Annotated in this window: 58 protein-coding genes and 1 pseudogene (2 of these 59 running past the window's edge); 42 read left to right on the top strand and 17 right to left on the bottom strand. The window is 68.9% G+C overall.

The window, feature by feature from the left end; translation table 11 throughout:
* Positions 1 to 191 carry the 3' end of a LysR family transcriptional regulator gene (locus tag AB0B96_RS06025; protein ID WP_362896834.1) on the top strand. 787 nt of this gene lie to the left of the window's left edge, so only the last 191 of its 978 coding nucleotides appear in the window; the start codon falls outside the window, past its left edge; the stop codon is at positions 189 to 191.
* 84 nt (positions 192 to 275) lie between these two features.
* Here the strand turns inward: AB0B96_RS06025 and AB0B96_RS06020 are convergent, their stop codons facing one another.
* Positions 276 to 1,142: a DMT family transporter gene (locus tag AB0B96_RS06020; protein WP_362896833.1), complete on the bottom strand. Its 867-nt coding sequence runs from the start codon at positions 1,140 to 1,142 to the stop codon at positions 276 to 278.
* 86 nt (positions 1,143 to 1,228) lie between these two features.
* Here AB0B96_RS06020 and AB0B96_RS06015 point away from each other — a divergent pair, with 86 nt between their 5' ends.
* From AB0B96_RS06015 to ccsB, 5 genes are read left to right on the top strand one after another with little or no spacing between them, the layout of a single operon-like run.
* On the top strand, positions 1,229 to 1,855 hold the full coding sequence (locus AB0B96_RS06015) for a histidine phosphatase family protein (RefSeq protein ID WP_362515332.1): 627 nt from the start codon (positions 1,229 to 1,231) through the stop codon (positions 1,853 to 1,855).
* 56 nt (positions 1,856 to 1,911) lie between these two features.
* A complete protein-coding gene (locus tag AB0B96_RS06010; RefSeq protein ID WP_350942612.1) occupies positions 1,912 to 2,481 on the top strand; it encodes a TlpA disulfide reductase family protein in 570 nt (189 codons plus the stop codon).
* 15 nt (positions 2,482 to 2,496) lie between these two features.
* Positions 2,497 to 3,231, top strand: coding sequence for a cytochrome c biogenesis protein CcdA (locus AB0B96_RS06005; RefSeq protein WP_362896832.1), 735 nt, complete (start codon positions 2,497 to 2,499; stop codon positions 3,229 to 3,231).
* A gap of 35 nt (positions 3,232 to 3,266) precedes the next feature.
* Entirely contained in the window at positions 3,267 to 4,802 is a 1,536-nt protein-coding gene (locus tag AB0B96_RS06000) for a cytochrome c biogenesis protein ResB (RefSeq protein WP_362896831.1), read from the top strand.
* Positions 4,792 to 5,760: a c-type cytochrome biogenesis protein CcsB gene (gene ccsB, locus AB0B96_RS05995; RefSeq protein ID WP_362896830.1), complete on the top strand. Its 969-nt coding sequence runs from the start codon at positions 4,792 to 4,794 to the stop codon at positions 5,758 to 5,760. Before AB0B96_RS06000 ends, ccsB begins: the two co-directional genes overlap by 11 nt.
* A gap of 164 nt (positions 5,761 to 5,924) precedes the next feature.
* Here the strand turns inward: ccsB and AB0B96_RS05990 are convergent, their stop codons facing one another.
* Complete coding sequence (locus tag AB0B96_RS05990; RefSeq protein WP_362896829.1) at positions 5,925 to 6,221, bottom strand: PLD nuclease N-terminal domain-containing protein; 297 nt, start codon at positions 6,219 to 6,221, stop codon at positions 5,925 to 5,927.
* A gap of 193 nt (positions 6,222 to 6,414) precedes the next feature.
* On the opposite strand from AB0B96_RS05990, the gene AB0B96_RS05985 reads away from it, so the two are divergent.
* Together AB0B96_RS05985 and AB0B96_RS05980 are read left to right on the top strand one after the other, a co-directional pair.
* On the top strand, positions 6,415 to 7,170 hold the full coding sequence (locus AB0B96_RS05985; RefSeq protein WP_362896828.1) for a hypothetical protein: 756 nt from the start codon (positions 6,415 to 6,417) through the stop codon (positions 7,168 to 7,170).
* A gap of 10 nt (positions 7,171 to 7,180) precedes the next feature.
* Positions 7,181 to 7,420, top strand: coding sequence for a hypothetical protein (locus AB0B96_RS05980; RefSeq protein WP_350942618.1), 240 nt, complete (start codon positions 7,181 to 7,183; stop codon positions 7,418 to 7,420).
* Positions 7,421 to 7,605: 185 nt separating this feature from the next.
* On the opposite strand, the gene AB0B96_RS05975 is transcribed toward AB0B96_RS05980, so the two are convergent.
* Positions 7,606 to 7,845, bottom strand: a complete 240-nt coding sequence (locus AB0B96_RS05975; RefSeq protein WP_012887349.1) for a BldC family transcriptional regulator — start codon at positions 7,843 to 7,845, stop codon at positions 7,606 to 7,608.
* A gap of 263 nt (positions 7,846 to 8,108) precedes the next feature.
* Here AB0B96_RS05975 and AB0B96_RS05970 point away from each other — a divergent pair, with 263 nt between their 5' ends.
* Complete coding sequence (locus AB0B96_RS05970) at positions 8,109 to 8,306, top strand: DUF4229 domain-containing protein (protein WP_350942619.1); 198 nt, start codon at positions 8,109 to 8,111, stop codon at positions 8,304 to 8,306.
* Here AB0B96_RS05970 and AB0B96_RS05965 read toward each other — a convergent pair.
* Positions 8,290 to 9,633 (bottom strand): hypothetical protein, encoded by a 1,344-nt coding sequence (locus AB0B96_RS05965; RefSeq protein WP_362896827.1) that lies wholly within the window; start codon positions 9,631 to 9,633, stop codon positions 8,290 to 8,292. The genes AB0B96_RS05970 and AB0B96_RS05965 overlap by 17 nt on opposite strands.
* Positions 9,634 to 9,711: 78 nt before the next feature.
* Here AB0B96_RS05965 and AB0B96_RS05960 point away from each other — a divergent pair, with 78 nt between their 5' ends.
* The 18 genes from AB0B96_RS05960 to AB0B96_RS05875 all read left to right on the top strand — a co-directional run bounded on the left by AB0B96_RS05960 (position 9,712) and on the right by AB0B96_RS05875 (position 29,671).
* On the top strand, positions 9,712 to 10,437 hold the full coding sequence (locus tag AB0B96_RS05960) for a demethylmenaquinone methyltransferase (protein WP_350942621.1): 726 nt from the start codon (positions 9,712 to 9,714) through the stop codon (positions 10,435 to 10,437).
* A gap of 147 nt (positions 10,438 to 10,584) precedes the next feature.
* Positions 10,585 to 11,862, top strand: a complete 1,278-nt coding sequence (locus tag AB0B96_RS05955) for a geranylgeranyl reductase family protein (protein ID WP_362896826.1) — start codon at positions 10,585 to 10,587, stop codon at positions 11,860 to 11,862.
* Positions 11,863 to 11,983: 121 nt separating this feature from the next.
* Entirely contained in the window at positions 11,984 to 12,343 is a 360-nt protein-coding gene (locus AB0B96_RS05950) for an NADH-quinone oxidoreductase subunit A (RefSeq protein ID WP_362896825.1), read from the top strand.
* 2 nt (positions 12,344 to 12,345) lie between these two features.
* On the top strand, positions 12,346 to 12,900 hold the full coding sequence (locus AB0B96_RS05945) for an NADH-quinone oxidoreductase subunit B family protein (protein ID WP_350942624.1): 555 nt from the start codon (positions 12,346 to 12,348) through the stop codon (positions 12,898 to 12,900).
* A complete protein-coding gene (locus tag AB0B96_RS05940; protein WP_362896824.1) occupies positions 12,897 to 13,583 on the top strand; it encodes an NADH-quinone oxidoreductase subunit C in 687 nt (228 codons plus the stop codon). Before AB0B96_RS05945 ends, AB0B96_RS05940 begins: the two co-directional genes overlap by 4 nt.
* Positions 13,580 to 14,950: an NADH-quinone oxidoreductase subunit D gene (locus tag AB0B96_RS05935; protein WP_362896823.1), complete on the top strand. Its 1,371-nt coding sequence runs from the start codon at positions 13,580 to 13,582 to the stop codon at positions 14,948 to 14,950. Before AB0B96_RS05940 ends, AB0B96_RS05935 begins: the two co-directional genes overlap by 4 nt.
* A 161-nt stretch (positions 14,951 to 15,111) precedes the next feature.
* The gene (gene nuoE, locus AB0B96_RS05930; protein ID WP_350943545.1) at positions 15,112 to 15,774 is read left to right on the top strand and encodes an NADH-quinone oxidoreductase subunit NuoE; all 663 of its coding nucleotides are present in this window, start codon (positions 15,112 to 15,114) and stop codon (positions 15,772 to 15,774) included.
* Positions 15,775 to 15,904: 130 nt separating this feature from the next.
* A complete protein-coding gene (gene nuoF, locus AB0B96_RS05925) occupies positions 15,905 to 17,191 on the top strand; it encodes an NADH-quinone oxidoreductase subunit NuoF (RefSeq protein WP_350942628.1) in 1,287 nt (428 codons plus the stop codon).
* A 67-nt stretch (positions 17,192 to 17,258) separates the two neighbouring features.
* Positions 17,259 to 19,844 carry an NADH-quinone oxidoreductase subunit G gene (locus AB0B96_RS05920; RefSeq protein WP_362896822.1) on the top strand — a complete coding sequence of 862 codons (2,586 nt, stop codon included), beginning with the start codon at positions 17,259 to 17,261 and terminating at the stop codon, positions 19,842 to 19,844.
* Positions 19,844 to 21,193, top strand: coding sequence for an NADH-quinone oxidoreductase subunit NuoH (gene nuoH / locus AB0B96_RS05915; protein ID WP_362896821.1), 1,350 nt, complete (start codon positions 19,844 to 19,846; stop codon positions 21,191 to 21,193). The genes AB0B96_RS05920 and nuoH overlap by 1 nt, the downstream gene beginning before the upstream one ends.
* The gene (nuoI, locus tag AB0B96_RS05910; protein WP_350942633.1) at positions 21,180 to 21,695 is read left to right on the top strand and encodes an NADH-quinone oxidoreductase subunit NuoI; all 516 of its coding nucleotides are present in this window, start codon (positions 21,180 to 21,182) and stop codon (positions 21,693 to 21,695) included. Before nuoH ends, nuoI begins: the two co-directional genes overlap by 14 nt.
* A complete protein-coding gene (locus AB0B96_RS05905; RefSeq protein WP_362896819.1) occupies positions 21,688 to 22,521 on the top strand; it encodes an NADH-quinone oxidoreductase subunit J in 834 nt (277 codons plus the stop codon). Before nuoI ends, AB0B96_RS05905 begins: the two co-directional genes overlap by 8 nt.
* Positions 22,518 to 22,814 carry an NADH-quinone oxidoreductase subunit NuoK gene (nuoK, locus tag AB0B96_RS05900; protein ID WP_350942636.1) on the top strand — a complete coding sequence of 99 codons (297 nt, stop codon included), beginning with the start codon at positions 22,518 to 22,520 and terminating at the stop codon, positions 22,812 to 22,814. Before AB0B96_RS05905 ends, nuoK begins: the two co-directional genes overlap by 4 nt.
* Before the next feature lie 66 nt (positions 22,815 to 22,880).
* Complete coding sequence (gene nuoL, locus AB0B96_RS05895; RefSeq protein ID WP_362896892.1) at positions 22,881 to 24,743, top strand: NADH-quinone oxidoreductase subunit L; 1,863 nt, start codon at positions 22,881 to 22,883, stop codon at positions 24,741 to 24,743.
* Positions 24,743 to 26,356: an NADH-quinone oxidoreductase subunit M gene (locus AB0B96_RS05890; RefSeq protein WP_362896818.1), complete on the top strand. Its 1,614-nt coding sequence runs from the start codon at positions 24,743 to 24,745 to the stop codon at positions 26,354 to 26,356. Before nuoL ends, AB0B96_RS05890 begins: the two co-directional genes overlap by 1 nt.
* Positions 26,353 to 27,903: an NADH-quinone oxidoreductase subunit NuoN gene (gene nuoN / locus AB0B96_RS05885; RefSeq protein ID WP_362896817.1), complete on the top strand. Its 1,551-nt coding sequence runs from the start codon at positions 26,353 to 26,355 to the stop codon at positions 27,901 to 27,903. The genes AB0B96_RS05890 and nuoN overlap by 4 nt, the downstream gene beginning before the upstream one ends.
* Positions 27,904 to 27,917: 14 nt before the next feature.
* A complete protein-coding gene (locus tag AB0B96_RS05880; RefSeq protein ID WP_350942642.1) occupies positions 27,918 to 28,913 on the top strand; it encodes a polyprenyl synthetase family protein in 996 nt (331 codons plus the stop codon).
* A 356-nt stretch (positions 28,914 to 29,269) separates the two neighbouring features.
* Complete coding sequence (locus AB0B96_RS05875; RefSeq protein WP_350942644.1) at positions 29,270 to 29,671, top strand: MarR family transcriptional regulator; 402 nt, start codon at positions 29,270 to 29,272, stop codon at positions 29,669 to 29,671.
* On the opposite strand, the gene rarD is transcribed toward AB0B96_RS05875, so the two are convergent.
* Positions 29,584 to 30,624, bottom strand: coding sequence for an EamA family transporter RarD (gene rarD, locus AB0B96_RS05870; RefSeq protein WP_362896816.1), 1,041 nt, complete (start codon positions 30,622 to 30,624; stop codon positions 29,584 to 29,586). The two genes, AB0B96_RS05875 and rarD, sit on opposite strands and share 88 nt — an antisense overlap.
* 136 nt (positions 30,625 to 30,760) lie before the next feature.
* Here rarD and msrA point away from each other — a divergent pair, with 136 nt between their 5' ends.
* From msrA to AB0B96_RS05850, 4 genes are all read left to right on the top strand, one after another.
* Entirely contained in the window at positions 30,761 to 31,423 is a 663-nt protein-coding gene (gene msrA / locus AB0B96_RS05865; RefSeq protein WP_362896814.1) for a peptide-methionine (S)-S-oxide reductase MsrA, read from the top strand.
* A 202-nt stretch (positions 31,424 to 31,625) separates the two neighbouring features.
* Positions 31,626 to 31,937, top strand: coding sequence for a hypothetical protein (locus AB0B96_RS05860; protein WP_362896813.1), 312 nt, complete (start codon positions 31,626 to 31,628; stop codon positions 31,935 to 31,937).
* Positions 31,913 to 32,329, top strand: coding sequence for a PIN domain-containing protein (locus tag AB0B96_RS05855; RefSeq protein ID WP_362896812.1), 417 nt, complete (start codon positions 31,913 to 31,915; stop codon positions 32,327 to 32,329). Before AB0B96_RS05860 ends, AB0B96_RS05855 begins: the two co-directional genes overlap by 25 nt.
* Positions 32,330 to 32,442: 113 nt before the next feature.
* Positions 32,443 to 32,829, top strand: coding sequence for a DUF6069 family protein (locus AB0B96_RS05850; protein ID WP_362896891.1), 387 nt, complete (start codon positions 32,443 to 32,445; stop codon positions 32,827 to 32,829).
* 41 nt (positions 32,830 to 32,870) lie between these two features.
* On the opposite strand, the gene AB0B96_RS05845 is transcribed toward AB0B96_RS05850, so the two are convergent.
* The gene (locus AB0B96_RS05845; protein WP_362896811.1) at positions 32,871 to 33,281 is read right to left on the bottom strand and encodes a PIN domain-containing protein; all 411 of its coding nucleotides are present in this window, start codon (positions 33,279 to 33,281) and stop codon (positions 32,871 to 32,873) included.
* A gap of 3 nt (positions 33,282 to 33,284) precedes the next feature.
* Positions 33,285 to 33,536, bottom strand: coding sequence for an AbrB/MazE/SpoVT family DNA-binding domain-containing protein (locus AB0B96_RS05840; RefSeq protein ID WP_362896810.1), 252 nt, complete (start codon positions 33,534 to 33,536; stop codon positions 33,285 to 33,287).
* A 342-nt stretch (positions 33,537 to 33,878) separates the two neighbouring features.
* On the opposite strand from AB0B96_RS05840, the gene AB0B96_RS05835 reads away from it, so the two are divergent.
* Positions 33,879 to 36,290, top strand: coding sequence for a lamin tail domain-containing protein (locus AB0B96_RS05835; RefSeq protein WP_362896809.1), 2,412 nt, complete (start codon positions 33,879 to 33,881; stop codon positions 36,288 to 36,290).
* An 88-nt stretch (positions 36,291 to 36,378) separates the two neighbouring features.
* On the opposite strand, the pseudogene AB0B96_RS05830 reads toward AB0B96_RS05835, so the two are convergent.
* Positions 36,379 to 37,101 (bottom strand): annotated as a pseudogene (locus AB0B96_RS05830) (IS256 family transposase); the annotation flags it as partial.
* A 49-nt stretch (positions 37,102 to 37,150) separates the two neighbouring features.
* Here AB0B96_RS05830 and AB0B96_RS05825 point away from each other — a divergent pair.
* Positions 37,151 to 37,795: a hypothetical protein gene (locus AB0B96_RS05825; protein WP_362896808.1), complete on the top strand. Its 645-nt coding sequence runs from the start codon at positions 37,151 to 37,153 to the stop codon at positions 37,793 to 37,795.
* Between the two features lie 425 nt (positions 37,796 to 38,220).
* On the top strand, positions 38,221 to 38,892 hold the full coding sequence (locus tag AB0B96_RS05820) for a hypothetical protein (RefSeq protein ID WP_362896807.1): 672 nt from the start codon (positions 38,221 to 38,223) through the stop codon (positions 38,890 to 38,892).
* A gap of 540 nt (positions 38,893 to 39,432) precedes the next feature.
* Here AB0B96_RS05820 and AB0B96_RS05815 read toward each other — a convergent pair.
* Both AB0B96_RS05815 and AB0B96_RS05810 read right to left on the bottom strand, forming a co-directional pair.
* The gene (locus AB0B96_RS05815; RefSeq protein ID WP_362896806.1) at positions 39,433 to 41,208 is read right to left on the bottom strand and encodes an ATP-binding protein; all 1,776 of its coding nucleotides are present in this window, start codon (positions 41,206 to 41,208) and stop codon (positions 39,433 to 39,435) included.
* Positions 41,205 to 41,891 (bottom strand): response regulator transcription factor, encoded by a 687-nt coding sequence (locus AB0B96_RS05810; RefSeq protein ID WP_362896805.1) that lies wholly within the window; start codon positions 41,889 to 41,891, stop codon positions 41,205 to 41,207. Before AB0B96_RS05810 ends, AB0B96_RS05815 begins: the two co-directional genes overlap by 4 nt.
* 90 nt (positions 41,892 to 41,981) lie before the next feature.
* Here AB0B96_RS05810 and AB0B96_RS05805 point away from each other — a divergent pair, with 90 nt between their 5' ends.
* Together AB0B96_RS05805 and AB0B96_RS05800 are read left to right on the top strand one after the other, a co-directional pair.
* Positions 41,982 to 42,740, top strand: coding sequence for a L,D-transpeptidase (locus AB0B96_RS05805; RefSeq protein ID WP_362896804.1), 759 nt, complete (start codon positions 41,982 to 41,984; stop codon positions 42,738 to 42,740).
* 30 nt (positions 42,741 to 42,770) lie between these two features.
* Positions 42,771 to 42,977, top strand: a complete 207-nt coding sequence (locus tag AB0B96_RS05800) for a hypothetical protein (protein ID WP_350942666.1) — start codon at positions 42,771 to 42,773, stop codon at positions 42,975 to 42,977.
* Between the two features lie 141 nt (positions 42,978 to 43,118).
* Here the strand turns inward: AB0B96_RS05800 and AB0B96_RS05795 are convergent, their stop codons facing one another.
* Positions 43,119 to 44,198: a TNT domain-containing protein gene (locus AB0B96_RS05795; RefSeq protein ID WP_362896803.1), complete on the bottom strand. Its 1,080-nt coding sequence runs from the start codon at positions 44,196 to 44,198 to the stop codon at positions 43,119 to 43,121.
* A 657-nt stretch (positions 44,199 to 44,855) separates the two neighbouring features.
* Between AB0B96_RS05795 and AB0B96_RS05790 the strand changes: the two genes are divergently transcribed.
* Positions 44,856 to 45,638, top strand: a complete 783-nt coding sequence (locus AB0B96_RS05790) for a DUF2306 domain-containing protein (RefSeq protein WP_362896802.1) — start codon at positions 44,856 to 44,858, stop codon at positions 45,636 to 45,638.
* A 111-nt stretch (positions 45,639 to 45,749) separates the two neighbouring features.
* On the opposite strand, the gene AB0B96_RS05785 is transcribed toward AB0B96_RS05790, so the two are convergent.
* Entirely contained in the window at positions 45,750 to 45,905 is a 156-nt protein-coding gene (locus AB0B96_RS05785) for a hypothetical protein (protein ID WP_362896801.1), read from the bottom strand.
* A 25-nt stretch (positions 45,906 to 45,930) separates the two neighbouring features.
* Between AB0B96_RS05785 and AB0B96_RS05780 the strand changes: the two genes are divergently transcribed.
* Positions 45,931 to 46,482, top strand: coding sequence for a CGNR zinc finger domain-containing protein (locus AB0B96_RS05780; RefSeq protein ID WP_362896800.1), 552 nt, complete (start codon positions 45,931 to 45,933; stop codon positions 46,480 to 46,482).
* Positions 46,483 to 46,748: 266 nt separating this feature from the next.
* Here the strand turns inward: AB0B96_RS05780 and AB0B96_RS05775 are convergent, their stop codons facing one another.
* Positions 46,749 to 47,219 (bottom strand): SRPBCC domain-containing protein, encoded by a 471-nt coding sequence (locus AB0B96_RS05775; protein WP_350942675.1) that lies wholly within the window; start codon positions 47,217 to 47,219, stop codon positions 46,749 to 46,751.
* A complete protein-coding gene (locus AB0B96_RS05770) occupies positions 47,216 to 47,551 on the bottom strand; it encodes a metalloregulator ArsR/SmtB family transcription factor (protein WP_350942677.1) in 336 nt (111 codons plus the stop codon). The genes AB0B96_RS05775 and AB0B96_RS05770 overlap by 4 nt, the downstream gene beginning before the upstream one ends.
* 226 nt (positions 47,552 to 47,777) lie before the next feature.
* Between AB0B96_RS05770 and nhaA the strand changes: the two genes are divergently transcribed.
* Together nhaA and AB0B96_RS05760 are read left to right on the top strand one after the other, a co-directional pair.
* A complete protein-coding gene (gene nhaA / locus AB0B96_RS05765; RefSeq protein WP_362896799.1) occupies positions 47,778 to 49,814 on the top strand; it encodes a Na+/H+ antiporter NhaA in 2,037 nt (678 codons plus the stop codon).
* A 194-nt stretch (positions 49,815 to 50,008) separates the two neighbouring features.
* Entirely contained in the window at positions 50,009 to 50,584 is a 576-nt protein-coding gene (locus AB0B96_RS05760) for an HD domain-containing protein (protein ID WP_350942680.1), read from the top strand.
* Positions 50,585 to 50,596: 12 nt separating this feature from the next.
* Here the strand turns inward: AB0B96_RS05760 and AB0B96_RS05755 are convergent, their stop codons facing one another.
* The gene (locus AB0B96_RS05755; RefSeq protein ID WP_362896798.1) at positions 50,597 to 51,751 is read right to left on the bottom strand and encodes a CU044_5270 family protein; all 1,155 of its coding nucleotides are present in this window, start codon (positions 51,749 to 51,751) and stop codon (positions 50,597 to 50,599) included.
* Positions 51,748 to 52,275, bottom strand: coding sequence for a sigma-70 family RNA polymerase sigma factor (locus tag AB0B96_RS05750; protein WP_362896797.1), 528 nt, complete (start codon positions 52,273 to 52,275; stop codon positions 51,748 to 51,750). The genes AB0B96_RS05755 and AB0B96_RS05750 overlap by 4 nt, the downstream gene beginning before the upstream one ends.
* Before the next feature lie 288 nt (positions 52,276 to 52,563).
* On the opposite strand from AB0B96_RS05750, the gene AB0B96_RS05745 reads away from it, so the two are divergent.
* A complete protein-coding gene (locus tag AB0B96_RS05745) occupies positions 52,564 to 53,145 on the top strand; it encodes a TetR family transcriptional regulator (RefSeq protein WP_362896796.1) in 582 nt (193 codons plus the stop codon).
* A gap of 353 nt (positions 53,146 to 53,498) precedes the next feature.
* Positions 53,499 to 54,392 (top strand): SDR family NAD(P)-dependent oxidoreductase, encoded by an 894-nt coding sequence (locus tag AB0B96_RS05740; RefSeq protein ID WP_362896795.1) that lies wholly within the window; start codon positions 53,499 to 53,501, stop codon positions 54,390 to 54,392.
* Positions 54,393 to 54,551: 159 nt separating this feature from the next.
* Here the strand turns inward: AB0B96_RS05740 and AB0B96_RS05735 are convergent, their stop codons facing one another.
* Positions 54,552 to 54,590, bottom strand: the 3' end of a protein-coding gene (locus AB0B96_RS05735) for an NAD(P)-dependent alcohol dehydrogenase (RefSeq protein WP_362896794.1). Its footprint extends 951 nt past the window's final position; the window shows 39 of its 990 coding nt (coding positions 952-990); its start codon lies beyond the right edge, outside the window — the gene reads right to left on this strand; the stop codon is at positions 54,552 to 54,554.

The following is a 54,590-nucleotide window of genomic DNA, read 5'->3' as shown; positions in this document are numbered from 1 at the left end:
TCCGGTCGCGTCCGACGCGCAGGATCTACGCGCTCTGGCGCAGTGACGCCGCCCGCCGTCCGGCCATCCGCGCCGCGGTGGAGGCGCTGAAGGCCGTCTCGGTCGAGTTTCGCGGGCCTGTGTCCGAGCCCGTCGAGTCGGCGACGATTCCGGTGGCGGTGGTTCGGGGTGGCCCAGACGGCTCTGGGTGACGTCGGGTTTCGGTTTTCATACGTGGCGCGTCATTTCCGATCCGGTTCGGTGGGTGACCAATGCCAGGTCGTGCGGAACCCGGGTCAGCCGAGGGCGATCGTCACCACGCCGCCGACGATGACGCAGGCCGCGAGCAGCCGCCGGGTCAGGTCGCCCTCGGCGAGCAGCCTGCCGCCGAGCAGCACCGCCACGAGCACGCTGACCTCGCGTACCGGGGCCACCGCGCTGATCGGTGAGAACGTGTACGCGGTCAGCGCGAGGAGGTAGGAGAGGGGCATCAGGACCGCCGCGCCCAGCACCCGCGTCTTGTGCTCTTGCCAGACGGGCAGGATCAGGCCCCTGCGGCGGGGGCCGAGCACCGGCGAGGTGAGGACCAGGGCGCGGCCGAGGTCGCCGCCGTAGTTGAGCAGGATGGGCGCGACCGCGAAGGCGCTGACGACCTGCTTGTCCCAGACGGTGTACGCCGCGATGAACAGTCCCGTGGCGAGCCCGTACCCGATGCCGCCCAGGTCCTGGAGGCTGGGGCCGTGCGCCGCGCCGAGCAGGAAGACGCCCAGCCCGACGAGCAGGATCCCCGCGACGCCGACCGCGCCCGGCCGCTCGCCGAGAAAGAGGATGGCGACCAGGCTGGCCAGCATCGGCCCGGTGCCCCGGGCGATCGGGTAGACCATGGAGAGGTCGCCGTGCCGGTAGCCGCGCTGGAGCAGCATGAAGTAGCCCAGGTGCAGCGTGGTGCTGGCGGCGATCACCGCGAGGTCGGTCCAGGAGGGGCCGGTGCCGCCGAGGAGCAGGTAGCCCGCCGCGACCGGGGTCCAGAGGAGGGTGGAGGCGGCGGCGACCATCCAGACGAAGACGACACCGTCGGCGTCGGCCGCCTGCTTGCTCATGAGGTTCCAGCAGGCGTGGGCGACGGCGGAGGAGAGGACGAGGGCGAGCGCGAGGGGGCTCACGGGGGGACCCTATCCTGCCTCGTCCGACACGAGTGACCCACCTGCCAGGCCACTACCCCGTACCTGTCGGTAGGCTGGCGAACACCATGGCTGAGACCACCGTCGTTCACCTCCTGCGCCACGGTGAGGTGCACAATCCCGCGAACGTCCTGTACGGCAGGCTTCCCGACTACCACCTCTCCGACAACGGCATCCAGATGGCCGAGACGGTGGCGAAGGCGGTCGCCGGACGTGACGTCACCGCGCTGTTCTCCTCGCCGCTGGAGCGCGCGCAGGAGACGGCGGCCCCGCTCGCCGCGACCTTCCATCTGGACGTCACGATCGACGAGCGGCTCATCGAGGCCGAGAACATCTTCGAGGGCCTCTCCGTCGGTAGCTTCCGTAATCCGCGCTTCTACCGTTACCTGTGGAACCCGCTGCGCCCCTCGTGGGGGGAGCGCTACATCCACATGGTCAGCCGGATGAGGGCCGCGATCGACACCGCCCGTGACGCGGCGCGCGGCCATGAGGCGATCATGGTGAGCCACCAGCTCCCGATCTGGACGATCAGGCTCGCGGCCGAGGGCAGGCGCCTGCCGCACGACCCGCGTCGGAGGCAGTGCGGGCTCGCCAGCCTCACGAGCTTCTCCTTCGAGGGAAACCGTCTGATCAGCGTCGGATACAGCGAGCCCGCGGCGGCGCTCGTCAAACGCCCCACTGTGCCGGGCGCCTGACCTCGCCGGTACAGTGATTGCTCTACCGGTTGTAGTACAGGGAGCCTCCGTCACCCATGCGCGCACAATCCTTCGCCGCCGTCGCGCTGCTGATCGCCGTGGCCGGATGCGCCGGAAACCCGGGGTCGCAGCCGCAGAGCGGTGACACCCGTTTCGTGGCCGGTGACGGAAAGATCACCCTGTTCCAGGCCGAGGACCGCAAGGTCGCCCCGCAGGTGGAGGGGGAGACCCTCGACGGGGGCACCGCGAGCCTCGCGGCGCACAAGGGCAAGATCGTGGTGCTCAACTTCTGGGCCTCCTGGTGCGCGCCCTGCCGGGCCGAGGCGCCGGTGCTCAAGGACATCCACGCCAAGAAGAAGGCCGACGGCGTGGAGTTCCTCGGCATCGACTTCAAGGACCGCAAGGCCGACGCCCTGGCTTTCGAACGCAGCCACGAGCCGGGTTACCCGAGCATCTTCGACCAGCCGGGCAAGGTCGCCCTCTCCTTCCAGGGGACGGTGCCGCCCGCGGCCATTCCGTCGACCCTGATCATCGACCGGCAGGGCCGGATCGCCGCCAGGGCGCTCGGCGCGGTGAAGTACAACGACCTTCTCGACGCCGTGACCAAGGTCGGCGATGAGAGATAACCGCTCGGGGTCGTCGTGAGCGCCGACCTCGTGGGCACCGTCGCCGGCGGTTCGCTGGCGCTGGCGCTGCCGATCGCGGTCGCGGCCGGGCTGGTGTCGTTTCTGTCGCCGTGCGTGCTGCCGCTGGTTCCCGGCTACCTGTCGTACGTGACCGGCATGAGCGCCGACCCCAGGCGGGGGCGCATGGTGGCGGGCATCGTGCTGTTCGTACTGGGCTTCGCGGTCGTGTTCGTGGCCGGGGGAGCGCTCTTCGGCGGCCTCGGCGCGGTCCTGTTCACCAACGCGGGGATCATCACGCGGGTGCTCGGCGTCTTCACGATCGTGCTCGGCCTCGCCTTCATGGGGGTGATCCCGGGGCTGCAGCGCGATTTCCGCATCCACCGGGTCCCGGCCGCGGGGCTGGCCGGGGCGCCTCTGCTCGGCCTGGTGTTCGGGCTGGGCTGGACCCCCTGCATCGGCCCCACCCTCGGGGTCGTGCTCACCCTCGGCCTGAACGAGGGCAGCGCCGGTCGCGGCGCGCTGCTCGCCTTCGCGTACGCGCTCGGCCTCGGCCTGCCGTTCGTGGCGGCCGGACTGGCGTACAGCAGGGCGCTGAGGACGTTCAAGGCGGTACGCCGGCACTCGCGGCTGATCACGAGGGCGGGCGGCGTGATGCTGGTTGTCGTCGGCGTGCTGCTCGTCACCGGGTTGTGGGGGGAGCTCGTCGCGATGACGCAGGGCTGGGTCGGCGGATTCGAGCCGGTGATCTGATGGTGTCGATCGACCCGAAGACGGGGGAGCGAACGGTGAGCGAGGCGCGGCGGCCCGCGGGTCTCGGGGTCGTGGGGTGGGCGCGCTGGTTCTGGCGGACGCTCACCTCGATGCGGACCGCGCTGATCCTGCTGTTCCTGTTCGCCCTGGGTTCCATTCCCGGCTCGATCTGGCCGCAGCGCGGGGTCTCCGACGCCATGGTCGTCCAGTACTTCGACGACAGTCCGGAGCTCGCCGAGTGGCTGGACAGGTTCTGGCTGTTCGACGTCTTCAGGGCGCCCTGGTTCGCCGCGATCTACCTTCTGCTGTTCGTGTCCCTGATCGGCTGTGTGCTCCCCCGTACCGCGACCCACCTGCGGGAGCTGCGCAGGAAGCCGCCTGCGGCGCCGCGCAACCTGGGCAGGCTGCCGCAGCACGCCTCCTTCGAGGCGGATCTCACCGTCGAGGAGGCCGCCGCGAGGCTGCGCGCCAGGCGGTTCCGGGTGACCACGGGGCCCGGCTGGGTCGCCGGGGAGAAGGGTTACCTGCGCGAGACCGGCAACCTGCTGTTCCACGTGGCCCTGCTCGGCCTGCTGGTCGCGGTCGGGATGGGGTCGCTGTACGGCTACCGGGGCAACGTGCTGGTCGTGGAGGGCGAGGGGTTCGCCAACACGGTCGCGGCCTACGACCGCTACATGCCGGGCACCCAGGTGAACGCCGAGTCGCTGGAGCCGTTCTCCTTCACCGTCGACGACTTCCAGGCGACCTACATCGCGACGGGTGAGAAGAGGGGACAGGCCCTCGACTACGAGGCCAGGCTCAAGGTCGAGGACGCCCCGGGCGCCGCGCCGCGCGACTACGTGCTGAAGGTGAACGAGCCGCTGGACGTCAACGGCACGCTGAGCTACCTGATCGACCACGGCTACGCGCCGACCTTCAAGATCACCGATGGTGAGGGCGAGGTCGCCTTCGAGGGGCCGGTGCCCTGCCTGGTGGTCCAGCCCGCCACCTTCACCTCAGAGTGCGTGATCAAGGTCCCGGACGCGCGGCCCGAGCAGCTCGGCGTCCTCGTCGGCTTCCTGCCGACGACCGTCCCGATGGGCTCGGAGTGGGTCTCGGTCTTCCCCGGCGCCGCGAACCCCACCGCCCAGGTGTACGGCGCCTTCGCCGGTGACCTGGGGCTGAAGGACGGCCGGCCGCAGTCGGTCTACGAGCTCGACCCGGCGAGCCTGAAGAAGATGAAGCCGCTGGTCATGAAGGCCGACCCGCTGGCGCTCGGTGAGAAGCTCACGCTGCCGAACGGCGCGGGCTCGATCGAGTTCACCGGTGTGCGGGAGTGGATCGCCCTGCAGATCACCCACGATCCGGGCCGGATGCCCGCGCTGGTGGCCTCGATCCTCTGTGTCGCGGGCCTGGTGCTGACGCTCACCGTTCGCCGCCGCAGGATCTGGGTGCGGATCCACGGGGACCGCAAGGTCGAGGCGGGCGGCCTCACGCGCACCGAGGGCGGCGATTTCAGCGAGGAGTTCACCGAGATCGTCTCCGTTTTGAACCCAGGAGTTCCCGATTCAGGAGTGAAGGATGTCCGCTGAGGTCGATGCCGGCCTCGCCACGCTGAGCGACCAGCTCATCTTGGCGACGGTGCTGCTCTACGTCTTCGCAATGATCGCTTACGCCCTCGACCTCGCCTTCGGGCGGCAGGCGGGGGCGTCTCGGCAGGCGGTGGCCCGCGCGGACCGGCCGGTCCTGGCAGGTGTCGGCGGGGGCGCTCCGGCCGACGCCGCCCCCGCCGAGGACGCTCCCGCCGTCAAGGCGCCGCCCGCCTGGGCGGTGTGGGCGGGGCCGGTGGCCGTCGGGCTGAGCTGGCTCGGCTGGGTCGCCAACCTCGCCTCCATCCTCACCCGGGGCCTGGCCGTGGACCGGTGGCCGTGGGGCAACATGTACGAGTTCGTGGTCGCGATGTGCTTCGCGGCGGTGAGCGCGTTCCTGTTCATGCAGCTCCGCTACCCGATCCGCTTCCTGGGCGCGTTCGTCACGGTCGCGAGCGCGCTGGGGCTCGGTTTCGCCGTGCGGTACCTGCACGTGCAGGCCGGTCCCGTGGTGCCCGCGCTGGACACGTACTGGGTCGCGATCCACGTGTCGGCGGCGATCGTCGCGAGCGGGATGTTCATCGTGGCCGGAGTCTGCGGCATCCTCTATCTGGTCAGGAAGGACACCTCGGTCCGGCTGCCGTCCCGGCAGGATCTGGAGCGGGTCGCGCACCGGGCCATCGTGATCGGCTTCCCGATCTGGACCTTCGCCGTCATCGCCGGGGCGCTCTGGGCCGACAAGGCGTGGGGCCGCTACTGGGGCTGGGACCCCAAGGAGATCTGGGCGTTCATCACCTGGATCGCCTACGCCGCCTACCTGCACGCCAGGGCCACCGCGGGCTGGAAGGGAAAGGCGGCGACGATCGTGCAGCTCATCGCCCTCGCCTGCCTGCTGTTCAACCTGGTCGGGGTGAACATTTTCCTCGGGGGGCTGCACTCCTACGCCGAGGTTCCGGGCTGATTCTCGGCACCGAGACTTCCTCGGGCCGAATTCTTTCCGCTGGAATTTCACGGCGAATTGCCGTGCCGAGGTTCCCGCCGATTACCGCACAGGTTTTCGCGCGGGAATTCGGCTGGCCGTAACGGCTGTATTGGTCATGCGCGAAGACCGATTCCGGTGCGCTCTCAGTCGTCGTCACGCAGGCGGCGGTCGAGATCCTTGAGAAAGTCGGGGTCGTCGTCGGGGCCCTTCGGGGCCTCGGGGCGCGACGGCGCGTCCTCGACACGGAGGAAGCGGGGCGGTCTGGGGCCGGTCGGCCGGCCGAGCAACAGCCAGAAGACGCCCCCCGCGACCGGCATCAGCACCACGATGAGCACCCAGAGGAGCTTGGGGAGGTTCCTGGATTCCTTGTCCGGCGTGGTGATGACGTCGAACAGGCAGTAAAGCCAGAAGGCGAGTATCGCCAGACCAAGCAGGGGCATGCCCCGAACTGTAAGCCATCATGAGACCTGCTGCGGTCCCGCACCACGTTACGGATGACTGGCAAGGCTCCCACCCCTTACCGTAGGAGCCGTTGCCACTTCCCCAGGGGGTGTGATGGCACATTCGGGCGACAAGGGCCGCCATCGACGGCGGTGGTGGCAGCGAGGTCCGGCCACGCGTGCGGAGAGTGCCGTGCGGGAGGCTCCGCGTGAGGTTCCCCGCGGAGCGGAGCGCCGGGTCGGGACGGTCACGGCCCCGGTGGCCGACCGCCCGCAGTACACCTGGAGAGACTTCGAGCTCGACGAGAGTCCCCGGGCCCAGCCCAACTCTCCCGACACCCCCGACCTGGGGGACGGCCTGCGCCACTGCGGGCGTCTGGAGCGCATTCTGCACCGCCAGTGGGACTCGCGGTGGGAGGCGCCGCCCCCCGAGGCCGTACGGGCGGTGGAGAGCCTCGCGAGGCTGCCCGACGTGTTGAAGGACAAGCTGGCCGACGGGCTCGACGGCATCTACGTCGGCGCGGGCGGGGTGCCGGAGCTGGACGACATGGGATACCTGCGCGGCGCGCCGCTCCCCTCGGGCCGGGCGACGTGGGACATCTGCGCGGGGGCGTACGGCGACCGCAAGATCGTGGTGGGAGACCGGCCCTCGCCCACCCCCGACGTGATGATGCACGAGGTCGGGCACGCCCTGGACGACGTGGACGCTCCCGGCGGCGGCTGGGTGTCCGACTCCCCGGAGTTCGCCGCCCTCTACGACCAGTGCGTTCCCGCGCTCGCCTCGGCGTTCCATCTCCAATCGGGAGACCTGGGCCGCAAGGAGTTCTTCGCCGACGCCTTCGCCGCGATCGTCTCCCGGCAGCGCCCCGCGCTGGTCGACATGCTGGGCGGCGACACACGGATGGCGCTCAACGTCATGTTGTTCTTCAACCGGCGCTACGGAATCTAGGTGATCTGGGATGTACGTCGTCAGGCTCGCCGACGGGACCCTGCGGGTGCCGCAGACCCTGGTCGGCGATGACGGGCGTCTGATCGGCAACGCCTATGTGGAGGTCTCTCCGGGAGATCCCGACTACGACCGATGGCTCGCCGAGTCGCTCACCGAGGAGGAGCTGTCCGAGCGACGGCGTCGATGGCTGGAGGAGAACGACGAGTTGGAGCGGGAGTTCCTGGCGTTCAAGGCCGAGCAGGAGACCTAGAGGCTCGGGGGCCGCGCGGGGCGTCGTTCGAGGCCGGGCGGGTTCGAGTGGAGGAAGGTCGTGGAGCGGGTGGGCCGGTGACGGGGGAGGTCATCGTCCGTGTCGTGGCTCACACGACTCCACGGTGACCCTGCGGCTTCCGGGTAAGGCGCGCAGGATCACCGATGGTGTGACGTCCTAAGTCGTCAGACGCGCGGGGACTCGCCTGCCGGCCGTTCGGCCGTCAAGACGTCCTCTCCGCGCAGAAGGGCGTGCACTTCCGACTCGCGGAAACGCCGGTGCCCTCCGGGGGTACGGATGCTGCTGATGCGGCCTGCCGCGGCCCAGCGTGTAACCGTCTTTGGGTCGACCCGGAAGAGGGCGGCAACCTCTCCGGGCGTCAGCAGACGCTCGCTGCTACTCTCCACAATCTCTCCCCCTCGCATCCCGCTTCCTGCCAGCGGGCGGACAGGTAACCAGTGTGCCGAGCGAAGCCTGATTTATCCGTGCTTTCCAACAAAGATCACGGGTTGTTATCTACTGCCTGCCCGATTGTTATATGATAGAGCCTTTTTGGGACTCTCGTGGGTGTTTCTTTACGAAACAGATCTCTTGGGAAGACTAGCAGCGCTCGCAGTCGATGCGAAGAGTTACCCGTAGGGCCACCGCGATCGCGACCGGTTGGGCGAAGTGACGTAGCCTCGACGCTGTGCATCCCGTCATCGTTTACACCGCGTCCAGGATCGGCCTGCTGGCCGTGAGCCTGGGAGTGCTCTATATCCTCGGCCTGCGCCAGCCCCTGGTTCTCCTGATCGCCGCATTCCTGGTCAGCGGTGTGGCCAGTTACGTCCTGCTCTCGAAGCAGAGGGACGCGGTGAGCGAGCGAATCACTAAGAACCGGGAGTGATCGGCAACGGGAACATGCCGACCCGGGCATGGTACTCGTGACCAAGGCGGGTTGTGTCACTACCAACCAGTAATCCGCCGGGATGCGCGAGGAATGCCTTGACCCCGATTCCGCGGTCCCGGGTGGGGTTCCATGTCAGGGCCCTGCCGGTGCGCGGATGGATCGCGCCGATTCCCGGCCGCGCCACCGCCCCCGGGCCCGCGGAGTCGCGTCCGTCCGGATTGTTCAGCCAGCGCTGGTGCCCGCCGACGTAGACGGCCGCCCCCGTCGCCGCCACCGAGTACAGCGAGTCGCCCCCGGTGTGGTTCACCCAGGTCGGCTTCACCGCGCCGCGCGCGCCGGTCTCGAAGCGGGCGGCGGTGTCGCACATCCTGTCCGGACCTCCGGGCCCGCCGGTCGTGACGACGACGAGATAGCTCCCGTCGGGGGCGAGGTCCACCCCCCGCAGATAGCCGGGGAAGTCGGCCATGCACCGGCCCCGGTAGGCGTCGGTCCGCCACGGCGCGACCGTGGCGGGGGAGGGGGCGAGGCCGGGCGACGAACCGTCGGGTGCGGCGGCGTTCGGCGCGACGAGGCCGGGCGGGGCGATGGAGATGAGGCCGAGCTGGGCGCGCGGCAGGCCGCCCAGGGTGGTGAAGTCACCGGCGACCGCGAGCCTGCCGTGGCCGAGGGCCATCGCGTGGATCCTCGTCCTGCCGCCCCTGGGCGCGCCGGGCTCGATCGTGAAGGACGGGTCGGCCGCGCCGGTGACGGCGTCGAGCCTCGCCAGTGCCGTACGGGCGACGGAGCCGACGTGGGTGAAGTCGCCACCCGCGTAGAGGTGGCGTCCGAGCCTGGCCAGGCCGGTGACCGCGCCGCCGCGAACCTGGGCGCCGAAGTGGGAGACCGGCGAGCCGTCGGAGAGCCGGAGCAGGACCAGGCCCCGCGTCAGGGTCCCGCCGGTCCTCGTGAACCGCCCGCCCGCGTAGACGGTGCCGCGAACCCCTGCCGCCAGCGCCAGAACCGGCCGGTCCAGGCGTGGCGCGAAGCCGGGCAGCACCCGGCCGGTGGCCAGGTCGTACGCGAAGAGGTTGGCACGCGGCAGCACCGTCGCGCTCCCGGCCTCGCGGACCTCGCCGAACGAGCCGCCGACCACCACCGTGCCGTCCACCAGCGCGATGGCGTTCACGATCCCGTCGAGCACGTGGGGAGTGGTGTCCACCGGATCGGCCGAGACGACCCCGCCGTGCTTCGTGGTGCCGGCGACGGCCACCCCGGCCGGGAGCACGGAGAGCGCGGAGAGCAGGGTGAGGGCCGCGACCAGCACGTAAGTGGCTCTGGCAAACATTCGACAATTTTTAGCATGCCGACGGTAATGGAATGACTACTTTCCGTGGATTGTCGGGGCGGCCCTAGGGTGGGAGGCATGACGCGCGCTTCTCTGGACAAGCAGCCGCACGAGGTCGCCGCGATGTTCGATCGCACGGCCAGGCGGTACGACCTTGTCAACGACGTTATCTCCCTGGGGCAGGTCCGGCTGTGGCGCAAGGCCGCCGCGGCGGCCGTCGACGCGGGCCCCGGTGAGCTGGTCCTCGACCTTGGCGCGGGCACCGGCACGTCCACCGACGCGTTCACCACGCTGGGCGCCCGCGCCATCGCCTCCGACTTCTCGCTCGGCATGCTGAGCACCGGGGTGCGGCGCAGGGGCGGCTCCGGCATCCACGGAGGGGGCGTACGGGGGGTCAGCTTCGTCGCGGGCGACGCGCTGCGGCTCCCCTTCGCCGACGAGGTCTTCGACGCGGTGACGATCTCCACGGCGCTGCGCAACGTGCACGACACCGGCCAGGCGCTGCGCGAGATGTACCGGGTGGCGAGGCCGGGCGCGCGGCTGGTGATCCTGGAATTTTCACACCCGACGCCGAAATCCTTCGATCTCGTGTACTCGCAGTACCTGATGAAGCTGATGCCGCGCGCCGCGAAGCTCTTCGGCTCCAACGACGACTCCTACGAGTATCTGGCGGAGTCGATCAGGGCCTGGCCGGACCAGGCGGGGCTGGCGAAGATCATTCAGGGGGCGGGCTGGGAGCGCGTGGCCTGGCGTAACCTGACGATGGGGATCGTGGCCCTCCACCGTGCGTACAAGCCCTCCTGACTTTCTCAGGCGATGGCGACACCCGCCTGACACTTTGCCCTCCGAAGGCGTTAGACTTCGGCGCGACAAGTTTGTGAAGACCTTCACAAAGGAACGAAAGGCCCCTTACCCCGAGGCCCCCACAGCGTGTAGGACAGGACAGGTCCCGTGACCGTGCCAGCCGCCACACAGCGGAAAGTCGCTGAGGCTGACGCCGACGTCATCGTCGTCGGCGCCGGGCCCGCCGGTTCGACAACCGCTTTCCATCTCGCGCAGGCCGGGCTCGACGTCCTGCTGCTCGAGAAGACCACCTTCCCCCGTGAGAAAGTCTGCGGCGACGGGCTGACCCCCCGGGCGGTGAAACGGCTCATCGCGATGGGGATCGACATCGACGCTCCCGGCTGGGTCCGCAACAAGGGCCTGCGCGTGGTCGGCGGCGGGATGCGCTTCGAGCTCGACTGGCCCGAGCTGTCGAGTTTCCCCGACTTCGGCCTGGTCCGCACCCGCCAGGACTTCGACGAGATCCTCGCCGCCAACGCGGTCAAGGCCGGCGCCCGCCTGCTGCAGGGGGTGAACGTCACCGCCCCGATCCTCGACGAGCGCAGCGGGCACATCGTCGGCGTCGTCGCGAAGCGGGACGGCGAGGAGGTCCTCTACCGCTCGCGGCTGGTGGTCGCCGCCGACGGCAACTCCACCCGCGTCTCCCTCGCGATGGGGCTGCACAAGCGCGAGGACCGCCCGATGGGCGTCGCGGTGCGGACATACTTCGAGAGCCCCCGCCACGACGACGACTACCTGGAGACCTGGCTGGAGCTGTGGGACGGCGACACCCTGCTGCCCGGCTACGGCTGGATCTTCGGCGTCGGCGACGGCACCTCCAACGTGGGCCTCGGACTGCTGAACACCAGCGAGTCCTTCAAGGGCATGGACTACCGCGACCTGCTCAAGCGCTGGGTGAAGGGGATGCCCCCCGAGTGGGGCTACGTCGAGGAGAACATGACGACCCCCATCAGGGGCGCCGCGCTGCCGATGGCCTTCAACCGCCAGCCGCACTACACGCGGGGCCTGGTGCTGGTGGGCGACGCGGGCGGGATGATCAACCCGTTCAACGGCGAGGGCATCGCGTACGCGATGGAGAGCGGCCACATCGCCGCCGAGACGGTCGTCCAGGCGCTCGGCAGGGTCACCCCCGCGCAGCGGGAGCGCGTGCTGCGCGCTTACCCCCAGAGGCTGAAAGACGCATACGGTGGTTACTTCACCCTCGGCAGGGGGTTCGTGGAGCTGATCGGGCATCGCGGGGTGATGAACTTCGCCACGCGTCACGCGTTGCCACACCCCCACCTGATGCGGTTCGCGCTCAAGCTCCTTGCTAATCTCACCGACCGGCGAGGTGACGCGTCCGACCGCATCATCAACGCCCTGTCGAAGGTGGCGCCACCGGCATGAGGTCGATGAGTGCCGAGCACCTGGAGCCGTGGGCGATGATCGCTTTGCCTAGACTTTCGAAATACACCACAACGCAGAGCTACGCGCCGGCGCGCGTGGAGATGGGAGAGGAGGCGTAGCGATGGAGTTGTACGCACCCATCCTGGTGCTCGCCGTGCTCGCGGCGGGATTTGCGGTCTTCTCGGTGACGATCGCCCCCTTCACCGGTCCCAAGCGCTGGAACCGCGCGAAGCTCGACGCCTACGAATGCGGCATCGAGCCGACGCCCCAGCCGGTGGGCGGAGGACGCTTCCCGCTGAAGTACATGGTCACCGCGATGTTGTTCATCGTGTTCGACATCGAGATCATCTTCCTCTATCCGTGGGCGGTCGCGTTCGACAAGCTCGGGATCTTCGGGTTGGTCGAGATGCTGCTGTTCATCGTCACCGTGCTCGTGGCCTACGCGTACGTGTGGCGCCGCAAGGGTCTGGACTGGGACTAGATATGGGTCTTGAAGAGAAACTTCCGAGCGGGTTCATGCTCAGCACGGTCGAGCAGGTGGCCGGCTGGGCGCGCAAGAACTCCGTCTGGCCGGCGACGTTCGGCCTCGCGTGCTGCGCCATCGAGCTGATGTCCACCGGCGGTCCCAAGCACGACCTGGCGCGCTTCGGCATGGAGCGCGCCTCGGCGTCTCCGCGCCAGGCCGACCTGATGATCGTCGCGGGGCGGCTCTCGCAGAAGATGGCCCCGGTGCTGCGCCAGATCTACGACCAGATGGCCGAGCCCAAGTGGGTCATCGCGATGGGCGTCTGCGCCTCCAGCGGCGGCATGTTCAACAACTACGCGATCGTGCAGGGCGTCGACCACGTCGTCCCCGTCGACATCTACCTGCCCGGCTGCCCGCCGCGCCCCGAGATGCTCATCGACGCGATCGTCAAGCTGCACGACAAGATCCAGAACATGAAGTTCGGCGCGCACCGCGCCAAGCAGATCGACGAGCTCGAACTGCAGGCCCTGCGGACGCTGCCGCTGATCGACCAGGGGAGCGCCAAGAAATGACGAGCGAACCCACCGAGAACCTCCCCGAGGTGCCGAAGGAGCCGATCGCCCACCTGGGCATGTTCGGCGCCTCGGGCACCGGTGACACCTCGGGCTACGGCCGCCTCGTCGTGCGGCGCAAGCCCGAACTGTCCACCCCCCGCCCGTACGGCGGTTACTTCGACACCGTCGCCGACGAGCTGGAGCGCGCCCTCGGCGGCGACCTCGGCGACGCCGTCGAGCGCGTGGTCGTCGACCGCGGCGAGCTGACCTTCCACGTCAGGCGTGAGCGCCTGCTCGACGTCATGAAGACCCTGCGCGACGACCCCGCCCTGCGCTTCGAGCTCTCGCTCGGCGTCTCCGGCGTGCACTACCCCCACCTGGAGGGCCAGGAGCTGCACGCGGTGATCCACCTGTGCTCGATCACCCACAACCGCCGCCTGCGCGTCGAGGTCTCCTGCCCCGACGACGACCGGCACATCCCCTCCACGGTCTCCGTCTACCCGACGCACGACTGGCACGAGCGCGAGACCTGGGACTTCTTCGGCATCGTCTTCGACGGGCACCCGGCGCTGACCCGGATCATGATGCCCGACGACTGGGACGGTCACCCCCAGCGCAAGGACTACCCGCTCGGCGGAATCCCGGTCGAGTACCGCGGCGCCGAGATCCCCGCGCCGGACCAGAGGAGGTCCTACACATGAGCGTCCCTCACCAGGAGACGAAGGAGACGGTCGGGAACGGCCCGTACGACGCGTACGACGAGGCCACCGAAGGCAAGGTCTACACCGTCTCGGGCAACGACTGGAGCGAGCTGGTCGAGAGCCTCTCCGGCCAGCAGGACCAGCAGCTCGTCATCAACATGGGCCCCCAGCACCCGTCCACGCACGGCGTGCTCCGCCTGGTCCTGAACCTGGACGGCGAGACGGTCACCGAGGCCCGCACGGTCATCGGCTACCTGCACACCGGCATCGAGAAGAACCTCGAATACCGGACGTGGACCCAGGGCACCACGTTCGTCACCCGGATGGACTACCTGGCGCCGATCTTCAACGAGACCGCCTACTGCATGGGCGTCGAGCGGCTGCTCGGCATCACCGACCGGGTCCCCGAGCGGGCCCAGGCGATCCGCGTGATGATGATGGAGCTCACCCGGATCTCCTCGCACATGGTGGCGATCGGCACCTTCGGCATGGAACTGGGCGCGACCACGCCGTTCCTGTTCGGGTCGCGCGAGCGCGAGATGGTGCTCGACGTGATGGAGTACATCACCGGCCTGCGGATGAACATGGCCTACGTCAGGCCGGGCGGCGTCTCCGTCGACCTGCCCGCGGGCGCCGTCGACAAGGTCGGCGAGCTGCTCAAGGTCATGCCGGGGCGCATCAAGGACATGCGCAAGATGCTGGACGCGAACCCGGTCTACCTGGCCCGCACCAAGGACGTCGCCTACCTCGACCTCACCGGCTGCATGGCGCTGGGCGTCACCGGCCCGATGCTGCGGGCCGCGGGACTGCCGTGGGACCTGCGCAAGTCGCAGCCCTACTGCGGCTACGAGACCTACGAGTTCGACGTCCCGACCGAGAAGACCGCCGACGTCTACGGCCGCTACCTGGTACGGGTCGCCGAGATGGAGGAGTCGCTCAAGATCATCGAGCAGGCTCTCGACCGCCTCTCCGGGCCGCTCAAGAACGGCCGGGTGATGGTCGACGACAAGAAGATCGGCTGGCCCGCGCAGCTCGCGCTCGGCCCCGACGGCCTGGGCAACTCGCCCGACCACATCGCGCACATCATGAGCGGCTCCATGGAGGCGCTGATCCACCACTTCAAGCTGGTGACCGAGGGCTTCCGGGTCCCGGCGGGGCAGGCGTACGCCGCCGTCGAGTCGCCCAGAGGTGAGCTCGGCGCCCACGTGGTCAGCGACGGCGGTACCCGCCCCTACCGCGTACACTTCCGCGACCCGTCCTTCACGAACCTGCAGGCCATGCCCGTGACGTGCGAGGGCGGCATGGTCGCCGACGTCATCTCGGCGGTGGCCTCGATCGACCCGGTGATGGGAGGTGTCGACCGATGAGTTCCAGCAAGGGTACGGACGGCCGGCCGGCGCACGAGAAGGTCGACGCGAGCACGGGCACCGGCCTGACGGGCGAGAGCGCCCTCGGGACGACCACCGCCCTGGGCGGCGAGCCCTCGAACGAGGCCGCCCGCGCGGGCGGCGAGGAGGTGAGCGCGACCGTGTCCAAGGGGTACGCGCCGGAAGTGCGGGAGCGCCTGGAGCGCGACGCCAAGGAGATCATCGGCCGCTACCCGAAGCCGCGGTCGGCCCTGCTGCCCCTGCTGCACCTGGTGCAGTCCGAGGACGGCTACGTCTCCGACGACGGCCACGAGTTCTGCGCCGAGATCCTCGGCCTGAGCAAGGCCGAGGTCGTCGGAGTCTCCACCTTCTACACGATGTACAAGCGCAGGCCGATGGGCCAGTACCACGTGGGCGTGTGCATCAACACGCTCTGCGCGGTGATGGGCGGCGACCAGATCTGGGACGAGCTGTCCGAGCACACCGGCATCGGCCACGACGAGACGACCCCCGACGGCAAGGTCTCGCTGGAGCGGCTGGAGTGCAACGCCGCCTGCGACTTCGCCCCGGTGATGATGGTCAACTGGGAGTTCTTCGACAACCAGACCCCGGCGTCGGCCAAGCAGCTCGTCGACGACCTCAGGGACGGCAAGGAACTCTCCCCGACCCGGGGTCCGAAGAAGCTCTGCACGTTCAAGGAGGCATCCCGGGTGCTCGCGGGCCTGCCCGACGGCCTGGCCGGCGACGGCCCCTCGGCGAAGGGCGCCTCCCTGGAGGGCCTGAAGATCGCGAAGGCGAACGGATGGAAGGCTCCGGAGGCGTGAGCGTGACACGCAGCGGAGCCACCACGAGCGGACGCGCCGGTCAGACCGGCGCGTGCGGGCGTAACGAGCGTGCCGACAGGCACGGCGCGGCCTCGTCACGGAGCGACGGGCTGTCAGGCGAGGAGACGAAGTGACCACTCTCACCCCGGTTCTCACCGCGAACTGGGACCAGCCCAACTCCTTCACCCTGGAGGGCTACGGCGACTACTCGGCGGCCAAGAAGGCGCTGGGCATGGACCCCGACGCCGTCATCCAGGCCGTCAAGGACTCCGGACTGCGCGGCCGAGGCGGCGCGGGCTTCCCCACCGGCATGAAGTGGGGCTTCATCCCCCAGGGGGACGGCAAGCCGCACTATCTGGTGGTGAACGCCGACGAGTCCGAGCCGGGCACGTGCAAGGACATCCCGCTGATGATGGCGAACCCGCACGCGCTCGTCGAGGGCGTCATCATCACCGCGTACGCGATCCGGGCCAACCACGCCTTCATCTACGTGCGCGGCGAGGTGCTGCACGTGGTGCGCCGCCTGCAGGCGGCCGTGGCCGAGGCGTACGCCAAGGGCCACCTCGGCACCGACCTGTTCGGCTCCGGCTTCGACCTGGAGCTGGTCGTGCACAGCGGCGCCGGCGCCTACATCTGCGGCGAGGAGACGGCGCTGCTCGACTCGCTGGAGGGCTATCGCGGCCAACCTCGGCTCAAGCCCCCCTTCCCCGCCGTGGCGGGCCTGTACGCCTCGCCGACCGTCGTCAACAACGTCGAGTCGGTCGCGAGTGTTCCCTCCATCATCGCCAACGGCGCCGACTGGTTCGCCGGGATGGGCACGGAGAAGTCCAAGGGCTTCGGCATCTTCTCGCTGAGCGGCCACGTGACCAGGCCCGGCCAGTACGAGGCCCCGCTCGGCATCACGCTGCGCGAGCTGCTGGAGATGTCCGGCGGCATCCGCGAGGGACACCGGCTCAAGTTCTGGACCCCCGGCGGGTCGAGCACCCCGATCTTCACCGACGAGCACCTCGACGTCCCGCTGGACTTCGAGTCCGTCGGGGCGAAGGGCTCGATGCTCGGCACCCGGGCCCTGCAGATCTTCGACGAGACCACCTGCGTGGTGCGCGCGGTGCTCCGCTGGACGGAGTTCTACGCGCACGAGTCGTGCGGCAAGTGCACCCCCTGCCGGGAGGGCACCTTCTGGCTCAAGCAGGTGCTCAAGCGGCTGGAGAAGGGTCAGGGCACCGAAGAGGACCTGACCACGATCACCGACATCGCCGACAACATCCTGGGACGCTCCTTCTGCGCCCTGGGCGACGGTGCCACCAGCCCCATCCACTCGTCGGTGAAGCACTTCCGCGACGAATACCTCAAGCACTTCGAGATCGGCGGCTGCCCGTTCGATCACGCCCCGTCCACGGTGTGGGGTGCCCAGTGAGCGCGCGGATCCAGGCAACCGGCAAGCACAGCACCGTCTCGGTCACCAGGCCGACGGAGGAGACGCCATGACCGTCGAAACCACCCCGGAGCAGCAGGCGCCGGTGAACCTGGTCACCGTCACCATCGACGGCTTCCAGGTGAGCGTCCCCAAGGGCACGCTCATCATCCGGGCCGCCGAACTGCTCGGCATCCAGATCCCCCGGTTCTGCGACCACCCGCTGCTCGAACCGGCCGCCAACTGCCGCCAGTGCCTGGTGGACATCCCCGACGCCGGCAACGGCCGCGGCTTTCCCAAGCCGCAGCCCTCCTGCGCGATCGAGGTCGCCGAGGGCATGGTCGTGCAGACCCAGCTCACCTCCCCGGTCGCCGAGAAGGCGCAGCGCGGCGTGATGGAGCTGCTGCTCCTGAACCACCCGCTCGACTGCCCGGTCTGCGACAAGGGCGGCGAGTGCCCGCTGCAGAACCAGGCGATGTCCAACGGCCAGGGCGAGAGCCGCTTCGTCGAGAAGAAGCGGATCTTCGAGAAGCCGGTCGCGCTCTCCTCGGAGGTGCTGCTCGACCGCGAGCGCTGCGTCCAGTGCGCGCGCTGCATCCGCTTCTCCGACGAGATCGCCGGCGACCCGCTCATCGACTTCTTCGAGCGCGGCGCCAAGGAGCAGGTCGCCACCGCCGACGGCCGCCCGTTCGAGTCCTACTTCTCCGGCAACACCGTGCAGATCTGCCCGGTGGGCGCGCTGACCGGTGCCGCGTACCGCTTCCAGGCCCGCCCGTTCGACCTGGTCTCCACGCCCAGCGCCTGCGAGCACTGCGCGAGCGGCTGCTCGCTGCGCACCGACCACCGGCGCGGCAAGGTCACCCGCCGCCTCGCCGGGGACGACCCCGAGGTGAACGAGGAGTGGAACTGCGACAAGGGTCGCTGGGCCTTCACCTACGCCACCCAGCCCGACCGGCTGAAGACCCCCCTCGTCCGTGACGAGGAGGGACGCCTGGTCCCCGCCTCCTGGCCCGAGGCGTTCGCCGCGGCCGCCAAGGGCCTGTCCGCGGCACGCGGACGCGCGGGCGTGCTGGTCGGCGGTCGCCTCACCGTCGAGGAGGCGTATGGGTACGCGAAGTTCGCCCGGATCGCCCTCGGCACGAACGACGTCGACTTCCGCGCCAGGCCGCACTCCGAGGAGGAGGCGCGGTTCCTGGCGCACGCCGTCGCCGGCCGGGGCATCGAGGTCCGCTACGCCGACCTGGAGAAGGCGCCCGCGGTGCTCCTGGCCGGGTTCGAACCCGACGAGGAGTCGCCGATCGTCTTCCTGCGCCTTCGCAAGGCGGCGAGGAAGAAGGGCCTGAAGGTCTTCTCGGTCGCCCCGTTCGCCGGTCCCGGCCTCGCGAAGATGGGCGGCACCCTCATCCCGGCGGTGCCGGGCACCGAGACCGCCGTGCTGGACGACCTGGCCGCGGTGGACGCGATCGCCGCCGAGGCGATCAGGCAGCCGGGCGCGATCATTCTCGCCGGTGAGCGGCTCGCCACCGTGCCGGGCGCGCTCTCGGCGCTGCTGCGGCTCGCCGACTCCACCGGCGCCCGGCTGGCCTGGATCCCGCGCCGCGCCGGTGAGCGCGGGGCGATCGAGGCCGGTGCGCTGCCGAACCTGCTGCCGATCGGCCGCCCGGTCGGCGACGAGACCGCCCGCGCCGAGGTCGCGAGGGCCTGGAACGTCGCCTCCCTGCCCGAGGGGGAGGGCCGCGACACCACCGCCATGCTGGCGGCGGCGCTCGACGGCCAGATCGACGCCCTCGTCGTCGCCGGTGTCGACCCCTACGACCTGCCGGCGCCGCAGGCCGCACTGCTCGCCCTGGAGAACACCCCGTTCATCGTGAGCCTGGAGCAGCGCGCCAGCGCGGTCACCGACCGCGCCGACGTGGTGCTCCCCGTCGCCGTGGTGGCCGAGAAGTCGGGCACCTTCGTCGACTGGGAGGGACGCGGGCGCACCTTCGCCGAGGCGATCCCGGTTCCGGGGATCATGAGTGACCTGCGGGTCGTCTCCGCCATCGCCGACGCGATGGACGTCCACCTCGGCCTGCCCGACCCGGCCGCCGCCCGCCGCGAGCTCGGCGCGATCGGCGCGTGGCGCGGCCCCAGGGCCGCCGCCCCCGACGCGGCCGGCCGGACCGCGGCCAGGCCGGCCGCGGGAGAGGCCGTCCTGGCCAGCTGGCACCTGCTGCTCGACGACGGTCGCCTGCAGGCCGGAGAGCCGTACCTGGCGGGCACCGCCCGCCCGGCGTACGCGCTGGTGTCGGAGTCGACCGCGGCCGAGTCCGGCCTGGTCGACGGCGGCGAGATCGTCGTCACCGGCGAGCGCGGCTCGCTGAGCCTGCCCTTCCGGATCGCGGACCTGCCCGACCGGGTGGTGTGGCTGCCCGCCAACTCCGCGGGCCGCTCGGTCACCCGGGACCTGCGCGCCGTCGCCGGTGACGTCGTCAGGATCGGCGCCTCCTCGCCAGGCGTCGTGCCTGCAGGAGACGCCGCCGTCGCGCCCGCCGCGGCGAGCCCGGTCACACCGGGCTCGGCGAGCACCGTCGCGGGCACCGGACCCGACGAGCGTGCCACCGGCACCACGGCCGGCGAGGCACGTGCCGCCGGCGAAGCCAACGAGGAGCGGTAATGAATGCCCGGACTCTTCTAGCGGCCGATCCGACCCTCGCCGACTTCGGCAAGGACCCGCTCTGGATCAGCATCATCAAGGCCGTCGTCATCTTCATCGTCCTGATGCTGGGCGTGTTGTTCGGCGTGTGGTTCGAGCGCAAGCTCATCTCCCGCATGCAGAACCGGTACGGCCCCAACCGGGCGGGCAAGTTCGGGTTGCTCCAGTCGGTGGCCGACGGTCTCAAGATGGGGCTGAAGGAAGACCTGATGCCCAGGACCGTCGACAAGGTGATCTACTTCATCGCCCCGGTCGTCCTGGCGGTCCCGGCCTTCATGGCCTTCTCCGTCATCCCGATGGGCCCGATGGTCTCGATGTTCGGGGTGCAGACGCCGCTGCAGCTCACCGACCTTCCGGTCGCGGTGCTGCTGGTGCTCGCGATGGCCTCGATCGGCGTGTACGGCATCGTGCTGGCGGGCTGGGGCTCGCGCTCCCCCTACTCGATGCTCGGCGGCCTGCGGGCCAGCGCCCAGGTGGTCTCGTACGAGATCGCGATGGGCCTGTCGTTCGTGGGCGTCTTCCTGTTCGCCGGGACCCTCTCCACCTCGGAGATCGTCGCGAAGCAGGCGTCGGGCGGGGTGTTCCCGCTCTTCGGCCTGGAGATCCCGATGCCCTCCTGGTACATGGTCCTGCTGATCCCGTCCTTCCTGATCTACATCATCACGATGCTGGGCGAGACGAACCGGGTCCCCTTCGACCTGCCCGAGGGTGAGGGCGAACTGGTCGGCGGCTTCCAGACCGAATACTCCAACTCGTTGAAGTTCGCGGTCATCATGCTCGCCGAGTACGTCAACGTCTTCGTGGTCTCCGCGGTCTCCATCACCCTGTTCATGGGCGGCTGGCGGGCCCCGTGGCCGATCTCGATGTGGGACGGGGCCAACACCGGCTGGTGGCCGCTGCTGTGGTTCTTCCTCAAGATGGTGCTGGTCTTCTCCTTCTTCGTCTGGTGCCGGGCCTCGCTGCCGCGCGTCAGGTACGACCAGCTGATGGCCCTCGGCTGGAAGATCCTCATCCCGGTCAACCTGGCCTGGATCATGCTCGTCGCCACGGTGCGGGCCCTGCAGCTGGAGGGCACGGACCGCTCGCTCGTGCTCATCCTGGCCGCGGTCGTGATGATCGCCTGCCTCGGGATCTGGTGGCGCTTCGACAGCGTGTTGCAGAAGCGCAAGGAGGCCAAGGCCGCCCAGGTCGAGGCCGAGTTCGAGCAACTCCAAGCCGAGCCGTCCGCGGGTGGCTTCCCGGTGCCGCCGCTCGACCTGCCGCACTACCACGGTGTAGCGCGCAAGGAGGTTCCCAGTGGGAGCAACTGATTGGCTGAACCCCATCAAGGGGTTCGGCGTGACCTTCCACACGATGTTCAAGAAGGTCGAGACGGTCAACTATCCCGAGGAGCAGCGGCCCACGGCGCCGCGCTTCCACGGCCGGCACCAGCTCAACCGCTGGCCCGACGGCCTGGAGAAGTGCGTCGGCTGCGAGCTGTGCGCCTGGGCGTGCCCGGCCGACGCGATCTTCGTCGAGGGCGCGGACAACACCGACGAGGAGCGGTTCTCGCCGGGTGAGCGCTACGGGCGCACCTACCAGATCAACTATCTGCGGTGCATTCTGTGCGGCCTGTGCATCGAGGCGTGCCCGACACGGGCGCTCACGATGACCAACGAGTACGACCTCGCCGACACCAGCCGTGAGAGCCTGATCTACACCAAGGAGATGCTGCTCGCGCCGCTCGGTCCCGGCATGGAGATCCCGCCGCACCCCATGCGTCTCGGCGAGAACGAAGAGGACTACTACCGGCTGGGACGCAACAATGGGTGAGACCATCACGTTCTGGGTTCTCGCGGTCGTCTCGGTGGGGGCCGCCCTCGGGCTCGTCTTCAGCCGCAGGGCGGTCTACTCGGCGCTGATGCTGGGCGTCGTCATGCTGTCGCTCGCCGTGCTGTACGCCGTCCAGGAGGCCCCCTTCCTCGCCGCGGTGCAGATCATCGTCTACACCGGCGCGGTCATGATGCTCTTCCTGTTCGTCCTGATGCTCGTCGGCGTCGACTCCGCCGACTCGCTGGTCGAGACGATCAGGGGACAGCGCCTGTGGGCGTCCGTCGCGGGCCTGAGCTTCGCGGTGCTGCTCGCCCTGGGCGTCGGCAACGCCGTCTACGCCCCGCCCGTCGGCCTCGACGCGGCCGTGCAGGCGGCGGGCGGCAACGTGCCCGGTCTGGCGGAGCTCATCTTCACCAGATACGTCTTCGCCTTCGAGGTCACCTCGGCGCTGCTGATCACCGCCGCGCTCGGCGCGCTGGTGCTGGCGCACCGCGAGCGCATCCGGCCCAAGGCCACCCAGCGTGACCTGGCCCGCGCCCGCTTCGCCGGCCCGCAGCCCTCGCCGCTGCCGGGGCCCGGCACCTACGCGCTGCACAACGCGATCGACATGCCGGCCCTGCTGCCCGACGGCACGGTCTCGGAGAAGTCCGTCAACCGGGTGCTCGCCCGGCAGGTCGCGGAGGGCTTCGAGCCGACCGACCCGGAGAAGGCGGCGCTCATCAAGCAGGTCCTGGAGAAGGAGGCGGCGCAGGGCCGTGACTCCGACTCGGGCGACGAGCCCGTCCATGTGAGGGACGCGGCACTCCAGCAGGAGGACGGCAAGTGACGACTCACTATCTGGTGCTCTCCGCGCTGCTGTTCGCGATCGGCGCCGTCGGTGTGCTGGTGCGGCGCAACGCGATCGTGGTGTTCATGTGCGTGGAGCTCATGCTCAACGCCTGCAACCTCGCGTTCGTCACCTTCGCCAGACAGCATGGCAACCTGGACGGCCAGATCATCGCGTTCTTCGTGATGGTGGTGGCCGCGGCCGAGGTCGTCGTCGGCCTCGCCATCATCGTGATGATCTTCCGAACCCGCAGGTCCGCGTCGGTGGACGACGCCAACCTGCTGAAGTACTAAGAGGTGGCCGTGGAACCCGCTGAGATCATCCAGCATTCCGGGGGCGTGATCGGAGTCTCCTGGCTCATGATCGCCCTCCCGCTGCTCGGCGCCGCGGTCCTGTTGCTGGGCGGGCGTCGCACCGACCGCTGGGGGCACCTCCTCGGCGTCGCGATGTCCCTGGCCGCCTTCGTGGTGGCGGTCGCCGCCTTCGTCGAGATCCTCGGCCTGCCCGAAGCACAGCGCCGCCAGGGCGTCGCGCTCTACCAGTTCATCCCCGGCATCGCCGACATGGGGCTGCTGATCGACCCGCTGTCGATCAGCTTCGCCCTGCTGATCACCGGTGTGGGATCGCTGATCCACATCTACTCGATCGGCTACATGTCGCACGACCAGGACCGGCGCAGGTTCTTCGCGTACCTGAACCTGTTCGTCGCGGCGATGCTCCTGCTGGTGCTGGCCGACAACTACGTCGCCCTGTTCATCGGATGGGAGGGCGTGGGCCTCGCCTCGTACCTGCTCATCGGGTTCTGGCAGTTCAAGCCCTCGGCGGCGGCCGCGGCGAAGAAGGCCTTCATCGTCAACCGCGTCGGTGACTTCGGCCTGCTGATCGCGATCTTCACGATCTTCACGACGTTCGGCACGGTCGCCTTCGGCGACCTGTCCAAGCAGACGGTGAGCGGGGCGCTCCAGTCCGGCGACGTCTCGCAGGGCACGATCACCGCGATCGGCCTGCTGCTGCTCCTGGGCGCCTGCGGAAAGTCGGCCCAGCTGCCGCTGCAGTCGTGGCTGCTGGACGCGATGGAGGGCCCGACCCCGGTCTCGGCGCTCATCCACGCCGCGACCATGGTCACCGCGGGCGTCTACCTGGTCGTCCGCTCCGGCGCGTTCTTCGAGGCGGCCCCGACCGCGCAGCTCGTCGTGACGATCGTCGGTGTGGCCACGCTGCTCGCCGGTGCGATCATCGGTTGCGCCAAGGACGACATCAAGAAGGGCCTCGCGGGCTCGACGATGTCGCAGATCGGCTACATGATGCTCGGCGCGGGCCTCGGCCCCGCCGGCTACGCGTTCGCCATCGCGCACCTGATCGGGCACGGCTTCTTCAAGGCCAACATGTTCCTCGGGGCGGGCTCGGTGATGCACGCCATGAACGACGAGGTCGACATGCGCAAGTACGGTGGCCTGTTCTCGGTGATGAAGGTCACCGCGGCCACCTTCATCGTCGGCTACCTCGCGATCATCGGGTTCCCGCTGCTGTCCGGTTACTTCACCAAGGACGGCATCATCGAGACGGCGATGCACCACGACCCGATCCTGGGCTGGCTCGCGGTGCTGGGCGCGGGCATCACCGGCTTCTACATGTCGCGGATGATCTTCATGACCTTCTTCGGCAAGAAGCGCTGGGCCGACGACGCGCACCCGCACGAGTCGCCCTCGGTGATGACCGTGCCGCTCATCCTGCTCTCGATCGGCTCGATCGTCCTGGGCGCCTTCATGATCCTGGACAACCGGCTCATGAGTTTCCTCGCCCCCGCGGTCGGCCTGCCCGAGAAGCTTCCGGTATTCCACTTCATCAGCGTCCCCGGCCTGACCACGCTCGCGCTGGTCGCCGTCGGTGCCGCGCTCGCCTGGTTCCGCTACGGCGCCGCCGAGGTTCCCCGGGTCGCCCCGCGCGGCTCGTTCGTCACCACCTTCGCCCGCCGTGACCTGTACGGCGACGCGCTGAACGAGGCGCTGTTCATGCGCCCCGGCCAGTGGCTGGCCCGCATCGCGGTGTTCTTCGACAACCGCGGCATCGACGGCCTGGTCAACGGCCTGGCGGCGGGGATCGGCGGGACCTCCGGGCGGCTGCGCCGCATCCAGACCGGCTACGTGCGGTCCTACGCGTTGTCCATCCTCTTCGGTGCCGCCGTGGTCGTTGGCGCGCTGCTCTACGTAGGGAACATGTGATGCCCTGGCTCTCGACCCTGATAGCCGTGCCCCTGCTGGGCGCGGTGGGTGTCTCCCTTGTCAAGAGTGACAAGCTCGCCAAGCTGCTGGCCCTGGTGGTCTCGCTCGTCGTGCTGCTGCTCACCGGCGCCATCGCGGCCCAGTTCAGCCCGAACTCCGGGACGCGGTTCCAGTTCGCCGAGGTCTACGAGTGGATCCCGAGCTTCGGCGTCCACTACGGCGTCGGCGTCGACGGCATCGCCCTGGTGCTGATCGCGCTGTCGGCGGTGCTCGTGCCGATCGTGATCCTCGCCTCCTGGCACGACGCAGACGGCTCGGGTGCCGCGGCACCGCCCAAGCGGTCGGTGAAGACCTACTTCGCGCTGCTGCTGGTGCTGGAAGCGATGATGATCGGCGTCTTCGCGGCGACCGACGTCTTCCTGTTCTACGTCTTCTTCGAAGCGATGCTCATCCCGATGTACTTCATGATCGGGTCGTACGGCGGGGCGCAGCGGTCCTACGCGGCCGTGAAGTTCCTGCTGTACTCGCTCTTCGGCGGCCTGCTCATGCTGGTCGCGGTGATCGCGCTCTACGTGGTCGCCCAGAAGAACACCTTCATGTTCCCCGAGCTGATCGGGGTCGTTCAGGACCCGACCACGCAGAAGTGGCTCTTCGCGGGCTTCTTCATCGCGTTCGCGGTGAAGGCGCCGCTGTGGCCGTTCCACACCTGGCTGCCCGACGCCGCCGCGCAGGCCCCGGCCGGTGCCGCGGTGCTGCTGGTGGGCGTGCTGGACAAGGTCGGTACGTACGGGATGCTCCGCTTCTGCCTGGAGCTGTTCCCCGAGGCGTCGAAGTTCTTCACCCCGCTGGTGATCGTGCTCGCGGTCGTGGGCATCGTCTACGGCGCGATCGTGGCGATCGGCCAGACCGACATGAAGCGCCTGATCGCCTACACCTCGATCTCGCACTTCGGCTTCATCGCGCTGGGTGTCTTCGCGATGACCGCGAACGCGGGCGCGGGCGCCACCCTCTACATGGTGAACCACGGCTTCTCGACCGGTGCTTTGTTCCTCATCGCCGGATTCCTGATCTACCGCCGGGGTTCCAGTCAGATCGCCGACTACGGAGGCGTGCAGAAGGTCGCCCCGCTGCTCGCGGGCACCTTCCTGATCGCCGGTCTTTCCGGGCTCTCTCTGCCGGGTCTGTCCACGTTCGTCAGCGAGTTCATGGTCCTGGTCGGCACCTACGAGCGTTACCCGATCCCGGCGATCATCGCGACGAGCGGCGTCGTCCTCGCGGCCGTCTACATCCTGTGGATGTACCAGCGCATGATGACCGGTGCTCCGAACCCGGCGTACGCCGTGGCCGCCTCCTCCCCGAAGGAGCCGGTCTCCTCGGAGGAGGGATCCGCGCAGGTCACGGCCGACTCCCCGAAGAAGACCTACGCCATGCCCGACCTCAACCGGCGTGAGATGTACGTGGTGGCTCCGCTGATCGCGGTGCTCCTCATCCTGGGCTTCTATCCCAAGCCGGTGCTCGACGTGATCAATCCCGCGGTGGACAAGACGCTCACCAGCGTCAAGATCGACCAGCCCAACCCCGCCGTGGCAGACCAGAAGGGGGCCGGCGAGTGAACGGCACCATCAAAGCCCCGATGATCGAGTACGCGTTGCTCTCGCCGATGCTGCTCGTCTTCGGTGCCGCCATCCTCGGCGTGCTGATCGAGGCGTTCGCGCCCCGCTACCTGCGCAAGTCGATCCACATGCCGCTCACGCTGCTCGCCCTGCTCGGGGCGTTCCTCATGACGGTGCTCAACGCCGTCAACGGCCTGCCGGACACCCCGGCGGCGATGGGCTCCATCGCGGTGGACGGGCCCTCCCTGTTCATCTGGGGCATCATCCTCGTTCTCGCCCTGGTCAGCACGCTCCTGATCAACGACGAGGACCAGTTCGTCGCGCAGGCGGCGGCGGTGCCGGGAAGCCCCGACGAGGAGGAGGCGATCCTCAGCGGTCACGCCCAGACCGAGGTCTATCCGCTGCTGCTGTTCTCGGTCGGCGGCATGTTGCTCTTCGCCGCCTCCAACGACCTGCTGGTCATGTTCGTCGCGCTTGAGGTCCTGTCCCTGCCGCTGTACCTGCTCTGTGGCCTGGCCCGCCGTCGCCGCCTGCTCTCGCAGGAGGCCTCGGTCAAGTACTTCCTGCTCGGCGCGTTCTCCTCGGCCTTCTTCCTGTACGGGATGGCCCTGGTCTACGGCTACGCCGGGTCGGTGGACCTGCGGGCCATCAGCGACTCGCTCAGCGCGGTCAGCGGCCAGGAGACGCTGCTGCTGATCGGTACCGCGATGCTCGGCATCGGCCTGCTCTTCAAGATCGGAGCCGCGCCGTTCCAGGCGTGGAAGCCTGACGTCTACCAGGGCGCGCCCACCGCGGTCACCGCTCTGATGGCCTCCACCGTGCTCGTCGCGGCCTTCGGCGCCGTCCTCAGAGTCTTCTGGGTGGCTCTGGGGGGTCTTGAGTGGAACTGGAAGCCGGTCATGTGGGGCGTCGCGATCCTGACGATGATCGTCGGCGCGATCCTGGCGATCACCCAGACCGAGATCAAGCGGATGCTCGCCTACTCCTCGATCGCGCACGCGGGCTTCCTGCTCACCGGCGTCGTCGCGGTCGGCGCCGCCGAGCAGAACGCGCAGGCCCTGTCGGCGATCCTGTTCTACCTGGCCGCGTACGGCTTCACCACGGTCGGCGCCTTCGCGGTCGTCACCATGGTTCGCGACGCGGGAGGCGAGGCTGGGCACCTGTCCCGGTGGGCGGGTCTGGGCAAGCGCGCCCCGGTGCTCGCGGGCATCTTCGCCTTCTTCCTGCTCGCCTTCGCCGGCATCCCGCTCACCAGCGGTTTCTTCGGCAAGTACGCCGTTTTCTCGGCGGCGGTCGCCGGTGACGCGCTGCCGTTGGTCGTCGTGGGTGTGGTCAGTTCGGCGATCGCGGCGTTCTTCTACGTCCGCGTCATCGTGCTGATGTTCTTCAGCGAGCCCTCCGCCGACGGTCCGTCCATCGCGGCTCCCACGGTGGGCACCTCGGCGGTGGTCGCTCTCGCGGCAGCGGCTACGGTAGTGCTCGGAGTCTTCCCGCAGCCGGTGCTCGATCTCGCGGACAAGGCTGCGTCCGCGCTGTTCATTCGCTAGAGGAGTAACGTTTCATGGCTGCGCCACCGGTTGTTGATCTCCCGCTTGTCGACGAACGGCTGGCGCAGGACCTCGCTACCGGACTGGCGGAGGTCGAGAAGCTGCTGCGGTCCTCGGTGCAGAGCGAGGACGCCTTCGTCACGGAGGCGTCCAAGCACCTCATCGAGGCCGGCGGCAAGAGGTTCCGGGCGATGCTGGTCCTGCTCGCCGCCCAGTTCGGCTCACCGGAGTCCGCGGGCGTGGTGCCGGGAGCCGTGGTGATCGAGCTGACCCACCTGGCGACGCTCTATCACGACGACGTGATGGACGAGGCCTCGGTCCGCAGGGGTTCCGCCTCGGTGAACGCCCGCTGGAACAACACCGTGGCCATCCTGACCGGCGACTACCTGTTCGCCCAGGCGTCGGAGATCCTCGCGGACCTCGGCTCCGACATCATCAGGATCCAGGCCCAGACGTTCTCCCGCCTGGTGCGCGGCCAGATTCGCGAGACCATCGGTCCTCGCCCCGGTGACGACCCGGTGGCCCACTACATCGGGGTGCTGGCCGACAAGACCGGCTCGCTGGTGGCCACCGGCGGCCGGTTCGGCGCGATGCTCAGCGGTGCCTCGCCCGAGATCATCGAGCGTGTGACCCGGGCCTGCGAGGCGATCGGGGTCGCCTGGCAGCTCGGCGACGACCTGCTCGACGTCGCCGCCGAGACGGGCGAGTCGGGCAAGACGCCAGGAACCGACCTGCGCGAGGGCATCCGGACCCTGCCGGTGCTCTACGTCCTCGCCTCGGACGCTCCCGAGAACGCCCGCCTGCGCGAGCTGCTGGCCGGCCCGGTGGCGGAGGAGGACATCGAGGAGGCCCTGCGCCTGCTCCGCGCCGACCCCGCCATGGAGCGTGCCCGCGCCGAGCTGCTCGCCTGGGCCGACCGCGCCCGCGAGGCGCTCAACGGCCTCCCCGACATCCCGGCCCGCGCCGCCTACCTGGCACTGTGCGACTACGTGGTGGAGCGGTCCGGCTGACGCTCGGCCCATCGTGTGGCCGGGGTACGGTCCCGTCGTCCGGCACGTGCCGGGGAGCCGTTCGGCCTGGTCCTGACCACGTGGGGGAGTTGTCCGCCCGGCCCCGACCCCGTCGGGGGCCGTCACCCGCCCCGCGCGACCACGTCGTGAAACGTTCGGGCCCGCTGTCGCGGGCATGGTCACCCGCCCCGCGTGACCGCCTCGTGAAACGTTCGGGTGGGCCACCGCAGGCATGATCATCGGCTGGCTCGGCCGAGCTTTTTTCGTGTCTCTTCCACGATATTGCTTGCAGATGAAAGCAAATAATGCACGTGCATGTAGACTCCTGCCGATGGAACACCCCAGGAGGAATCACCATGTCGTGGGACCGTTTCGCCCTCTTGCATGCTCGCGTGGAGGCGGAGTTGACCAAGGCACTCCAGCGCGGGCACGGCCTCGGCCTGTCGGAGTACCGCGCACTGGGACGGCTCGCCACCGCTCCCGGCGGCTGCATGCGCATGCAGGAGCTCGCCGAGGCGGTGGGACTCAACCAGAGCTCGGTCACCCGCCTTGTCGCTCGCCTTGAATCGGCCGGAATGACCCGGCGTGACCTCTGCTCGGACGACCGTCGCGGCGTCTACTCGGTGATCACCGACGAGGGGCGCACCCGCCTGGCGGGGGCCACGCCCACCTACGAGCGCTCGCTCGCCGCGGCCCTGGAACAGGCCGACGTCGACCCGGAGCTCAGCCCGCTCGTCCTCGCGGTACGCGGCTCCTGACCGTCCCCGGTCACGGTTTCCACGGTTTCCACACTCCCGGGCTCTCGTGCCGGGACGGATTCCGCGACCGTTCGGCGGGACCGGGCGGCCGCCCTGAGGCTGTCCCAGGTGAAGATCGACAGCGCCAGCCAGATGACGCAGAATCCCAGCCAGCGACTGGGCGGCATGACCTCCCGCATGACGAACACGCCGCACAGGAACTGCAGCAGCGGGGCGATGTACTGCAGCAGGCCGATCGTGGTGAGCGGTATCCGGATCGCGGAGGCGGTGAAGCAGAGCAGCGGGACGGCGGTGACCACACCCGCCCCCGCCAGCAGCAACGCGTGGCCCGCTCCCACGTTGCCGAACGTGCTCGTCCCCTGCTGCTCCAGATAGACCAGGTAGCCCAGCGCGGGCAGCAGCAGCACCAGCGTCTCGACCGTCATGCTCTCCGCCGCGCCCACCCCGGCGGTCTTCTTGACCAGCCCGTACGTGCCGAAGCTCGCGGCCAGCACGAGCGCGATCCACGGCGGACGCCCGTAGTCGAAGGCGAGGATGACCACCGCCACCGTGCCCAGTCCCACCGCGACCCACTGCCACCTTCGCAGCCGCTCCTTCAGCAGGAACACCCCGAAGAGCACGCTGACCAGCGGGTTGATGAAGTAGCCGAGCGCTCCTTCGACCACGTTGCCGCTGTTGACGGCGTAGATGTAGAGGCCCCAGTTGACCGTGATGATCGCCGCCGCCAAGACGAGGAGGCCGAGCTTCCGCGGAGTGCGCAGGAGCGCGCGGAACCAGGACCAGTGGCGTCGTACCGCCAGAATGGCGACCACGGCGACGAGAGACCACGCGATACGGTGAGCGAGGATCTCCAGGGCGGTGGAGGGCTTCAGGAGCGGCCAGTACAGCGGGAACAGTCCCCACATGCTGTAGGCGGCGATGCCGTACAGAACTCCCCGGCGTGTTTCAGGCATGTAGCCCATCTTCGCCCCTTACTTTATTTACCGCAATTTAGTAGTGCTTTTCTATCTGTTAAGAGATCCTTACGGGAACACGGAGGGGTGGCCCGTGGTTGCCTCCTGGTGAGAACGTGTCAGGAGGAGGTTCACAATGGGCTGGTTGTTCGGCAAGGACAAGACGACGATGGTGTCCCCGGAGAACGCGATCCCGGGCCGCCCCACACCGATCATGGTGCCCGGCCGGCACGCCGTCCTCGACGCCCCGCTCGCCCCGCCGTACCCCGAGGGAAGCGAGATCGCCGACTTCGGCCTCGGCTGTTTCTGGGGCGCCGAGCGCATCTTCTGGCAGACCCCGGGCGTGATCTCCACCTCGGTCGGATACGCGGGTGGTTACACCCAGAACCCGACGTACGAGGAGGTCTGCAGCGGCCAGACCGGTCACACCGAGCTCGTCCGCGTCGTCTTCGACCCCTCCAAGGTGTCGTACGAGGAGCTGCTGCGCGTCTTCTGGGAGGCGCACAACCCCACCCAGGGCATGCGCCAGGGCAACGACGTCGGCACGCAGTATCGCTCGGCGATCTACTTCAACTCCCCCGAGCAGGAGAAGTCGGCTCTCACCTCGCGTGACGCCTACCAGCAGGTGCTCACCGAGTCGGGCTACGGCCCCATCACCACCGAGATCGCCCCGGCGGGTGCCTACTACCTTGCCGAGGAGTATCACCAGCAGTACCTCTACAAGAACCCCGGCGGCTACTGCGGCATCGGCGGCACCGGTGTGAGCTGCCCCGTCGGACTGACCTCCGGCGAGGCCTGACCTGGATTTCACCGGCCGTACTCCATCCGGGTGCGGCCGGCAGCACCTGTCCAAGGTCCTCGGACGGCCACCGCGGCATCGACGGCACCAACCTCTCTTTCCGGGCTGGGCTGGTTTCCCTGCGAAGTGAGGGCTCGACCGCACGTTCTGTCGGTTGGCGAACTTCCGAGTTATTTGCTACTTCGAGTAGTAAACTGGTTGCATGAGTGTGCCTGAGCGGGAGTTCGCCCCGGGAGACGGTCCGGCGGCCAAGGTCAGTGTTTCCCTGCGCGCGGGGAACATCCGGGCGGTCAGGGAACGCGTCGGAGCACGCGGGTTCTCCGCCTATGTCGATGCCGCGGTTGAACGTCAGATCGAGCGGGATCTCCTGGAGGAGGCGCTTCAGGCGAATGAGGCCGCCTCCGGGCTGATTCCGCAGGCATTGCGGGATGAGGCGGCGGAGCTGTTCCGCAGTGTGAAGTCCGCGCCAGAGCTTCAGGAAGAGGGCGGATGGCGCGCGCACGAAGCAGGCTGAGCGCGGGCACCGTGGTCCTCGACTGCGAAGGTCTCTTCAGGTGGTGCGAGGCCGACCAGAGGGTGACCGCGATCGTGCGGGGGGCTCAGGACAACGACTTCCGGGTCGTTGTCAGCGCGATGACGCCGATCGAGGCTCAGGACGTCCGGGTGAAGAGCGATCGCCTCAGATGGCATCTGTCCCGGCTGAAGGTCGAGCCGGTGACCGAGGACATCTGCGCGCGGGCGATCGAGCTTCTGCGTGATGCCCGGCTGCATGGTCACAAGTACGCCATCGATGCCGTGGTGGCCGCCACCGCTCTGCGTGCGGTCAGGCCGGTGATCGTCGTCACCTCCGACGAGGACGACATGCACCGGCTCTGTGGGAAAACCGTCAAGGTCGTCGGAGTCTGAGGCCCACCGGCCACTTGGCAGTGCACGGTGGCCAGCCACCAACGTCAAGCTGGGTGACCCGTCCGAGCGGTCCGTCTGTCGGAGAGGTCTGATTCCCGCAGAGGAGTAATCCTCTGGATCGCGCTCGTAGTGTCGCCGCCCTCGCGGTCGGAGGCGCCGTCCTCGCCACGGCGCTGCTGTGGGCCGTTGCCCAGATCCTGGGTATCGACTTACGCGTCGACCCCCGCAACGGCCAGCCACCCGGGGTCATCAGCTTGCCGTTCGCCGCCACCCTCACACTCGCCCTCTCCCTGCTCGGCTGGGGCACGCGTGCGCTGCTGAACCGGCTGACCCGCCGGGCGTCGGTCATCTGGGCCGTGATCGCCGTTCTCGTGTTGCTGGTGTCGTTCCTGCCGTTGTTCGCGGTCGAGGCGACAGGCGGGACCAAGGCCATCCTGGCGCTGATGCACCTCGCCGTCGGCGCGGTACTGATCCCGGTCTTCGGCCGCCGGACAGCGTGATCACCCGCTGTTCGCGATGCTGGTCCCGGTCTTCGGCCGGCTCACCCCGGCTGTAGCAGTTCGACGAGTTCCGGGGCGATGCCCCGGAATTTCCGGTCCGCGGTGAGCAGCGCGTCGGCCCCCGCCTCGCGGGCGGTCGCGACGATGAGGGCGTCCGGTACTCGAATCGTCAGGTCCGCGGCCCTGAGCAGGGCCGCGCCCTCGGCCGTCGCCTCGTCCACCCCGACGATCCGATCGATGACGGCGGCACGGAATGTTCCGAGCATCCTCTCGGCCGCGACACCCTTGCGGACCGCACCCACCCGCAGTTCGCCCCAGGTGATCACGGAGATGGCGAACGAGGCCGCCTTGTCCTCCCAGCGGCGAACGGCGTCACGGGCATGACTGTGCAGCGCGTCGTCGGGATCGAGCAGGCCGGCGATGACGTTGGTGTCGAGCATCACGGTAGGCACCCGTCAGCACCAGCTCTCGCGGCTCGCCTCGACGTCCACGGCCTCGGTGAAGCCGGGGATGGTGCCGATCACCCCGTCGAGACGGCTGCGGTGTCGCCGGATGATGATCTGGCCGCCTTCTTCGGCGATGTCGACCGGGTCTCCCGGGTGAAGACCGAGCTTGCGCAGCACCGCCGCCGGCAGGGTCACCTGGTTCTTGCTGGAGATGCGCGCCGGCCCCGTACGCCTGGCACGTGTCCTCTTGCCGTGTTCCATAACCTTTACCTTCACCCTCATGGGTAAAGGTTAAACGGCGTCATGTGAAGCGTGCGAGCGATTACGGAAAGTTGTCGGCCGGTCGTCGGCATCGGTCGGCCAAGAGGCCGGGGTGTGGAGGGGGCGCGATCGAGGATGCGAGCCGGGGGATGGTCGTCGCGGGCCGGGGTGCGCCGACACCTCGCGGAAGAGTCGATGAACTTTTCCGTCGAATAGGCAAATAAACAATAACGCCGCTTTTGGAACGATGTACGTAGCCCCATGCTTCTGGGGAGACACCTATCGATCTACTAGGAGCAAACTCCTGTGGCACCCCCCCGAGTACGTCGGCTGCTCACGGCCATGAGTCTGCCACTGGTGGTCGCGGCGACCATGACGGCACTGCCCAGCACCGCGAACGCCCTCTCGTCCGACGTCGTCATCTCCGCCGTGTACGGCGGCGGCGGCAACTCCGGAGCGATCTTCAAGAACGACTACATCGAACTGGCCAACACCACCGGCAGCCCCGTCGACGTCTCGGGCTGGAGCGTCCAGTACGCCTCGGCCGCGGGCGCCGTCTTCCAGCTCACCAGGCTGACCGGTAGCATCCCCGCGAACGGCAGGTACCTCGTCCAGCAGGCCGCGGGCGCCGCGGGCTCCGTCGACCTGCCCACCCCCGACGCCATCGGCACGATCCCCATGTCGGGCACCTCCGGCGTCGTCGCCCTGGTCACGACCCAGATCCCGCTGGTGGGCTGCGGCATCTCCTGCTCGACCGCTCCGAACGTCAAGGACCTGGTCGGTTACGGCGCGACCGCGAATGTCGAGACCCTCGCCGCCCCCGCGCTCACCAACACCACGGCCATCGCCCGCGTCGGAGCGCTGACCGACACCGACAACAACGCCGCCGACTTCACCTCCGGCGTGCCGAAGGTCACCAACTCCGCGGGCACCACAGTCACCGCGGGCGACCCGGGCGGCCCCGTCGACCCGACCCCTGGCACCACCCGCATCCACGACATCCAGGGCGCGGGCCGGATCTCCCCGATCGTCGGGCAGAGCGTCACGAACGTCCCGGGCATCGTCACCGCCGTCCGGGTGACGGGCAACTCGCGCGGCTTCTGGTTCCAGGACCCGTCCGCCGACGCCGACCCTCTGACCAGCGAGGGCCTGTTCGTCTTCACCGGCTCGACGTCGCCGACGGTCGTCATCGGGGACTCCGTCCTGGTCTCCGGCCGCGTCACCGAGTACCGCCCGGCCACCGGCGCGCAGAGCCTCACCGAGCTCGGCGGCACTATCAGCACCATCAGGCTCAACGGCGGCAACGCGCTGCCCGCACCCGTCCCGGTCGCCTTCCCCGACGCCTACACCAAGAGCGGCAGCCTGGAGGCCCAGCCCCTGGAGCCGTCCTCCTACGTGCTGGACTGGCTTGAGATCCACGAGGGCATGCGGATCACCGTCGCCCAGGACACCCGCCTGATCAGCCCGGTCAACACGGAGTTCTCCGAACTCTGGGTGACGCTCAAGCCGGGTCAGAACCCGACTCCGCGCGGCGGTTCCGTCTACAAGGGCTACGACGACCCGAACAGCGGCCGGCTGATGATCCTCTCGCTGAACGGCGCGCCCGCCGCCAACGTCGGCTCCACGCTGGCCGCCGGCACCACCGGTCCGCTCGACTACCAGTCGTTCGGCGGTTATGTCCTGCAGGCCACCCAGCTCGGCGCGATCACCGAGGGCGCTCTCAAGCGCCAGAAGGTGCTCCCGCCGAAGAAGCAGGGCGACCTGTCCGTCGCGACGTACAACGTCGAGAACCTCGCCGCCACCAACCCGGCCGCCAAGTTCGCGCGGCTGGCCGAGGCGGTTGTCAACAACCTCGGCAAGCCCGACATCCTCGCCCTGGAGGAGATCCAGGACAACAACGGCGCCACCAACAACGGCGTCGTCGCGGCCGACGAGACCGTCGCGAAGTTCATCGCGGCGATCCAGGCCGCGGGCGGCCCCGCGTACGACTGGCGCTCCGTCGACCCGAACGACGGCACCGACGGCGGCGAGCCCGGCGGCAACATCCGCCCGGTGTTCCTGTTCAACCCCGCGCGCGTGACGTTCGTCGACCGCCCCGGCGGCGACGCCGACACGGCCGTCTCCGTCGTTCGCGAGCGGCCGACCAGCAACCAGATCTCCCTGTCGGTCTCACCCGGCCGGATCAACCCGACCAGCGGCGCCTGGGCCTCCAGCCGTAAGCCGCTCGTCGGCGAGTTCCGCTACGACGGTGACAAGCAGCTGTTCGTCGTCGCCAACCACTTCAACTCCAAGGGCGGCGACTACCCGCTGAGCGCGGCCGTGCAGCCCCCCGTCCGGAGCTCCGAGGTCCAGCGCGTCAAGCAGGCCACCGAGGTCCGCGACTTCGTCAAGGACCTCTCCGTCAAGAGCGCCGGTCGCGCCGAGGTCATCGTCCTGGGCGACCTCAACGACTACCAGTTCAGCCCCACCCTCCAGACCATCACCGAGAACGGCACCCTCCTCAAGACCCTGGTCGACACCCTCCCCGTCGACCAGCGCTACAGCTACGTCTTCGACGGCAACTCCCAGGTCCTCGACCACATCCTCATCAGCCCCGCCATCAAGGGCTACTCCTACGGCGTCGTCCACATCAACGCCGAATTCTCCGACCAGGCCAGCGACCACGACCCCCAGATCATCCGCATCCTCACCGGCTGCAACACCGACCCCCTCCCCACCCGCTGCCGCCCCGGCAGCCCCGTCGTGGACGAGTGACCCTTAGTTCCACGAAAAGCGCCCGTCCTCCCGAGGACGGGCGCTTTTCCCGTTTCGTTCCTGCGCCTGGACGTAGCCGCCTCGCGGTCGCGCCGACCAGCCCGGCGTGGGCATCGGAGATGACCAGTTGCACGCCGGACAGGCCGCGCGTCACCAGGCCGCGCAGGAACGCCAGCCAGCCGGCGCCGTCCTCGGCGGAGGTGACCTCCAGGCCGAGGATCTCCCGGTTGCCGCCTGCGTTGACCGCGGTGGCCACCAGCACGTGCACGTTGATGATCCGCCCGCCCTCGCGGACCTTCTGCGTCAACGCGTCCAGCCACACGAACGCATACGGGCCGGCGTCCAAGGCCCGGGTCCGGAAGGCCTCCACCCGGGCGTCCAGCACCTTGGCCATCTCACTGACCTGGCTTTTGGAAATGTGTTTGATGCCGAGCTGTTCGACCAGTTTGTCCACCCGCCGGGTGGAGACGCCGAGCAGGTAGCTGGTGGCCACCACGCTGATCAGGGCTTGTTCGGCCCGGCGCCTGCGTTCCAGCAGCCAGTCGGGAAAGTAGGAGCCCGAGCGTAGTTTCGGGATGGCGAGCTCGACGGTGCCGGACCGGGTGTCCCAGTCGCGGACGCGATATCCGTTGCGCCGGTTGGTGCGCTCGTCGCTGCGGGTGCCGTACTCGGCGCCGCACAGGCTGTCGGCCTCGGCCGACATCAACGTCTCGGCCATGGTCTTCACCGTGGATCGCAACAGATCCGGGTTCCCATGCTCGATCTGCTCCGCCGGCCAGGTCGCGGGGTCCACACTGTTGTTCACGGCCATCGCTTTCTTCTCCTTCGATCTTGTTGTTTCGCACTCGAAGGATCACGCGATGGCCGTCCTCATTTCACGGCGCCACGCCCACTACCTGGGGGAACTCGTACACCACCTCCGTGGACGCAACCGAGACGTGTTCGCGATCAGGGTTCGGCGGGATTTCCTTGTGATCCACAAGCGCCTCGCAAGCAGGTTCCGCCACGGTCCCAGGAGAAGGCGGCGACGGGGGAGGGCGGGATTGAAGGTTCCGGGACGTGCTTCCATGTGCCTGCTGGCGGCTTGCCTGTGCGAGCTGGTGGTCGTGGGGGTCAGCCTCGTTCTTCTGCCCGGCCTTGCGGCGGAGTTGGAGAGACAGGAGAAGGGCGGTGACGGGGTGAGCTTCCACACCGAGTTCGCGCTGGACAAGGCCCAGACGCTTCTGTACTCCTACGCCGTGCTAGGGGCGATCACGCTGGCGCTGGCGGCTTTGGCATGGCGACGAGACGGGACGCCGGGCACGCGGGCCGCCATGGCGGTGGGCCTCGTACCGTACACGCTGCTCTGTTTCTTCCTGTGGTCGACGTCGGTTTTCCGGGCCGATGAAATCCTGGACCGGTACTCGCACCTGGCCGCCTGGCCGGCGATCGTGGTCTGGTTCCTCTATGTCGCCGCAACGATCCTGCTGTTCCTCTCCGGGAAGAACGTTCGTGGGGCTGACTAGATGATCATTTACGAGGGGTGGGAGCCGGCCGATGTGATCAGCGGTCAACATCCGTGACCGGTATCACGAGCCCTGCACCAGGTTTCTGCGGAGCCATCCCGGTCCGCTTCTCCTTCCCGCGACGGTCGTCACAGAAGTCTGCCGACTCATGGAGAGACGGCAGGAAAGCAAGGCGGAGGCGGAGCCAGGGCGCGTCTCGTGTCATGTACACGGAGTGGTTACTGCGACATCGGCGGCGCCGGGGCCGCGTGTCCGAGGTCGAACGTCTTGCCTTTTAAGGCAGATGGCCGCTTTGAGTGGATAATGTATGAATTGCGAATATCTTCGATTTTTGAGGAATCGAGGGGATCGCATATCCATCATTGTTCTCTGCGGGTGCATAAAGTATTTTCCGGCTATATGCCGTCGTTGGTCAGGGAGAAGTCGTGTCCGAAATCGTGGCTCCCCAGCTCGTCGTCAACAGCCGGATGATCTACTTCGGCTGGGTGCCGGCCGATCCCGAAGCCGTCGCGGCCCTGGTGCCCGATGGGCTGAAGCCCATGGCCAACCGTCAGGTCTTCATGAACCAGTACGTCGTCGACCGGCCTGAGCAGACCTCGGGCTTCGGCGCGTACTCGCTCACCTACATCGGGCCGGACCTGGAGGACGCCTACGCTCCCGACGGGGTGACCCCCGGCCGCTGGTGGACGCACTACTTCAACTCCAGCGCGGTGGTACGCGAGTACGCGGCCGCCCGAGGCGTGCCCGCCACCGTCGGCCGTACCACGATCGAGGTCGAGGGCGGAGAGCTGGTCGCGACGACCGAGTCGGACGGTGTGCCGGTGATCCGTACGACCGCACGGGTCGGCGACACCGGTACGGCGGTCAACCGTGGCCAGTTGCGCTACATCACAGAGGTCGACGGGCAGCGGCTCAGCGGGATCTATCCGTTTGTGGCGGAACTGGTCGACCCGTTCGAGATCGTGTCACTGGAGTTTCTGGAGCCGAGCCACCCCGTCCACGCTCTGCGCCCCGCCGAGCCGCTGCAGATCGTGTGGGGTTTCTACTCGCCTCGGTCGTCCTTCACCTATCCGGGTGGGGAGTCGGTCATGGTCTGACGTCCGTCGCCGGGTGAAAAGCCGGGTCACGACGGATCGTGGCCGCCGCGGACGAACTGTGGCACCGCGGTTTCGACAAGGGGTCTCCTTCGCTGCCCAAGTCGCATCCTGTCGAGAAAACCGGCGGCGCGGGTGTTGAGCGCCATGGCATTACGTTGGGCTGCCCGGCCGCACCGCTGACAAGGACGACATGGACCGGCTCTGCGGGAAAAGCGTCAAGGTCGTCGGAGTCTGAGGCCCACCGGCCACCGAGCAGTGCACGGTGGCCGGCACCGGCGTGATCTGCCCCGTTGGCCTGGCTTGACCTGGATCGCCCAAGCCCGCACCCCATCCGGGTGTGGTCGGCAGCACCTTTTCAAGACCCCGGACGGCCACCGCGGCATCGAAGGTACCAACGTCAAGCCAGGTGACCCATCCGGAGGCGCCTGCCAGACGGGCCTGGTTCCGACCGAGGAGTGGTTTCGGCAGATCTCGGTGTACGGCTCGTGCTCGACTCCTGGGCGTGGGCCGTCCTGCTGTTCGGCCATGCCGAGGAGCGCGTCAAGAAGGAAGACGCAGGGTGAACGTCGTGCGGACGCCTGGCACGCTGGTGGCCGTGGCCGTGCCGCCGTGCGCCTCGGCCAGGTTGCGCACGATGGCGAGCCCGAGTCCGCTGCCCCCGGTCCGCCGGTTGCGGGACTTCTCGGCTCGCCAGAACCTGTCGAAGACGTGGGGGAGATACTCGGCGCGGATCCCGACCCCCGTGTCGGTCACCTCGATGACGACCCGGTCGCCGTCCTGGCGGGCGCACAGCGTGATGTGCCCGCCGGGTGGCGTGTAGCGCAGGGAGTTGGCGACCAGGTTGCCGACGGCCTGACGGAGCCGTACCGGATCCGCGGTCAGCGAGGGGTCGCCGATGACGGCGGTGGTCAGGGTGAGCCCCGCGGCCTCTGCCCGGCTTCGGTGAGCGGTGGCCACCTGGTCGAGAAGGTCGCCGAGGTGAACGGGTTCGACGTGCAGACGGAGTTTGCCCGCGTCGGCGAGGGCGAGCTCCTGAAGGTCGTCGACGATGTGCTGCAACAGCAGGATCTCCTCGACCAGTGAGGCGATCAGCGCCGGGTCGAGCTCGGCGACGCCGTCCTGGGCCGCCTCCAGCCACCCCCTGAGGTTGCTCAGCGGGGTCCGCAGCTCGTGGGAGACATCGCTGACCATGGCCTTGCGCTGCTCCTCCATGCGCTGAAGGTGTTCCGACATCTCGTTGAACGCCGTGGCGAGCTCGTTGATCTCGCCGGTCGTCCTGACGGTGACGCGGGCGGAGCTGTCCCCGTCACGCATCCGTCGCGCGGCGTGGGTGAGCGCGTTGACGGGCATGACCAGGCGCCGGGCCGCCATGACGCTCACGCCCACGGTCAGCACGAGCACGAGGAGGGCGGCGCCGGCGATCGAGGGGAGCGGGAAGCGCTGGCCGGTGGCCTCGGCGGGGGAGCCGATGTACAGGTAGGCCGCGGGGGCGACGTAGGGATCGAGTTGCTCCTTGCGGGCGGTGACGATGCAGGACGAGATCGTCTGATCGGGTTCCGCGTCAGGAGGCCGCCTCTCCTTGGAAACCCAGGCGAAGTCGAGGCCGACCGAGCCCCGTTCCTTGCTCTTGCCCTTGAGGCACCTGCCGACCAGGTGGTTGAGCTGTTTCAACGCGGTCTTCTCGGTGCGCGTCGGCGCGCTGAAGGGAGTGGCGTCGCAGACGTCCCTCAGCACGGGGAACTCGCGCGGCACCGGGCGCGGCTCCTGGTCGGCCTCCATGGCGGTCGTCGTCACGACGGGCCGGCCGGTGTTCGAGACGGTCATCTGTACGGTCTGTCTGACACGGCCGGCACAGATGGCGTAGTTGTCGACGGCCTTGACCAGCCGGGCGCGCTCGGAGGCGGGCAGCAGGAAAGGACCCACCGCGCGTGGATCGATCCGGTCCCTGGCCGCCCCGGGCACCAGGGTCACGTCCACGGCCAGCGGGTCGACGACGGCCGACACCCTGGAGGGCAGTGGGGTCCCTGCGGTCGCCGAGTCCGCGATGAGGGTGCCCTTCTCGGTGGTCAACGCGATGCGACGGCTGTGCCGGGCGGCGAGATCACGTACGGTGACGGCGACGCCCGACCAGTCCGGATGGCGGGAGGCGTAGCCGAGCAGGTTGTTGTTGATCTGGGCGTCGCTGGCCAGCGTCTGCCCCTGCTCGCGCTGGATGGCGCCGGAGGTGCTGCTCGCGGCCAGCCACGCCGTCGCGCTGATCGAGCAGACCGCCACGACGGCCGAACTCGTGAGCAGCCGGACGAACAGCGACCTCATGCGTGGGTCAGCTTGTAGCCGACGCCGTACACGGTCAGCAACCGGACCGGGCGGCGCGGATCAGGCTCGATCTTCCTGCGCAGGTTCATCACGTGCACGTCGACCGTGCGTTCGGTGATGAACCTGTCGAAGCCGTGGACACGCTCCAGCAGCTGCTTCCTGGTGAACACCCGTTCCGGCTCGGCGGCCAGCGTCTCGATGATCCGGAACTCCGCGAGCGTACACTCCACCGGCGTGCCCGCCGCGGTGACGGTGTGCCTGATCGGGTCCACGACGAGATCGCCCGCCTGGAACAGCCGCCGGTCGGCGTCCTGGGACTTGCCGGTACGGCGCAGCAGCGTTCGCACGCGGGCCATCAGCTCGCGGGGGCTGTACGGCTTGGCCACGTAGTCGTCGGCGCCGAGGTCGAGCCCCAGCAACAGGTCGTCCTCGGTGGACCTGGCGGTCAGCATCAGGATCGGCAGGTCGGACTCGGCACGTAGCACCCGGCAGACGTCCAGCCCGTCGACCTTCGGCATCATCACGTCGAGCACCACGAGGCCGGGATCCGCCCGCCGGGCCTCGTCGATCGCGGAACGCCCGTCGTGCACGACGAGGACCTCGTGGCCCTCCCGCTCCAGATATCGCCTGAGCAGTTCGGCCTGCTTGGGATCGTCCTCGGCGACCAGTACGTACGCGCACATGGCCTGAGGTTATGCGCATGCCAGGGGTGCATATGGGATCTGCATGACAACCAAACAGGTTTCACACATTCTGCCGCGAGGCTGTGGCGGGTGAGAACCAACCTGCTCGGTACGGCCGCCGCGGCGACCCTCGTCCTCCTGCTGACCGGCTGTGCGGCCGACGCGCGCGGCGCCGTGCGGCATGAGCCTCCGAGCGGTGGCGCGCGGTCGGAGCCGGCGACAGGTGGCCCGCGGTCGGAGTCGGCGAGCGGCGTCGGATCGAAGATCGCGAGCGTCAAGGGGGCTCGGATCACGGTCTACCGGAACAAGGAGGGGATGGTCCAGCGGACGATCACGAGCCCCAACGACTACGGCGCGACGCGGGTCTTCCTGGTGGACCGTGACGAGGGTGAGTGGCTGCGGGTGCTGCTGCCGGTCCGGCCGAACGGCAGCAAGGGCTGGATCAGGGCCACCGACGTGACGCTCGCGGAGACCTCCCACCGGGTGGAGATCGACCGCGGGGCGTTCAGGTTCACGGTCTACGACGGCGACCGGGCCGTCAGGACGGGCAAGGTCGCGACGGGTGAGGCGGGAACGCCGACGCCTCCGGGTCGCTATTTCTTCACCGAGCTGGTGAAACCCGTCGACGACGGCGGGGCCTACGGCGCCTACGCCTTCGGGCTGAGCGGCTTCTCGCCCGTGCTGAAGAGCTTCGCCGGAGGCCCGGGCCAGCTGGCGGTGCACGGGACGAACAAGCAGTCCGCCATCGGCACACGGGCCAGCCACGGCTGCGTCCGGGTCGGCGACGACGACATCAGGTGGATGGCGAAGAACCTGGCGATCGGTACTCCGGTCGTCATCAAGGGCTGAGGCCCGACTCGAATGAACAGGGGAATCCATATGAAGATCAAAGCCACGCTCATCGGCTTCAGCGCGGCGCTGGCTCTGGCCGCGGGCCTCGCGGGCTTTTCCGGTACGGCCGCGGCCGATCCCAGGCAGCCGTCCGCCTCACCCTCCCCGGCCCCGGCCGAGCGCCGGCCCGCGGTCGAGGAGCCGAGGCCGGTCCCGAGGGAGGCCGTCGTCGTCAGGCCGGCCTACACCGGCTGATCATGGAGCGTCGCCGCGGTTTCCGGGGCCCGCGGCGGTGTCTCCGGTGTTTCTTGGCGCCTGCGGGCTCATGACGGTCCTCTCCTGCCCGCGGTCGCGTCGGCGACCAGGCCATCGCGGGCAGGAGCAGGACTCCGCTCCTCAGAGACGCGACGACCGGTGCGGCCGCGGGCGATCAGCCGGCCTTCCCGCCGCGGATATCCGCCGGTCGGCGGCTGTCGGCGGCCGGTTGACGGCACGACCGCGAGAGGGAGAGGCGTGACGTGTGTCGGGGCCGAGGCCTTCGCGTCCCGCCGAGGCGAAGCATCGCCCGGTGGCAGACCGCTTCGCCCTCGCCGACGGTGAGCAGAGGGGTTTTCTGTCGTCGGCTCTTTCTGTCGGCTCGTCCTGGTCGGCGTCCTCGGACAACGTTATCGGTACGGTGATCCGGTGAGGCAGGGGAGGGTCAGGCAGGACGGGCGGTGGGAGTTCCTCCAGATATCCGTTCTGCAGCAGCCAGCTCACCGGAACCTCTTCGCTCGTCTGCGGGGCCTCGGGAATGTACTTGCTGAGCACGTGGTACTGCGTGCCCCAACCCGGCATCTCGAACGCGAGGGAGACCGGGCCCACGTCGACGCGGAATGACTTGAGCACCTTGAACACGTGATAGTTGCACAGGTGTGTGGGATCCAGCGGGTTGGTGTTCAGGTTCCGTGGCGGCAGCGCGCGCCGGGTGAACAGGTCTCCCATCGGCGCCAGAAACGAGCCGCCGTAGCCGCCGAAACGGTCGAGTCTCATGCCGATCTGCAAAAACGTCGTCTTGACCAGCGGCCTGCCGTTGGGATAGTCACCGGAGTTGGCGAATCCGGAGTTGGGCGGGTAGCGATAGTCGTTCACGGTGTAGTTCCAGTAGCGCGAGAGGAAGTGCTGGGGGGTGAGACCGCCCAGTGGCACGTAACCGTGCAGGAGTGCGCCGAGATAGCCGGTCCGTGGCAGGAGTGTCGGTCCGAGGTCCGGGTCTCCGGTCACGTACGGCGGTCCGCAGACCTGCGCCCCGTTCTGCGGGCTCTGGTCATGAGCCACTCTCTCGGCAGACGGCGGTGCGGGTTGGAGATCCGCCAAGGTGATCAGTGGGGTTTTCCGCTGGGCGGGGCTGTCGGCACGCGCGGCCGTATCGCTCATGGCGCAGACCAGCGCGCATATCGCGGTGGCCAGTACGACGCTCCGTCGGTAATGTGGCATGACTTCCCTGCTGGTGTTAAAGGCAGACGGACGAGAATTGACCGACCACAGGCGAGTCGATGAAACGCCGACCCGCGATGTGCGCACCCCGGTCCACCCAGGATTCAGGAAGAACCGGTTCTCTCGGCTTCAAAAGCGAGAGGGTTATCCGAATTAGGGCACGTCGCTACAGGTGTGGTCGTACACGTTGGATCAGTGATTGATTCCTACATTCCCGATGTCGCGTGGATTGCAGTGTCCAAGTCATAAGGGAAGGGCAAAAAATGGGGCGAGAAAGGGTTGGCTCGCCATATGGCAAATATCGGAATATGCGATCTCTTACGTGTTGAGTTAGCTATGTGTGCTGTTCGCGGATCTAATCACGATAATGCGGGGAAAATGCGCGGAGGTGTACGCCGACCTTTCGCCGGGTGTCGCCGACACCTCGGTGATCGCGGTGGCCGGCAGACTTGGAGCACCCGAGGTGGCCACGCCCGGTCGCCGTCATCCCGCCCGTCGTTCGGCGATTGCCGGAGAAGAACAGGCGAGTGAGCGGTTTCCGGGCTGCGGGGAGCTCGGTGTGGGCCGAAAGTACGGCCTGCCGGTGGATGATCGGCCGGTTCGGATCGGACCGTCCTACCGATGAGCGTTCGGGGTGCCGGCCGTCACGATCGGATCATGACCGATGAGAGCTCGACGGGACGCCCCCCGTCCGCGCAGTCACCGCGAAGCAGCCGGTCGACGAATGACCGAAACACCGCTGTTCGTGGCCACAACGTCGCCGCGACCTCCCGGCGGCCGGGCTGGCTTCTGCCTACCGCGCTGATCGCGCTCAGTGCCGTTCCGATGATCGCCGGAGCCGTCCGCCTGACCGAGTTGACGGTCGGCGCGGAGATCACGCCGGGAAACGCGCGGTTCTTCGCGGCACCTCTGCCCGTGGTGCTGCACATTTTCAGTGTCAGCGTGTACAGCGTTCTGGGAGCTTTCCAGTTCGCCCCCCGTTTCCGCGGCCGTAGGCCGGGCTGGCACCGCATCGCCGGGCGGGTCCTGGTTCTCTGCGGCCTCGTCGCGGCGCTTTCCGGCCTGTGGATGAACCTGTTCTATCCCCGCCCCGTCGGTGACGGTGATCTTCTCGCCGGCATCCGGCTCGTGTTCGGCTCCGCCATGGTCGTGGCCATCGTTCTCGGGTTCGCCGCGATCCGGCGGCGGGACATCGCCCGACACCGCGCCTGGATGATGCGTGGTTATGCGATCGGCCTGGGGGCGGGCACGCAGGCGTTGACCCACCTGCCGTGGTTCCTGATTTTCGGGACGCCCGACGAGTTCCCCAGAGCACTGCTCGTGGCCGCGGGGTGGGTGATCAACCTCACCGTGGCCGAATGGTTCATCCGCAGGCGGCCGATCGGTCGGAGTCGCGTCCTGGCGGGTCGTACCTCCGTGGGCGGCCTCGCCGACCGGTGAGGGCGACAGCGGTGCCTGAACCCTTGAGCACCCCTGACCGTCCTTGCCTTGGCCGCCCTTGGGTGCGCCGCACGATTCATGTCGGCGGCGCGCCCGGCCGGACCGCGCTCTCTAGGCGCTCCACGCCACCACCGCCGCGGCGGGCGGGGCGGGGGCCTCGCACAGCACCCGCCAGGTGCCGCAGTGGCAGGACTGGTAGCGCACCAGCCCTTCGCTGGTGCGGTGGTGAGAGCGGGTGTGCCAGTCATGTCCTTCGTGGTCGTTCATGGGTCCAGCGTGCTGTAATGGCATTGTGCATCTCAACCCTTACGGAGCGGACGCGGTCCTGCTGATGGCGGACCTGGTCAACGTGCCGCCCGCATCCCTCGACGACCTGGTGAAACGGTGCGCGGACGCCGGCCTCGTCATCGACCGCTCCCCGGAGGAGGCGGACCTGGCCGCCGCGCTCAACCTGTCGGAGCAGTGGTGCGAGATCGTCGACACCCGCGACGAGCGCGCACGGGTCGCGCTGCTCAACGACCTGCTGGCCACCTCGGCGGCGTATCCCCGTGTCACCGACCACGCAGGGACCGGCTGGCACCTGCACTATCGCGACACGGGCCTGTCGCTCGGCGGTGTACTGCGCGCCCTGGTCGCGGTGGGCACCGCCCTGCATCTGACGGGGCGCGGCATGTCACGGCTGGCGCGCTGCGCACGCGACGGCTGCGGGCTGGTCTACGCGGACGTCTCGCGGAGCGGCCGGCAACGCTACTGCTCGCCGCGCTGCGCCAACCGCGACGCGGTGCGGCGGCACCGGGCCAGGCACGTCCCCTCTTCTACGGCTTCTACGGCGCATCGACGGTGAACCTCCGCTGAGCCTCGGGAGCGTCCGGCAGATCGGCGATCTGGCGCAGCGGCGGTCCGAGGCGTCGCAGGCCGCGGATGCGTTCTGACCGTGACAGCTCGGCGACGCCGTACCGGCGATAACCGGTGGTGCGGTTACCGGCCTGGCTCCGTTCGAGTCTCCGGCCGACCGGACGTCGAGGTCTCCGGTCGGCCCGGCCTACGGTGAGGCGTGGACCCGCGGGTCGAGCCGGATCGCGGCTCTTCGCGCTCTCCTTCGGTGCCGCTTCAGGGCCGCGTCCGCACGCCGCGCAGGTACGTCTCGATCCGGTCGAGTGCTCCCGGCAGGACCTCTCCCACGAAGAAGTCGCGCATCTCGGGCGTCGGGAATCCGGTCTGCGTCACGGTGAAGAGCGTTCCGTCCTCGTGCTCCTCGAACGTGATCTCGATCGTGGTGGTCATGGTCATGCCGTCCGGGCTGGAGCCGACGGACTCGGTGACCAGGCGATGCGGGCGGTCGACGACCAGGAAGGTCTGCGTCTCTCGGAACAGGGTTTCGCGGTCAGGCCCCCACACCGCGGTCTGCCGGCCTCCGACGCGCAGGTCGACGTCGATCTCGACGATGCCGGGTTCCTCGTTGAGGATGTTGAACCAGATCTTCTGCTTCTCGGCGTCGGTGTAGGCGTCGAAGACCTCCTCCGGCTTCGCGGGCAGGACACGGCTCAGGTGAAGCCGATCGGTCTCGATGTTCTGGGTCATTGGTCGTCTTCCTTCGTGAGGGTGAAGTAGGCGTCGAGGCCGTCGAGCCGACGTTCCCAGAGCCGCTGGTAGAACCTGATCCAGGACATGGCGTCCTCCAGTCGTTCGGTGCCGAGGCGACACTGCCGCGATCGCCCGACCTTCTCCGTGGTGACCAGTCCGGCGTTCTCCAGGACGTGCACGTGCTTCTTCATGCCGGTGAGCGACATGTCGAACGGTGCGGCCAGCTCGCCGATCGTGGCGGGCCCCTGGCCGAGCCGGATGAGGATCTGTCGTCGCGTGGCATCTGCGAGGGCCGCGAACGTGCGGTCAAGGACCTCTTGCTGAACCATGTGGTTCACTATAGCTCAGTGAACCACATGGTTCAATGATTGGCCCGGAGTGCTCCCCGGTCGGTTACCGCGTCGCCACGTGGTCGCGGGCCGTCGTCACGTGCTGACGGTTTTCGGGGGACATCGCGTCCCTCTATGGGGTTGCGGGCCTTCGCCATATACTGACGATTTTTCAGCGGATGTTGTGCTCCTGCTGTTTCCCCACGAGGTTCCGAGGACCTGACGTATGGCGAACTCGACGACCACTCGGCAATCACCGAATCCTGAGCAGGTCGACGCGCACTCGGTCGCCTCGCGTTCGATCGCCGAGCGCGTTCGTGCGCTGGGCCAGAACCGGATCGGGGCGCTGCTCCTGCTGCTCGCGACCTTCGCCGCGATCATCTGGGCGAACGCCTCTCCCGGCTCACACGACGCCTTCTGGGACACGCACCTCACCATCGGTGTCGGCGATCTTCATCTCGACTTCACCCTGCACGCGCTCGTGAACGACGCGCTCATGGCGATCTTCTTCTTCACCGTCGGGCTCGAAGTGCGCCGCGAGTTCGCGATCGGTGAGCTCACCAGCTGGTCCCGGGCGGTCGTGCCGGTGGCCGCGGCCGTCGCGGGGCTCGCGATCCCTGCGCTGTTGTTCGTGCTGATCGCCGCGGGGTCGGGACACGAGTACGCGTGGGGCGTCGTGATCTCGACCGATACCGCGTTCCTGGTGGGCGCCCTCGCTCTGATCGGCCCGCGGATACCGGGCAGGCTGAGGGTCTTCCTCCTCGCCCTCGCGGTGGTCGACGACATCGGCGCGCTCAGCATCATCGCGATCATGTACACCGAGAACCTCGACCCCCTCCCGCTGATCGTTGCGGCGCCCGGGCTCGCGGGCGTCTACTTCACGCGGTACCTGCGCGGCGGGCGCGGTCCGGTGTACGGCACGCTGGCGATCATCGTCTGGCTGGCGTTCCTCGCCTCGGGCGTGCACCCCACCCTGGCGGGCGTCGCCATCGCCCTTCTCGTACCGGTCTACCGGCCCGATCGACGGGACGTCGAGCACGCTCTCGACCTCGCGCGGGTGTTCCGTCAGTCACCGAACACCGCGTACGCCCGCGCGGCGGCGAACAGCCTGCGGGAGTCGATCTCGATCAACGAACGGCTCCAGTCGGCGTATGCCCCGTACGTCGCCTACGTCATCCTGCCCCTGTTCGCGTTGGCGAACGTCGGCGTCGAGATCAGTCGGGAAAACCTCGCCGCCGCGCTTGGATCGCCCCTGACCTGGGGAATCGTGGCCGGCCTCGTGGCGGGCAAGTTCGTCGGCGTCTTCGGCTCCACCGCGATCCTTCGCGTCCTGCGACTGGGAGAGCTCGGACCCGGGCTGACGCTCGACCGCGTCGCGGGCGGGGCCGCGCTGTGCGGCATCGGCTTCACGATCTCGCTGTTCATCGTCGACCTCGCGATCGACGACCCGGCGGCACAGAACGAGGCGCGCGTCGGGGTGCTCGCGGCATCCGTCATCGCCCTCCTCATCGCGACGGTGATCTTCCGTATCTCCGACGCCCTGCGCCCGGGACCCGACTCCGAGGCGGCGCTCGCCCGCCCGGTCGATCCGAGGCGGGACCACGTCTTCGGACCGGTGGACGCGCCCTACACCATCGTCGAGTACGGCGACTTCCAGTGCGGCTTCTGCCTCAAGGCCTCCGGTTCCATCCTGGAGGTGCACGAGGTCCTCGGCGACGAACTCCGATACGTCTGGCGCCACGCGCCACTCACGCAGTATCACCCGAACGCTCTCGCGGGCGCCGAGGCGGCCGAGGCCGCGGCGCTTCAGGGCAGGTTCTTCGAGTTCGAGCGCGGCCTGTTCGCGGACCAGGAGAATCAGCGGCCGTCCGACATCATCCGCCTCGCGCGCGGCCTCGGACTCGACATGGAGAAGTTCGAACGAGACCTCACGGCACCGGAGGTCACCGGCAGGGTCCGCGACGACATGCTGGACGCCGAGGCGATGGGCATCACGGCGGTGCCGACACTTTTCGTCAACGGTCGTCGGCACGTCGGCCCCTACGACGCGCAGTCCCTCATCCGCGCGCTGGAGAAGTCGCGCGGGGACGCCGACCCCGCCCTGCCGGAGGCGGTCGACGCTCTCGCGCCCGCCGCCCCGGGCCCGGCCGGTACGGTCCCCGCGGCGGGGGCGGCCGAGCCGGGTGCGGAGGCCGTGTCGGACTCGACCGACGCCCCCGCGCGGGAGGCGGACCGGTCTCCTGATCGCCCGGAGACGACCTGACGGCACGAGAGGGGGACACCTCTCATGTGAGCGTCGCCCCTGGTCCGCGTGCCCGACGCCGGACACGCGGACCACGGGCGACGCTCAGGGAAGCGGCCATCCGTACGCTGGAGGAGGCGACCGCGGTCCACGCCGGAAACGGGATGGTCGGCTACGCGCCGCGCATGATCCACCGAGGGGGAGAGGGGATTTCCATGGCGGAGGAACTGTCGAATCTGACGGGCCTGCTGTACGAGATCGGGCTGCTCAAGCGTTACCGGCGCACAGGCTGGCTGGTCGCGGGGGTACGGGACCCCGAGAGCATCGCCGACCACTCCTTCAGGACGGCGATCATCGCGAGTGTGATCACGGCGTTGGAGGGCGGGAACCCCGAGCGTGCGGCGTTCATGAGCCTCTTCCACGACACGCAGGAGACCCGCATCACCGACATCCCCTATCTCGGCAAGCTGTACCTGAAGGCGACGCCGAACGAGGAGGTCACCGCCGACCAGGTACGCGGGGTTCCCGGGCCGGTGGCGGAGATGGTGAGCGGCGCGGTCGGCGAGTACGAGGAGAAGGCCAGTCTCGAAGCGGTCTGCGCCCGGGACGCCGACAAGCTCGAATGCCTGATCCAGGCGATCGAGTACCGCGAGCAGGGCCACCAGAACGTCCAGCCGTGGATCGACAGCTCACTCGCCGCCCTGAAGACGACGTCGGCGAAGCGCCTCGCGGACGAGGCGCTTCGCACGGGGTCGCTGGAATGGGTGAAACGCGTCCTGAACGGAGGCTGAGACACCTCGCGGTTACGGCTTGACCGGCTCCCGGTCGGTCCACTCGGCCTTGACGATCGCGTTCCAGTGGACGGCGGTGCCCGGCTTCGCCCAGCCGTAGGTTCCGGTCGGGGCGACGGCGACGAACCGGTCCGTGAGCAGGATGCCGGTCCGCGGGTCGACGACGAGCTGGCGCTCGAACTCGCCGGTGGGCCACTTCTCGGTACGGGCGATGCCCTCGCCCCTGCGGTCCAGCGCGTCGGTCACCTCACCCAGCGACCGCACGCCGTCCAGCCCGGCGAGCACCTGATAGGCCGCGGCCCGGACGGCGGGCTTGACGGGCATGTCGCTCAACAGGCCCGCGGTCACCTGGAAGAGCCAGGAGTCGGCGTCCTGCGGGTCGCCCGTGGATTCGGTGCCGTGCCCCCGGTACCCCTTGAGCAGGTACGCCTTCAGCTCGGCCGCGGTCGTGGGCAGATCTTGGAGCTCGGCCATCGAGACGTTCTCGCCGGCCAGGTCGGCGACCTTGTCGCCGTCGTTGATCGCGTTGCCGAAGGGCTTGCCGCCCTTGGCCTCGATGATCAGCTGTTCCTTGGTGTCGGCGTTCTTGTTCACGCTCACCGTCCACGTGGACGGCGAGCCGTCCCGCTTCCAGGCCTCCTCCGAGCCGGACGCGGGCTTGGTGCCGAGGTTCTGGGACACCCACCAGCTTTCCCGCTCGGGCGAGCGGGCGATCCACGTCCGGCTGCGGCCCAGGCTGTCCACCGTGTACCGCGTCCTGGTGCCCACCTGCTGGGCGTCGCCGCTCACCTTCTCGACGTACCAGTAGGCCCCGCTGCCCTGGGGGGCCTTGAGCGACGACTCGGCCGCGACGAGGAGGAGCTGCCTGGCCGACAGCCGCGCCACCGGCTCCGACGAGTGCGTCGTCGGCTGCCGGTCCGTGGCGATCGGGGAGCCCGGAGGCGGTGTGGTGCCGCCGGTCGTGGCGATCGTCACGGCCGCGGCGGTGGCGGCGGCCACGCCCGCCAGACCGAGCGCCCACCCCGGCCTGGGGATACCGGCCTTGCGGGTGCGCCCCGTCCTGGGCTGTGACATGGCGTAGGAGAGCTCGGCGGCACGGGTGTGCTCGTCGGCCGGGGTGTCGAGATGTGCCGGGCGGGCCGCCCGCAGCTGGTCCGTCGGGTTCAAGACCACTCCTCACTGAGATTGCGCACCCGGGGCCGGGGGCGGATCGCCGATGCCGACTTCATCGCGTGGACCAGCCGCTTGCGGGCCCGATGGAGCCGTACGCGGAAGGTCGCGGCGGAACAGCCGATGACGCGTGCCGCGTCGCGCGGCGTGAGTCCCTGCCAGGCCACCAGGATCAGCAGCTCGCGTTCGTCCTGGTTCAACGAGGCGAGCGCGGTCATGACGGCGAGGCGTTCGGCGACCTGGTCGGCGTGGTCCTCCTCGGTCCACGCGCGCAGCTCGCGGGCGAGCGACTCGCGCCGGATCTCGGCGCGGACGTTGTCGCGAAGCACGTTGCGTGCCACGCCCAGCAGCCATGGCAGGGCGGGCTCGGGCATGTCGTCGAACCGCCGCCAGGCGATCGCGAACGTCTCGCTCACCACCTCGTCGGCGATCTGCCTGCCCGCCTGGCTGACCACGTAGGCCCAGACCTGTTGTCGGCATTCGTCATACATCGTGGTGAACCGCTGTGACTCGTCCGTCACCGCCTGGCCCCCCTTCGTCCCGGATGATTGCTTCGACACCGGGAAGTGGGCCGGGATCCTCAGATGTTACAAACGACTCAAAATCCCCTTTCAGCTGGAAGTCGCGGGGACCCTTCGGCGCCGTGTGCGGCGGCACCTACATCCAGGCGGGTGCCTCCGGGGCGGCAGAGGGTTCGGCAGGGTCCGGTGTGCGTCGGAAACGCGGTGACCATGTCACCATTCGTCACCATCCACCGCTGTCCGTCGGCGCCGCGCGGTGCCTGATCGGCGAACCGTTAGGCTGAGGTCGTGACACCCGGTGCTGAGCGAGAGACGACGTTGCGCGCGGACGCCGCGCGCAACCGCGCACGGGTGTTGCGGGTCGCGAGGGAGCAGCTGGCCGCGGGCGACGACTCGCTCATGCTGAACACCATCGCCCGGCTCGCGGGGGTGGGCGTCGGGACCGTGTACCGGCATTTCCCCAACCGGCACGCGCTGCTGGAAGCACTGCTCGCCGAGCGCTTTCAGCAGTTCGTCGACGAGGCGCAGGTCGCGGCGGCCGACGAGGACGCGCGTGCCGGTCTGCACCGTCTCCTGCGTTTCGCTCTCGAACACGCGTTGAACGACGCCGGGTTCGCGGCGGTGCTCGGATCCGCCAGCGACGCCGACGTGCGGACCTCGGCGATGAAGGCCGAGCTCGACCGGGCCGTCGCGGAACTGCTCGACCGTGCCCGCGACGCGGGGGTCGTCCGGCATGACGTCGAGGCGGACGACATCCGCCGCCTGCTCTGCGGGGTCGAGCACGCGGTTCGCTCCGGTGACGATGACGCCAGGCACGCGCGGCTCTATCTCGACGTTCTCCTTGAGGGGCTGCGTCCCCCGCCGCGTTGAGGGGCCGAAAGGCTGCCCTTCGTGTTGAGGGGCCGCAAGGTCGCCTCCCGTGTTGAGGAGGCGAAAGGCTGCTTCCGTGTTGAGGGACCGAATGGCCGCCTACCGCGCCGACTTCGAGTGCCGGCCTGGCTTGCCGACGGTGTCCGGGACATCTGAGGGGCCGATCCCCGCGCCGGCGGCGGTCCGGAGCCGTTGAAAGCTCGCCTCCGGTGGCGGCGGTCGGGAAATCCGGGTACGGAGATACACCGCCGCATGTCCGTTCCCTCTAATCGGATAGCCATCCGTTTGTGCTACGGTACGAACCAGGAAACGGATGACTATCCGGTAAGGATCGGCGGGTGGAGGGCGGAGCCATGGAGAAACGGGCTGTGGTGACGGCGGGGACCGGGGGGATCGGCCTGGAGACCGCGATGGGGCTCGCGGCGATCGGTTACGAGGTGACCGTGGTGGGGCGGAACGCCGAGCGGGGCGCCCGCGCGGTCGAGCAGATCGACGCGGTGGCGACCGGTCCGGCGGCGAGGTTCGTCGCCGCGGATCTCGCCTCGCTCGACGCCGTACGAGTGCTCGCGGCCGGCCTCGCCGAGGAAGGGCCGCTGAAGGTTCTGGTCAACAACGTCGGGGCGATGTTCGCCGACCGGCGACAGACGGTGGACGGGATCGAGGCGTCGTTCGCCGTGAACCACCTCTCGCCGTACCTGCTGACCGAGCTGCTGCTGGAGCCGCTCCGTGCCGGCGGGCCGAGTCGGATCGTGAACATCACCTCGGGATCGATCCGGACGGCCAAGCGCTCCTTCGATGCCATCGAGCCCCCGGGCGGCTACTACGGCTTCCACTGGTACGGCCGGGCGAAGCTCGCCAACCTCGCCTACACCCTGGATCTGGCGGAACGGCTGCGCGGCACCAGCATCTCGGTCTTCGCGGCCGATCCGGGTGGCGCGGCCACCGACATGACCGACGGCACCATGCGGTCGCCCAAAATCGTCTCGCCGGGGCTGCGGCTGCTCTGGCCGCTGGTCCGGCGAGTCTTCGAACGCGCCACGTCCGGTCCCGCGTCGGTGGCGGCACGGCCGTCGATCCTGGCCGCGGCCGACGCCTCGCTCGACGGGCGGACCGGCCTCGTCATCGGGCCGAAGGCCCGGCCCGTCACCCCCTTCGCCCCCGCCGCCGACCCGCGAACGGCGAAGGCCGTCCTCAGGCTCAGCCGGCAGGCGGCCCCGCTCGCTCCACCCGCCGACGTGATCGCATGAGATGAACCACCGACGGCGGTACGCGAACCGAAACCCGGGCGGTTCCGGCCGGTGGCCGGCCTCCCGCGCCGCTCGGGAACAGGAGGATCGTTCCGATCGCTCGCGGGAGGTGGTCATCGTGCGTGTGGCGGGTCGGGTGTCTCAAGAGGTTCGGGTGTCTCAGAGCGTGATGATGACCTTTCCCGGGGCGTGCCCCTC

The organism is Streptosporangium sp. NPDC049046 (assembly GCF_040649155.1).
Lineage (GTDB): Bacteria > Actinomycetota > Actinomycetes > Streptosporangiales > Streptosporangiaceae > Streptosporangium.
This window is presented reverse-complemented; position numbering and strand designations above follow the sequence as displayed.

Coding starts and splice junctions, on each gene's coding strand:
- AB0B96_RS06015 (WP_362515332.1), top strand. CDS start 1,229: ATGGCTGAGACCACCGTCGTTCACCTCCTGCGCCACGGTGAGGTGCAC.
- AB0B96_RS06010 (WP_350942612.1), top strand. CDS start 1,912: ATGCGCGCACAATCCTTCGCCGCCGTCGCGCTGCTGATCGCCGTGGCC.
- ccsB (WP_362896830.1), top strand. CDS start 4,792: ATGTCCGCTGAGGTCGATGCCGGCCTCGCCACGCTGAGCGACCAGCTC.
- AB0B96_RS05990 (WP_362896829.1), bottom strand. CDS start 6,221: ATGCCCCTGCTTGGTCTGGCGATACTCGCCTTCTGGCTTTACTGCCTG.
- AB0B96_RS05980 (WP_350942618.1), top strand. CDS start 7,181: ATGTACGTCGTCAGGCTCGCCGACGGGACCCTGCGGGTGCCGCAGACC.
- AB0B96_RS05975 (WP_012887349.1), bottom strand. CDS start 7,845: ATGCGAGGGGGAGAGATTGTGGAGAGTAGCAGCGAGCGTCTGCTGACG.
- AB0B96_RS05965 (WP_362896827.1), bottom strand. CDS start 9,633: ATGTTTGCCAGAGCCACTTACGTGCTGGTCGCGGCCCTCACCCTGCTC.
- AB0B96_RS05960 (WP_350942621.1), top strand. CDS start 9,712: ATGACGCGCGCTTCTCTGGACAAGCAGCCGCACGAGGTCGCCGCGATG.
- AB0B96_RS05950 (WP_362896825.1), top strand. CDS start 11,984: ATGGAGTTGTACGCACCCATCCTGGTGCTCGCCGTGCTCGCGGCGGGA.
- AB0B96_RS05945 (WP_350942624.1), top strand. CDS start 12,346: ATGGGTCTTGAAGAGAAACTTCCGAGCGGGTTCATGCTCAGCACGGTC.
- AB0B96_RS05940 (WP_362896824.1), top strand. CDS start 12,897: ATGACGAGCGAACCCACCGAGAACCTCCCCGAGGTGCCGAAGGAGCCG.
- AB0B96_RS05935 (WP_362896823.1), top strand. CDS start 13,580: ATGAGCGTCCCTCACCAGGAGACGAAGGAGACGGTCGGGAACGGCCCG.
- AB0B96_RS05920 (WP_362896822.1), top strand. CDS start 17,259: ATGACCGTCGAAACCACCCCGGAGCAGCAGGCGCCGGTGAACCTGGTC.
- nuoH (WP_362896821.1), top strand. CDS start 19,844: ATGAATGCCCGGACTCTTCTAGCGGCCGATCCGACCCTCGCCGACTTC.
- AB0B96_RS05905 (WP_362896819.1), top strand. CDS start 21,688: ATGGGTGAGACCATCACGTTCTGGGTTCTCGCGGTCGTCTCGGTGGGG.
- nuoL (WP_362896892.1), top strand. CDS start 22,881: ATGATCGCCCTCCCGCTGCTCGGCGCCGCGGTCCTGTTGCTGGGCGGG.
- AB0B96_RS05890 (WP_362896818.1), top strand. CDS start 24,743: ATGCCCTGGCTCTCGACCCTGATAGCCGTGCCCCTGCTGGGCGCGGTG.
- AB0B96_RS05880 (WP_350942642.1), top strand. CDS start 27,918: ATGGCTGCGCCACCGGTTGTTGATCTCCCGCTTGTCGACGAACGGCTG.
- AB0B96_RS05875 (WP_350942644.1), top strand. CDS start 29,270: ATGTCGTGGGACCGTTTCGCCCTCTTGCATGCTCGCGTGGAGGCGGAG.
- rarD (WP_362896816.1), bottom strand. CDS start 30,624: ATGCCTGAAACACGCCGGGGAGTTCTGTACGGCATCGCCGCCTACAGC.
- msrA (WP_362896814.1), top strand. CDS start 30,761: ATGGGCTGGTTGTTCGGCAAGGACAAGACGACGATGGTGTCCCCGGAG.
- AB0B96_RS05860 (WP_362896813.1), top strand. CDS start 31,626: ATGAGTGTGCCTGAGCGGGAGTTCGCCCCGGGAGACGGTCCGGCGGCC.
- AB0B96_RS05855 (WP_362896812.1), top strand. CDS start 31,913: ATGGCGCGCGCACGAAGCAGGCTGAGCGCGGGCACCGTGGTCCTCGAC.
- AB0B96_RS05840 (WP_362896810.1), bottom strand. CDS start 33,536: ATGGAACACGGCAAGAGGACACGTGCCAGGCGTACGGGGCCGGCGCGC.
- AB0B96_RS05835 (WP_362896809.1), top strand. CDS start 33,879: ATGAGTCTGCCACTGGTGGTCGCGGCGACCATGACGGCACTGCCCAGC.
- AB0B96_RS05825 (WP_362896808.1), top strand. CDS start 37,151: ATGGCCGTCCTCATTTCACGGCGCCACGCCCACTACCTGGGGGAACTC.
- AB0B96_RS05815 (WP_362896806.1), bottom strand. CDS start 41,208: ATGAGGTCGCTGTTCGTCCGGCTGCTCACGAGTTCGGCCGTCGTGGCG.
- AB0B96_RS05810 (WP_362896805.1), bottom strand. CDS start 41,891: ATGTGCGCGTACGTACTGGTCGCCGAGGACGATCCCAAGCAGGCCGAA.
- AB0B96_RS05800 (WP_350942666.1), top strand. CDS start 42,771: ATGAAGATCAAAGCCACGCTCATCGGCTTCAGCGCGGCGCTGGCTCTG.
- AB0B96_RS05795 (WP_362896803.1), bottom strand. CDS start 44,198: ATGCCACATTACCGACGGAGCGTCGTACTGGCCACCGCGATATGCGCG.
- AB0B96_RS05790 (WP_362896802.1), top strand. CDS start 44,856: ATGACCGATGAGAGCTCGACGGGACGCCCCCCGTCCGCGCAGTCACCG.
- AB0B96_RS05785 (WP_362896801.1), bottom strand. CDS start 45,905: ATGAACGACCACGAAGGACATGACTGGCACACCCGCTCTCACCACCGC.
- AB0B96_RS05775 (WP_350942675.1), bottom strand. CDS start 47,219: ATGACCCAGAACATCGAGACCGATCGGCTTCACCTGAGCCGTGTCCTG.
- AB0B96_RS05770 (WP_350942677.1), bottom strand. CDS start 47,551: ATGGTTCAGCAAGAGGTCCTTGACCGCACGTTCGCGGCCCTCGCAGAT.
- nhaA (WP_362896799.1), top strand. CDS start 47,778: ATGGCGAACTCGACGACCACTCGGCAATCACCGAATCCTGAGCAGGTC.
- AB0B96_RS05760 (WP_350942680.1), top strand. CDS start 50,009: ATGGCGGAGGAACTGTCGAATCTGACGGGCCTGCTGTACGAGATCGGG.
- AB0B96_RS05740 (WP_362896795.1), top strand. CDS start 53,499: ATGGAGAAACGGGCTGTGGTGACGGCGGGGACCGGGGGGATCGGCCTG.